The following is a 57,671-nucleotide window of genomic DNA, read 5'->3' on the forward strand; positions in this document are numbered from 1 at the left end:
AAATATATTAGATTTCGTTATTGTATTTTTTATAAAATGAACGTTTTGATTTCCTTCAATAGGATATTTAACATTTGGATTAGGATTCATGTTGCACAGCACTTCCTTTACCATTCATTTCACTTTCTACTGCTATTACTGGCTTTAAATTGTATATAGGTAAAATAAACAATAATCCAATTATAAATAGTAGAGCCGTCCCCTCGTACATCGTACCTAATGAAAACATCTCCTTTAAGGAACCAGCTATACTCATCGTTACTACCATTGAACCGGTGAATAGTGGACTTAAAATGCCGTTCACGCGACCAATAAAATCGGTATCGCTATTTTGAATAATGAGCGTATTAATACCAATTTGGATACATGGAAGAGCTAAACCACTAAAAAGTTGTGCCGTAAGTGTCACCCATAAATTTGTGGAGTAGCCTATAATACCAATTCCAATTGCCTGACCGAGCATCCCTACAATTAACATCTTTTGGGGAGCAACGTTTTTCGCAAATACCATCGCTAAAGCCCCGCCAACAATCATTCCCGCACCATTTACTGTTAGTAACCATTGTAAACTCTCTTTTGATAACCCTAACTGCTCAGTCACAATAAAAATGCCTAGTGGCTGAATTAAACCTATACCTAGTCCAGCTGCCATAAAACAAAACCCTAGCAAAGTTAATGCTTTTTTCTTTTTTACATATTTAATACCATCCAGCATTTCCTGTAACAGCGTAATTTCTTTCTTCTCATTATCATTCTCAAGATCTTTCGGAAGAAATAACAACACAGCTGCTGCAAGTAAAAAAGCGATACCTGTTATGATGATTGAAATATAAATTCCAAAACTATGAAAAATAAATGTTCCAAGAATCGGTCCTAACACCATAAAAATCGCAAATATTGTTTGATATATAGACATCGCTAATTGAATTTGTTCCGTTGATAAATGCTGTTTAAACAACTTCATACCAGATGGTTGAGAAAACTGCGAAAGGATTGCAGAAATAAGCGTCACAAAAAACACGATTTTCCACGTTCCAAACATAAGAGTAATTAATACAGCGAATACGGAAATAGAACTTAACGTCTCACACCATATCATTGTCTTCTTTGGCTTCCACCTATCAGCAAAAGTTCCACCAATGAATGAGAAAATAAAAATGGGAGCAAATTCAGCAACCGAAATCATCGAAATAGCAAAAGCATCACCTTTCGTCATTTCCATAACATAAAGTAATATCGCAAAGTTACGAACCCAAATACCAACTTGTAAAAATAATGCTGATGCTAGAATCCCTTGCACAAATCGATTTTTTAATACTTGTGATACCCCATGATTTTGTTTCGTTTCTGCAGTCGTCGACATAAAAAATCCTCCTATTTCGTGTTCTGAACAGGAGGCAGCACAAATCATATGAAAAGACTATATATTCGCAGTGCGAAACACATCCCTTTTCTATACATGCACATACTAATCCTATTCAGAAGAATATTTCGTTTTTTAACGAAGATCTCTTACAAATAGAATTAGTTGATCATTGGGATGTTTTCACCCTTCCGTTTCGAATTTAAATAACACATACATACTCTATGTTAATCATTTGTCATGTATGCATGTCTCAATATAACTATTCTAAAAAGACAATGGTAATTCCTCTAAAGAACGCATTAAATAATTACCTTGCCAATTAATTTTTTCACGCTCACCTTTTATTTGTAACGATGGCATCCGTTTAAACAAAGTAGTAATAGCAATCTTTGCTTCCAACCTAGCAAGTGGAGCGCCTAAGCAGAAATGGCTACCATGCCCAAAGGCAATATGACGGTTATTTTCTCGTGTAATATCAAATACTTCTGGGTTTTCAAATACTGTTTCATCACGGTTTGCTGAAGCTAATGCGATAATAACCATATCTCCTTTTTGGATTGTTTGTTCGTGAATTTGAAACGGCTCAGCCGCCCATCTTGCAGTCGTCACCTCAACTGGAGAATAATAACGCAATCCTTCCTCAATAGCTGAATCAATTAATTTCGGATTATCTTTTAATAATTGTAATTGCTTCGGATTTTCAAGAAGTGCTAATACCGTATTCGTAATTAAATTCACTGTTGTCTCATGTCCTGCTACGATTAACAGCATTATCATTGAATATAGCTCTGGAGCACTAAGTTTATGCCCTTCATTTTCTGCAAGTATTAGCGCACTAACCAAATCTTCTTTTGGATTTTTTCGTTTTACATCAACTATATATTGAAGATATGTAATAAACTCAGATAGTTGTTTTTCGGTTTCTTTTATTTCTTCAGGTGTTTCTGGCGATGCAATGACAGCATGAGACCAAATTCTAAATTTCGCTTGATCCTCTTTTGGAATTCCAAGCATCTCACTTATTACAATAATCGGTAATGGGAATGAATAATCATCCACAAGATTTAATGTACCTTTTCGCTCTATCTCATTTATTAAATCATCCGCTACTCTCTGAATTCTTCCGTCTAATTGTGAAATCATCTTTGGTGTAAAAGCTTTTTGAACTAAAGATCGTAAACGACTGTGATTAGGTGGATCTGAATTTAACATGTGCGTTGTTAAATGATCACTATTGTCAACAGAAAGATACATGTTCTTTGTATCTTGAGAAAACACATTTGCCATATCTTTTTTTAAACGATTATCTTTTAAAAGTGGCAGAGCATCTTCATATCTTGTAATGAGCCATTCTTTACCGATTTCAACTTCATTTACAAATAATATAGGTTGCATTTTTCGTGACTCTTTATAAATTTCATATGCATCTTCTTTAAACTGAGCAGAAGCTAAATTAATGCCATCTTCTATTTTTCGGCCAACCTTATTTTTAATTGACATTACATTCCCTCACTCTCAATTATTTTTAAAAATCAACCCAATATTTGAATTATACTTCAATAAGAACTGAAAAATTGTAAATTTTCAATTAAAATCTTACTTCTAATATTGAAAAATAAAAAAGTGAGAGAGTAAAATCATTCTACCCTCTCACTTCCCATTATGCAAAGCACATAAAATTACTAATTTGTTGATATCGATAACTTACTTTACGGCGGCGACCAGCTTGCCAAGTGTAGCCGGATACCCCACTTCTTCTTACTTCTGTCGGAAAAAACCATAAGTCTCTTCCGAAAGGTCCAGGACGATGCAAACGTAAATAGCCCCATCTTCCTAGACAGTTACACATCCATGATTTCATATTCCCTGCTTGTGCTGGAGAAGCAAATGTGGATGGTAAAGACGGAGCTTGTGACGGTGGTGGTGACGTTGGAGCATCTTCCGCATCATCTGGTCTATAATCTTCTAGTTCAACCTCTCTAACTTCGATATCAGGTTCATATCCGTATTGTTGTGGATTATAATACATCGTTTGATCATATGGATAATTTTGTTCGTTATACATATTAACAAATCACCTTCTTTTCATTCATTACCTTTAACATTCATATGTGATATGACACCTATCGGAAGCTTATGTATAGCCCAAATTAAACTAAAAAAATAAAGCTCGTATCTTTTTTTCAAAAATACGAGCTTTTTTATAAACGGAATATATTATTATTTTTTCAACTTCACACTATAAAAACGCATTTCCTCTAATAAACCTTCAAATTCAAATACCTCTTGTTTAATTAATACTTTCAAGCGATACTCTAAGAAAGTATCCCCAACTAATTGCTCTACAAGGCCAAGCGCTTCACCAATTACTCTCGGAGCTTTAAGGAAGTCTTTATCAGCACCTACTTTTTTCGCACACTCAATAATGAATTGGTCAAAATATTCTTCTTGTACAGAATGCACTTCATTGTCTTTCCAAACTCTTAAAAATTCCATGCTATTCGATAAACTATCCCACTCGTGTTCAAGATTCACTCTACTTTTTTTAGTTAAAAACGGTGATTCTGCAAAACTATTTTGGAAAGTAGCTAAACTTTCGGGCGATAATTCTCCCGTTCCACGTATATCATACTCTTGGTTTAATATTTCTCTACTCATTTCAGATGTATTAATGATTCGAATATTTTTCTTACCTTTTAATTGCGCCATTACAAAACAAAGGCCTACATGTTCATGTGCGTTATCTGCCTTCCAAATGGTAATCGGTGTTTCATTAGGAATAGAATGTAGCTCTTCTAAAGTTTCCATAAATTTTGGTAAATATTCTTCTTCAAAATAACTATCATAAGAAGTTAAGTTGTTTAATAACCATTGCTGTCTTGCGAGTTGCCCTTTATTCGTATGTAATTGATTAATCGGTCCAATTGAAAAGAATTCAGAGAATGCAACAACACTCTCCTCAAATAGTTCTTCTTGACTTAACATATATTTTAAACACCCAGTTGTTGAATCATCAAAAGCGATATGAATGTGTGTACTTTCTTTTACATTCTTTTTATAAGATGTATTACTCGTTAGTTGCTTAGGTATACTTATCAAGTGTTTAATCGTATCTTCACTATAGTTCTCTTCTAATAAATCTAATTGTATAAGAATGCTTTGCAGTAAATGTTTTGCTTCATCTTCGTACATATCCTCTACAACATTTTTGATTTTATCTATCATGTAAATCCCTCTATTCATTACTAAAATAACGTAGATTATAGTGTATCATTTTAGTAACGGTGTTTTAAAGTTTTTTATAGATTATATCTAATTATAATTTCATATTAGTACAGTGATATATTAGCGTTAATTTATGTTTATTTCGTATAGATGTTAACATTTCAGTACACTTCTTCTATTACACATCACTTTCACGATATTTTTTATTTATTTTTAAAACGCTTTGTAAATTCTTTTATTTAAATGTATATTTATATAGAAAATAAAAATTATAGGAGCAATATCTATGGAAAAAGTACATACTTATTACAAACATTATTTAAAAAATTGGAGATTTATGTTCATCTGCATATTACCTGCTGTTGCTTTATTATACACTTTCGATGTCATCTTTGAACTACTGTTCCACCAAGATTTCTACTTGTCTAATTTAATATCTGCCATAATATTATTTTTATTATTTATTAATATTAAAGATAAGTTTCAAGTCAAAGATTAAAGAAATTTATGATAACTTCTGTTTTAATTTTGAATACTTTATTTTTGAAAGTGCTCTGCTTTATCAAAAGGTGATGCGACGTTCATCACCTTTTTTTATTTCTACAAAATGAATTTTTTATTAGGTTTTTTATCAATATCGTTTATTGACTTTCCCTACAATTTGATTCAAAATAAAATAGTTCAGCAATGAACAATTTCGAGTTGAATTATTTTAAAATGAAAGGAAGTTATTACTTTGAGTCTACATAAACAAGGTATCAAACAAGCCAGTGAAATTGTCCATTCATTTGTAAAAATAAACAAAGAAATTATAAAGTTTACTCATCAAAACGCTTCTACGTTAGGATTAACAGTTCAACAAATGGGCATCTTAAATTCAATTTATGCAACTCCTAATACTACTCTTAAAGATATCTCAGAACGCCTTTCAGTTCCTAAAAGCACAATGAGTGTAAATGTAGATGAGTTAGTTAATTTAGGATTAATTGAGCGAAAACAATCACATGAAGATCGTAGAGAAATACAATTAAAAGTAACAACAAAAGGACAAGAAATATCTAAGAGATCCATTGAAAACTCTACTTCTTATAAAGCAATGGAACTAGCACTAGAACAACTGTCTGAAGAAGATATCCAAACCTTATTACGTATCCATAATGACTTACTAAATTCTCTACAACATTTTAAATAATTCGTCTCAATCATTTTTCAAAACCAATCTGATTTTTTGTTTTTGATTTATGAAACAGCTAGCTTTTGCTAGCTGTTCTTTTTATGGTTCTTTATCATTCTCTTGAGATTAAATGACTAGAACAAGCATACCTTGTCATATGTTTTAAAAAAGATAAGGGACGTGACAACATTGGATAACAATAACAATCAATTTGTTTTTCATACAATAAAAAGTTCGGCAATTAAAAAATTTGTAATTATCGACTTAATTACTGGAACAGGAATTTATTGGACCGTAAATTTCATCTCCTCAAGTGCATTACTTGCAATTATTAGTTGTGTTTTGGGAACAAAAAAAATAAAAAAAATGCAACAGTCTTAAAACTCCAAACAAAAATCTATCTGACCAAAATGAAATTTCTATAACAAACCGTTATGTTTCTGCTTGCAATCTTTATAGTAGTTTTTGAATTGGTGTCTTTCCTTTTTAAATGTGCCCTTATATTTCTTTAGAAACTCATCATCCGACATAACTTTCACGTCAACGGTTTCAGGCATTTTCTTCATCCTATTTAATTTCTCTCATACCGTTTCCCTTCACTTGTCCACTTCTTCTTTATCTTCCCAAATCGGTATTTTTTCTTGTCCACCTCTTTTTTTCGGTTGTATATCAAGGGATCTATCCAACTGGTGTAACTCTTCACCAGTTGGGCACGCTTTATTCATTAGCTGAATGACTGTAATAACAACGTCTATCTTTTCGCTCGATGATATCGTCAATTTCGTATGTGACTTGAGTTCGTTATTCTTTTATTAGTCTCATATCATTCATCTACAAGGCTACCTTGATCGCCATATTTAGTGCTTTCGATTAGTTAGCCTCTTTTATATTCCACGTAATTGTGTGATATTCATTATTTTTTTCCCCTTTGCTTCACTGATTAACTGAGTGATTTCATATACACCATATAGAATATATTCCACCAGACTTCACTCCTTGAATACTTTTCAAAAAAACAATACATACTATTTTCAAGCCGCTGTATCCACGGCTGGTACTTCTTTCTTTTGTTACAGCGAAGCAGATAGGTTCTTCACTTATCTGCTTTCTCTGTATATTTTTAAAAACATCGTAAACACTACCTACAAGCTGTTTGAACTATCAACTTCACTCTTCTTGTAATGGGAAAGCAAATTATCACAATTGACTAACTCATTCGACTAACTGGCAGACAACTAAAATTGCTGTCTGCTTTGTGTATGAGATTTTATATTTTACATATACTAGTTTTGAACCTGTAGACCAATACGAGCCATTTTGGTGTTTTGAATTTCCTTTCTTGGGATAAGTATATTTTACTTATCCCTTTTTTATTGTATAGATAAATACACTTAGGTTAACAATAATTACAAGCAGATTTTCTGTTTATTCGTAGTTCTAAACCAAAATGTTTTTCTCCTTTAATGGACAGTAGGTACGACTGCTTGTCCTTTTTTATTTATATTTCATACGCTCTTTTTTGACTGCTTCGAATCACTCTATCCTCTTCATCGAAATAAATAGCCCTAAATAAGAATGACCAATATGCGGTACTATATCTCCATCAAATAAAACAAAGGGATTTTCCAAATAGTCGATGTTTGCAACCATATAAAATAGGCAGTTTCTGATTACCCAGAAACCGCCATACATAAAGATTTGTTAAGTATTAATTTCTTCTCATTACTAAAATGTATTATGTAAGTACTAGTAGTTTATATATTTCACTGGATAATTGCTAATAAACATGTGAGAGATAAAAAAGCACACAGAGGAATATATAAAACCCCTTAATGATTTATCAATTCTACGATAAATCATTAAGGGGTTAACTAATTTTACTATGCATTATGCCTATTTCTTCGACGTTCCATCCTTGTTTGTCCTTGGATAGCTTCTACTTTATATTGCGGTTCTTGCTCTATCATTTGATTTGATTGAGCCGGTTCATCATAATTACGCTCATAAATTGTTTCTGGTGTTTTTCGTTTAGAAGATTTCCCACCAAACTTTAATAATTTTATCTTAAACTTTGGTAATCTAGGAATACGAATTTTAAATGTTGGTTTGTTGCGTTTCTTTTTTTGTTTAAATATATTTGTATTTTCAACTTTATTATCTTTTTCTTTTCGATGTAATAACATCGCAAGTAATCCACCTAATATAAGTCCTCCAACTAAAAGGAGAATATATAAGTAATGGCTTGTCATTAAACTAGTCATACGCTCAAGTATGACTAACGACTGTACTTCTTTTATATCCCATAGTAAGGCGGTCCATAATGAGAATAAGCCCAAAGTAAGCCCGTATGTACGAAACCGGAATAAACACGGAATTAACGCAATGCAAGCGGCGATTTTCGCGTTCGCTATTATTGAACTTATTGAAATATCCTGATTCCAAATGACTAACAGTAATGTTATAAATGGTGCATACGCTATCCAGCTACATATACGTGAATATATCTTTTTCGCAAAGTAACTACCGAAACTAGTAAAAAATAAAAGTCCTCCAATAAATAAAGATTGTTCAAGAGGGATTTGCTTTAACATTCCTGCAATTGGAAAGAGGCCGCTCAGTAGCATTAATAATACATCTAATTTCTTCACAATTCCCCATTCCTTTCAAATTTTCTTTTCAATTAATAAAAATCGCTTTTCCATATGATGTAGTTTTTGTATTTCTAAAAAACATCTTAATCCTGTATGTAAATAAAGTAAATACGTAAAAGAAAAGATACATGACAAAGGATAGCCTTATTTACATGAAAAAATGACAAATCCTGCTCATTATTACTAGCAGGATTTGTACACTATTATTTATATTAATATCAATGTATCTTCTTTTTCTAAAATTATTACATCTTCATCTAATTCGTCATTGAATTCTTTAAACTCCCTTGAATCAATATCGGTAGTATAATTTTTAATTAATTTAACCATATGCATTACATACGTATTATGAGTATTTTGTTCTGAGAGCAAGGTTGATTTACAGCACATGTAATGTATCATTTTGGCGATTTCTTCTCTCTCTTCAGATTTTACACCAAGCGGGATAACTTCGAGTATGTACTGCTGTACTATCTCATTACAATCTAATTCGTATGCAGCCGTGCTATAGTAAATTCCCATTTGATCTACAAATAATCTCGTTTCATTCATAACATGTTCTTGGTCTCTAACAATATAGTTCGGTACATCTGAGTTAGTATTAATTCTAATTATGTTTATATCCTCTTTTAAATTTGAGATTATTTCAGGTGAAACCCCAATATTAACGCTTTTATTTTGCAATTCCTCTATCCAATATTTCCTCATATTGGCATCTACAATAAAATAAACTTCTTTATTTTGTTTATGTGCATCTTGTGAAATTTCAACTAATGTTTCTGACATAAATTGTTTAAAACTGACTCCTATATCATTCCTTTTTGATGGTTGTGGTAAAAACACTTTATTATTACCTATATTTAATAAAGTATGATCAATTGTGCCCCATTCTTCTTGACCATATAATTTATATAATATTTCTCTCCCATTTATTTTTGAAAAAATAGGTAAGAAATCATATTTAGACATTTTCTCAATTGATAAATTTACAATTATCCCCGGTAATTTTATCTTATTCCAACTACACTTTAAGAACCCCTTTTGTTCTAACAAACTAAGAATGGCATTAATAATTTCTTTTTTAGATACACTTTGTCCGATAAATAAATTAATAAATGCTGAAATACGTTCCGTTTGAGCGAATCCTTCCCGAATAATTTGCTTTGGATTAATTTTTTCGCGACCATCACAATTTTTTATTGCAATTAATGCTAATTTCATTTCATTTTGCTCACCTGCCGTAGCATGTACAGCTTTTACGACATCGTCTACTAGTTTCTTTTTGTTTTTATGGCTATATTGCATTCTATATGGATTTTGTAACAATTTCCTAATGTTATATCTTACTATTTTTAACAACACCGGATTGTCTGCATTTAATACATAGGAGGAATCTCCGTTTTGAGCTAAAACTATTTTGCTATCTAATAACGCTTGTTCTATCTCTATTACTATATCATCTGACCATACTTCTAACGTAATTGAGTCTAATCCCTTTGGGGCAAATAAAGGTAATAACTCATTCTCATTATTAGTTAATACATTTTCACATTCTGGAAGTAACGTGAAATATGGGCATATTCGTTGGAATTCATTAAAAAGTTCCTCTTTTTCTCTTACTTTTATACCAAATTTTATTTTTGTTCCTTGAACTTTATATATATTTTCGTTATATGGAAGAAGCACTCTTATCTTTGTTCCTCTAATATACTCTTTCGGACATTGGAGAATGTTCTCTAATTTAACTTCTCCCCCTATCCTATAATCATCTTTTAAATTTCTAAAACGTTTAATCCACTTTATTCCTTTTACAGCTTGTTGTACTTTTAACTTTACAAATCTTTGCTTTTTATTATTTGATTCAAATTCAGGAGTTGAAATCAGTATTTGGCTCCGCTTTCGCCCTAAAAGTATAGGGATATCTTTATGATTATATTGTTGATAAAACCTCCTAATCCCTACAGATACTTTTAATAGCGGAATATTCTCACCTCCACGAGTTACGTATTCAAACCGATATACATAAGAGAAATAATCATGTGTTTCTTCATCTTTAATTGGCTCAGACATCGCTTCAGAAACATGTTGTGATCGCAGTGGTGAAAAATATATTTCTTCCTCATTTTTATTTTCCATACGTAAAGGCTGTTCGCAAAAAATATGAGTAATTAGAGCTGGTACCCATTTAGAAAACGTTTTTTTATCATGTAATGCTGGTAAATTACTAATTAAATCATACTGCCATTCTAAATGTGGTGGATCTATTAATTTATTAGGTTTCCAATCATGAATAACCTCATACCAGCTTTGGAAAATATAGTCTAACTGTTCTTGTTTCATTGGTTCTTTTGCTACAATCCAGGGCGTATCTTCCTTTAATATATATGGATTATGCTGAATGAATAATATATCAGAAAACATTTCATACAATCTTTCATTTACAAGTTTTAATTTGCTCGTTAATAAAAATGTTCTATAATGTATCTCTACAATCTCAAGCCATTCAATAGGAAAATAAATATACGATACTTTCTCATTATAGAGGGGTTCTACTATATTTTTAAATGCTAATAACTGTAATTTTTCCATATTATTAATACTTCCTCTCTTAATTTATATTGATCATGAGTAATACTAGAAAAGATACCAATTTTTTAAGCATTAACGAATCAATTTTTAACCAAGCACATTAAAGGAAATAGCTAAATTACATTTGATTATACAAATAAAACATTATTAAAATCAAATTAATATAAAGTAACTATTAACATATAACTACCTCCTTATGGGACTTTATATTATAAAATCATTATAATTAATTATTATATTTTTTATCTATGATTTACAAAAAAATTACAGAAACTAAATATAATAAAAGGTATCGCCTCTTTATATAGCGATACCCTTTATACACTCTTAATTAAATAACACCTTTTACTTCTTCATTCACCGGCCATTTTTCTAATGTATATGCCATTTCCCAAAATGAATATTCATATTGACTACTAAAAATAAAATGTTGTCTCATACGATTACGGTCTGCCTCTGTTACTTTTTCAGCGATCGTATCTAATCGTGTGATTTGCTCTTCTACTAGAGTACGGAACCAATCAGATCCATATGCAGAAATCCATTCTTGATAAATTGGCTCTTCTGGTTGACATTCTTTTAATCGTTCACCGATTTCATAATATAACCAATAACAAGGTAAAATAGCCGCAATAATATCTCCTAAATGCCCTTCATAAGCTGCACGATACATATGAGATGTATATGCATATGCAGTTGGCGCAGGAATAAAATTATCTTTTTCTTCTTTTGTAATCCCTAATTTCTTTGCGAAATTCTCATGTAATGATAACTCAGCTTCATACGTATTTTGTGCATGGTGTGCCATACGAGCTGTCGTTTCTAATTCAAGAGCCTTTGCAGCACCTAACGTTTGTACTCTAGCAAAATGACTCAAATAATAAGAATCTTGAAGCACATAATATCGAAAACTAGCTAAATCTAATGTTCCTTCGCCTAGTTTTTTTACAAAAGGATGGTTAAAACTTGCTTCCCAAATTGAATCTACTTCTTTACGTAATGATTGTGAAAAAGTCATTTAATTACCTCCAAATAATGTAAAAAATATACGTATTTATCCACGATTATTAAAGCTGTAAAATAAAAAAACCTTCTTTACAGGCGTAAAGAAAGTGAAATTGACAGTATTTATTCGTTAAATAGCAACGTCTTTCCCACTTCCCTACGCTGGCATTAACCAGATCAGGTACTAAGAGTCTCAAAATTTCATCTGATCTCAGCCTATAAAAGGCCCCCCTAGTGGACAAATATTTAGTTGTCGTATTGTAATTATCATAGCATAATTCGTGGAACTGTCAAAAGAATTAATTATATAACTACCTTAAAAACCTTCTTCTTTCCTTACTTTTAATGAAGTTTCAATGATCATATCTAATAGTTTGCTATAATTAATTCCCGCTGCTTCCGCACTTTTTGGCAGTAAACTTGATTGTGTCATCCCTGGTAATGTATTAACTTCCATTACATATGGAATTCCTTCCTTCACCATCATATCAACCCTTGCATAAACACTACATTTTAATGCTTTATAACAAGCCAGTGACGCTTTATTTACACGTTCCTTTATTTCAGCTGGAAGTTCGATAACTTCTTCAACTGTACTAGTATCATCATATTTTGCATTGTAATCAAAGAACACAGCAGCATGTCGAATCGAAATGATAGGTAACTGTTGCCCATCAAAAATTGAACATGTAATCTCGTCACCTTTTATATACTTCTCAATTACTACTTCAGAATCCCATTCGAATACAGTTTCTAGCATAGAGATTAATTCATTTTTATCATAGACAATCTTAACTCCAACACTTGAGCCGCCAGAGTTTGGTTTTACCACTAACGGAAATCCTAATTTATCTAACTCCTCAAGCTTTAGATCCTCCATTTTTGTAAGTTCAATCCAATCTGGTGTTTCTACTCCTTCATAACGCAAAATCTTTTTTGAAATATTTTTATCCATACATATACCGCTAGATAACATATTGCTGCCGCTATATGGAATACCTAAACTCTCAAGCGTCCCTTGAACCGTACCATCTTCTCCGTATTTTCCGTGTAATGCTAGCAATGCAAAATCAATATCTTTCGCTTTTTCAATTAAATCCATTTTTTCATTTAACGTAATTGGAACGATTTCATATTTACTCTTATCTAAATGTGCAATCATTTCATTCCCAGTCATAATTGATACTTGTTTTTCAGAGGATACTCCTCCCATAATAACGCCAATTCTCATTTTCTCAACTCCAAGTTTCATTTTTTAAAGTTTCACCAATTATTTGAATCCCGCTAACAATTTCCTGTTCTTTCAAACGTGAAAATCCTAATCGGAATGTGTTCGCTCCTCCTCCATCAGAGTAAAAAACATCTCCAGGAGAAAACGTAACTCCTTTCTCATAACACTTTTGTAAAAGTGTGCGGGCTTGAATTTTTTCTTCCAACTCTATAAACAAATGAAGTCCACCGTCTCCAGTCATTCTTTTAAACGGAATGTACTGATTACACGCCCCAACAGCTAACTCATATTTTTTCTTATAAACAGATCTTGCTTTTTTTAAATATTTTTCAAAATATCCTTCATGTAAATATTGAAACAGAACAGCTTGATCTAACGTAGATGTGTGAATGGTTCTGGCTCTTTTAACACTTTCTAAATAATGTATCAGTTCTTTATCTGCAATGATCCAACCTACACGTAAACCAGGGAAAAGTACCTTTGAAAAGCTACTAATATAAATCACATTATTACCAGCCCCTGCAAAAGTTAATAATGGCGATAAATGTGAACCCGAATAACGTAATTCTTCATTAAACCCATCCTCTATAATAGGGATCTTGTATTTTGAAAATAACCTCATCAATTCCGTTCTTTTCTCCGAACTCGTAACAATACCAGTTGGATTATGATAAGAAGGGATTAAATACGCGAAATCAAAATCCTTTTCACGCAAACTTTTTTCTACTTCATTCGTATCAATACCATCATCATTCATATTAATTCCATGAACTTCAAGTCCATGTAAACGAAAAAGCTTCAATGCAGCATGGTGAGTTGGGTTCTCACAAATAACACGCCCTGATTTCTTCGATAAAGAAGATAACACAATATCTAATCCTTCTGTAAATCCATTTGTAATTAGAATATCTTTGTTCGAAATATCTACACCTTTCATTTCCATGTAATGAAGTAAATAATTCATTAACGGTCTATAACCTTTTGCATATCCGTAGTTCAATACGATATCCCCTTCAATGGACATACGAGTAAGAAAAGCTCTTTTGAAATTTTCAACATCAAATAGCTTTTCGTCCGGGGCTATACTATTAAAAACAATCATTCCTTTTTCCCAGCGAACTCCATGCTTCATTAAGTCTAATTCATCCGCTAATGTGGTAACTGTATTAAGTTTATTTTTCCAATCTATTTCAACAGACGAGGTGTTACTTATATCCACCTTCGCAACGAAATTTCCTTTTCCTTTAACTGCATAAATGAGTCCTTCTTGTTCTAAATCCGCATATGCAGAGAGTACTGTATTTCTGCTCACTGATAATAATTCACTTAGTTCCCTTGTTGATGGGATTTTTTGGTCCCCCAACAAATGCCCTTTCATAATCATCTTTTTTAAATAATCCTTTAATTGAATATAAACGGGACGATCTTTTACAACTTTAAAATCTTTAAACAATTTCTTACCCCCTGCAATTATTTTTGCATATTTATTTCATTCTCAAAAGGTCCACTACATATGTATTTTTTATTAATAGCGGTACGGTTATAAAGCCTGTAAATCATTTCGATATAAATTGATTACATCTTTTAAAGCAGCAGCTGCAGCTCCGCGTGGATTAGAAGCTCCACCAATTGTAGTGACTTGTCCCATTGTATCTGTAAAGAACGTAATTCCTTTTTCCGTGCCATTTATATTTGCTAACGGATGTTCTTTCTCTAAATTACAAGGTTGTACACTAAGGTTTACTTTTCCATTATCATCTTTATATGCTGATGCAATTAATTTAATTGATTTATTTTGTTCCTTTGCATTTTGAATTTGTTGCGTTGTAACGTGCTCTATTCCGTTTATTTTTATATCTTTGAGTGAATAATCGTTTCCCATTAAACTATTCGTCAAAAGTAATAATTTACAAGCGCTATCCATCCCGCTTATATCTAATAACGGGTTAGTCTCCGCAATTCCTTTATTTTGTGCTTCTTGCAATGCTTCTTCAAACGTCTTATATTCTTCATGCATCTTTGTAAGAATATAATTTGTTGTCCCGTTCAATATTCCTTCTATTTTTTCAATATGGCAACCTGCTAAACTTAGTTGTCCAATGTCTAATGTCGGTAACGCCGCGGCAGTTGCACCGCTATATCGAATGCGTGAGCCTGAAATACGTGCTGCTGTATTCAGTTCACTCCAAGCTGTAACAAGTGCACCTTTTGAAATAGCTACTATATCCATTTGATTTTCAATAGCTTGTTTCATATACTGTTTCCCTGGATTTCCATTTTTAAGATTTGTAGCAGTTGATTCAACCAATACAGTACCATTTATATTAATCGTTCCGCGTTCCTCTGGATAATGTTCGATATATTTTTCAATTGCAGCAGAACCATCACCATACGTCAATAAATCATTAATCTGCAAACCTTTCCCGTTATGTATTGCAATATTTCTTCCTATCACTCCAATAACAACTAAGTCAATTCCATATGTTTCATTTATATATAAATATTTTTCATTTAATAATTTTATAAACTCTCTTCCTACTGTCCCATATCCTGATAATACAATTTGAATTTTCATAATATCCCCCCATATTTTTATACCAAATCCCTCTTTCAATATAATATAAAGCGCCCTCGAATTCCATCGAGAGCGCTTTATATTATCTATTTCGGTAGACGTGATAATTTTCCAACAATTGTTCTATAAAACTCTTGAATGTTAGAAAAACCTAACGTGTCTGAAACACTAAGCCCTACCATATCAAGATGGTCCCAATTTGCTTTCGTTTCAATATGATTCCATTTTCCAATTTGTAAAGACTCATTATTATTTACAAAAGTATTAGACGCAGGCGCAATCATAGAATTTGTATTTACTACACCATCGTTTTGCCACCAAGAAGTATCTATTAATGGTCGGTTTTCTTCATATCTTGCATAAGAGCCTAAGAAGAATGCATTCCCCATTAGCACTTTATTCATTGTTATATGCGGTAGATGCAAACCTGTGATAGGTGCTGCTTGCGATGCATGTCCACTATAGGATAAGTAATATACATCCGATTGCGTCTTTACCCAATTATTTAACTCCTTTGCTCCATCAGTACTTAAATCCCATTGACTAATATCTTTTGTATTCTCCCAAATTGAACTATTTAAAATACGATCAGTATATTGGAAAAAGGACTCTCCAGCATATTTTTTCATACCCCATTGATCCAATTTAAAATCATATAATGTTAAATTATTGTTTCCTCCTAAACTCGCAGCTGTAATGAGAAAATCTTTAACGAATGGCAATAGAAGACTCCCGTCTGCAAGTGTTGTCCCATTATGAGGAGTTGCTAATGTTGTAACACTATGAACATACGATTTACCACCTTCAAATAGTGGTGATATCTTTGTGTTCGGATGATTTTTCATATAATTTTTTTCTTCATAACTTCCTTCTTTTAATAGCTGTACTAATGTTCTCGTCGTTTGTCCTCCCATACTATGCCCAACTAAATGAACTTTATTTGTTTCACTCCAATTCGGTGCAAAACCACTATATGTTCTACCAAAACGATTATGTCCATGTTTCTCAGCATGTGCCGCACCATAATCTACTGTTCCACCGTTAATTTGCGCGTATAATTCACATGCACGGTCCCAATTACTAGAAACAGGGCCAACAGCAGCCGTATGAACTGTATAACCATTTCTTTTTAAGTCTTCCTGTATATCATGAACACCACCCCAATATTTTACCCCTAGCATTTCTTCCCTACCCCATCCAGCAAATCCATTCACTAAAATGATAGGATAATTATTTTGTTGTCTCTCTTCAGCGTAAGTTGTTTTCGCTGCGAATGAACAAACAGTCACTAATGTAAAAAAACATACTTTTAAAAATAACTTCCCCATACTTTCTCCCCCTAATTAAACGCTTTCATTTTTCTGTGAAAAAGATTGACACAATCAGTTTTTAACTTAAACATAATGTAAAGTATTTTATATACGTTGTATATATAGAAAACATATACAAATGTTGATAAATATTAATTCTAGTAAGCAGTTACTTTTTATAACACAACTTGTAAATCTGATTATTTGAATTTATAATTAAATATAGTTTCCTCATGTTAAATGGATTTAAAAATCATAAGAAAACTAATTTCATTGCTTGAAAAGGAGGAAAAAAGCATGCAAGTCGGATTAAACATTCATACATTAGCTCAACCTTCTAAAATAACCCCATCTAATCTTGAGCATAATACTATCTCTTCTACTAAGCATGAAGATAAGAAATCTAATGATCTAATCAAATTTGATATTCGTACATCTGAACAAGAAATGAAACAAGCGGATCATAAATTTAGCGAATTAGACTTATGGAAAATGCTAAAAGACAAAGGTGTACCTTTATGGATGATTTTAGAAATGTTACAGAAATTTCGTAAAGAAAAGGAATCTCAAAATGGTTCGGTTCAACATTCAAATGCGATTGAAGAAACGAGCGAGACTCGATTAAATGAAGTCATGTAAACTATGTTATCTGAATGGTCTATAACTAAAAAGAGTTCAAGGTTGATAGAAACTTTATCAACCTTGAACTCTTTTTTAAGATTTTTCTTCAATCGTTAAAAACTGAACTGATACTTCTCCCTCAAAATCTTTAATTAGCTTTCTTACTTTTACATTTTCATTAACCAATGTATTATCTGTCGACATTTTAGGTTTTTCGTCACCTAAAGATTTTTTTAATTGAAGAAGATGCATTTTTGTTTCATTTGCTTTTATTTCCTTATATATATTATTTTTGGATACAATCACATACCATTGCGTTGGATAATTACGCTTGTTACCTATCCAAGCGTCACTATTGTATATGACAGGGACCTCTTTTCCTTCTAATTTAATACTTTTCAAAGTCTTTTCGTCTTCTTGTGCAAACAGTAGAGAACCCTCTTTTGGGAATTTCGGTAACGTATTTACAGGCATAAAATTGGAGCCATTATCTCGTTTACGGAAAACTTTAGCTTTAATCAATGCTTGTGCTGTAGACTCATTTAAAATTAATACCTGTCCGTTTCCATAAGTACCTGTTTTCACAGAAAACACTTCATTTTCTTTCGTAATTTCTTGATAACGATTAATAATTGGTGAAATTTTATTTTCATTTCCAATGATTAATAAACCGTTTGCAGGAAATGGATTCTCCTTTTTAGAACATGCACTAAAACTTATTAATAGTAGTATCGTTAACATAAAAATAGTTAAAGTTCTTTTCATCGCGTTTCCTTTCATCATACAGTTCATTTTTTCCACATACTTTAATGTAGTCTTACAAGCTAATAAACTCTATTGCTCCATAACCTTATAAAGCTTTTGCAGGTAACGCCAACGGGTTATAAAGAAATATAATACTTGTATACATATAAATGAAATTAAAATAACGATAGAGCTATTAATTATAGAAAAATCGACTAATTGCTGTAATGCCGTATAAGCGACTACAGTATGAATCACTGCAACAACAATCGGTAAGAAGAACATTAATAATAACTGTCTCGTTACAATTTTTTTTAATTCTCGTTTACTTAATCCCATTTTCGAAATCATTTTATATTGCTGTTGATCGCGATCCAAATCAGTATATAATCGGAAATAAATAAAACTAGCAGCGAATGTGAAGAAGACGATTCCGACTAAAACACTTGCCATAAGTAATAATCCATTCGTTTGCTTTGCACTTAACAAATCTATAGTTAAAGCCCGAAATTGAAAATTACCTACTCTAGTATCTTTCTCAAATCTACTAATTAATTCGTTTGAAATTCCCTTCGTTTTCATCCAATCGTCTACAACAAATCCGTAAGTACGATATTGAATGTCTTTATTAACTGGGTCACTAGTAAGAGGTATTCCATCATATACCTGATCTTTAACAGCGATATAAATAGTTCTAGAATCATGTGGTAAAACTAAATTTTCTACGGCTTTTTTCACATGAAATGTCTTTGTCCAATCTCCTTGAATGACTTCTATATTCTTTTTATACTCGCCATTTTTAAATTCTTGTTTTTGTGATACGACTCCAGGAATTAATAAAATTTCATCTTCTTTTTCGATTGTTTCTTGTTGATAGCCTAGTGCTTTAGCAAGATCGTTATATTCACTTAACTTCATTACATCTACACCATTTTCCGTGTATATATATGAAGATGAAGCCATTCGATACGGAATATTAGCATCAGAAAGGTGTTTTTTTATAATAGAAAGATTTTTATTTAATACTTTGTCGTTTTCAAAACTTCCATACAAAAATGTATAGGGATTTGTCATCCTTACCAAATCCCTATTTCCAATTGCAGCTGTTGTACCAATCGCTGTAAATGCAACTGCTGAAACAATAGATACTATAAAAAACATCGTTGCATTATCTTTCATACGGTAAATTAATTCAGAAAATGTTAATATATTTGTTCTCTTTAAAAAGAAAGATTCTCTCCTTTTCGCAAGGTGCAATATATAAATGCTACACTGTGTATATAAAAAGTACGTTCCTATAATTACTAGGAGCACCCCTATTCCAAGCGTAATAAAATTAGTACTTGGGATAAAGCGAAATACTGAAAAATATCCATACCCTATACTAATTAAAGAAAGTAGCGATAATAAAATTGATGCTTTCGGTTCTGGCTTTGGCTTTTCCTCTGCTTGTATAAGTTCCACAAGTTCTGTTACTTTTATCATTTTAAATGTAACGAGCGAAACAATTAAAAATAATAAAAGAAATGTGATGACTGTTAATAATACGGCCTGCACTGGTATATAAAAAGGCAAACCATTACTAATCATTAATACACTTGCGCTTATCAATAAAACTAGTTTAGAAAATACGAGTCCAATTAGAATTCCTATACAAATTGAGCCAAGTCCAATCAACATATTTTCAATTAATAATAATTTCTTAAGCTGTCTCATTGACATACCTTGCATCATTAATATCCCAAATTCTTTCTTACGCGTTTTTAAAAATGAACTAACTGAATATAGAATGAAGAAAAATGAAAATACAAAAATCAAGCCTTGCGAAACTGAAAATCCCAATGTACCAAATGCACTTATTGTTGCACTTGTCGATTTCAACTCACCTTGTAAATCAGGATGAAATAATAAAAGAGCATACGTAAAGAAAATCATAATAGAAAATGCACTACTTAAAAAATGAGCTGCATATGTACGCTTATTACGAAAAATATTATTAAATGCGAACTGACGAAAAGTCATGCCTTTTCCCTCCTAACAAAGAAAGGACATCCATAATCTTTTGATAAAATGCTTGCCTACTTTCACCACAATAAATTTCGTTATATAGTTGACCATCTTTAATAAATATGACTCTGCTGCAAAAACTCGCTGCATACGGATCATGTGTAACTAACATCATCGTAGCTTTTTCTTCTTTATTCAAAGTATCTAGCATCTCCATTACATCATTTGAAGATTTAGAGTCTAAATTCCCTGTTGGTTCATCTGCAAGTAATAATTGCGGCTTATGAACAATTGCACGAGCAATTGCTGTTCTTTGAGCTTGCCCCCCTGAAATTTCAAAAGTTCTTTTACTCAATATATCTGTAATATTTAATTTCTCTGCAATTTCTACAACTCGTTTGTTCATTTCTTGTACAGAAACACCATCTAATGTCATCGGCAATACGATATTTTCCTTTACTGTAAGTGTGCTAAGTAAATTAAATGATTGAAAAACAAATCCTAATTGTTTCCTACGGAATAAAGCCAAATTATCTGATGTCAACTGGAAAGGATTTGTACCATTTATTAATATTTCTCCCGATGTTGGAGAGTCGATAGTAGATACCATATTTAATAACGTTGTTTTCCCGCTCCCTGATGGCCCCATAATCCCTATAAATTCACCTTCTTGAATTGATAAATCAATATCTACCAATGCTTTAAAAGGTACTTTCCCTTTATATACTTTACTAATACTTTTTGCATGTAGAATTTCCATTTATATTCTCCCTTCATTTGCACTTCTCACAATATAGTGTAAATGAATTGTCTTATAGCACATATTGATTCATCTTTCATTTATCTTACACGCTTGTAAGATTTCTAAAAAAACTGATAACAAAACTGTTTTCAAACTATAATTAACGATTATTCATCTTATAATATCTATATAGTAGCATAAAATACAATGCTACTTATTTCTGGTTGCCAGGACACCTTGTAAGCCTATTAAATATATAAATAAAAGTGGGTTTAAGAAACGATTATCATCATTAAAAGTTGCTGTATTCCTTGTATTCTTTATTAGCAACATAAAATATATTATAAAGAATAACTATAGAACTTCAAAACGATGAATAATAACTTATAATTCATAAGTATAATCCAAAAGTAAATAGTACATAAAAAAGCTTAGAGCTTTAGCTCTAAGCTTTTTTAAAATCATTTCATTCCATTATAACTCCTTTTAAAGAGCAATATTTTTTATCCACTCTGATTTGCTTAATAAATAATGATTATATAGTTGGTTTTCTATCGTCTGTTGGCTCAAATAAGTAAATCCACATTTTTCAATAACTTTATTTGATGGTACGTTGTTAATTAAAGCAATTGCGTTGAGGACATCTACATTTGTATTTTTAAACAAATAATCAATTAACCCTTTAGTCGCTTTCGTAGCGTAACCATCGCTTTGATACTCGCTTGAAATAGCATACATTATTTCTCTATTTGGTGAAGGGAGTTCTTCTTTAATGCTTGTGCAGCACCATCCAATAAATTCATTTGTATCTTTATTAAATATTCCTAGCTTTAATATATGATCATCTATGTTACATGTATTTTTCACTGCATTAAGAAATGCTTTATTTGCTGGTATTTCATCATTAATAACCCAGTCAATCCTTTGTTCTTTCGTTGATTTCCAGTCTGGTAAAAACTGTTCTATTTCCGGTTGATTCGATATTTTATAAATACTCTCCGCATCTTTGATAGTAAACTCTTGCAAGTATATATCTCCACAGTCTATTCTAAATAAATTAGTCGAACTCTCTTCTCCCATGTTAATCCCCCTTAATTATATTAAAGCGCCTTAATCTGCTTCGTAAGTTCTATAAAACGTGCATCAAGTTCTTTATATTCTTTATCGTTAGAAGTTAAGAAACTTAATTTACCTAATACTTCTTGTCGCTCTGTTTCTAACGTTAAACGTAGCTCTTCAATATCATCTCTTGTTTTAATAGGTTCCTCTAGCTGCTTTTGTATCGTATTATTTGAAAACACGAGTTTCGTGTTAGTTGTTTTCTCTAGAAAATATCGATCGTGAGAAACTATAACGAGTGTTCCATTATACTCAGCTAATGTATTTTCAAGCTGTTCACGTGAAGGGAGGTCAAGGTGATTCGTCGGTTCATCTAAAATAAGTACATCTTTTTCATCTAAAATATAAGCCATTAACTTGCATTTTACTCGTTCCCCCATACTCATATGCTCAATCGGCTCTTTCCATTGAGAAGCTTGGAATCCTAAATGTTTCATTAAATTTTGGACTTTTCCTCTTTCTTCAAATGTCTCTTTAAAAAATAAATCTTCTGGTGTTTTATCCAGTGGTAAATCAAATACTTCTTGTGTTAAATAACCGATGTTTGCAGATGGTGAAATCCATACTTCTCCTTGTACAGTTTCCGTTCCCATAATCATCTTCAGTAATGTTGTTTTCCCGCTACCGTTTGGTCCAACAATCGCAACCTTCTCACCGTGCTGGATTGTAAAATTAACGTTTTCAAATAATGTCTTTCCATGAAAGTCTTTTTTTAATTTCTTTACTTCTAAAAAGCGTTTTCCTACTTTTTTATTCGCTTGAATAGAGAACTCCACTGAATACTCTTCTTTCAGACGTTCTACTTTCGTTTTCTCCAGCTCTTTTTCGAGACGTTTTCGTTTTGACTTCACTTGCGCATCCATTCGCTTCGCTTTTACACGATAAAACTCTTTAACTCCTTCTTGTTTTGTAGACTGTGCGTGTGCCTTTTGTGACCATGAACTTAATTCTTTTATATGTGTTTCTACTTGTTCTATCTTTTTTTGTTGTTTTTCATATTCACGCTGCTGCGTCATTCTTTTATGCTCACGTGCTTTCATATAACTCGTATAATTACCGATATGGTCAATTAATTTCTTATCCTCAATTGACCATATTCTAGTTGCGACAACATCTAAAAAGTATCGATCATGCGATACAACGATAACTGTACCCTTCATATTTTTTATTTGCTTAATGAGAAATTCCGTACTCATCTCATCTAAATGATTTGTCGGTTCATCTAATATTAATAAATTAGGATTTTCGGCAAATCCTTTTGCTAGTCGAACTTTCAGCTTTTCACCACCACTTAAAGTAAGAAAATCGTTCGTTGGCACGCCCCATTTCGCAAGAAGTTCTGCTTCTTTTGCAATCATATCATTACTAATAAAAGATTCTATTTCTTGTTCAACATATGCCGTTGTCATATTCATTTGCTGCCATTCAACAATCCCTTTTGATGGCTCAATCTTCCCATTTATTAATTGAAGTAACGTTGATTTACCGGCACCGTTTTTACCAATTAATCCGATAACATCCCCTTGTTTAACTGTCACATTCATTTTCTCTAACAAAGTATTTTCCTTTATTTCAACATAAACATCATTTAATTTTAAAAGTTCTTTCATAATACCGATCCCTTTCATTAAGGGAGAATAAAAAAATCCTCCCAAATAAATTTGGCAGGATTAGTCATTAAAATATTTATACCCAAATAAGCTATTGTACAACATAAATAGCAATACCGTTGTATGGAAATTGGGCAGACTAATCCTATTTTTTAGAAATTGAAATTTATTTAATTTCAACATTTAAAAATAAGATTAGTTAATCATCGTCCACCCATCAATCCTTTCCATCATAAGTAACCATATTGTACCATACTAGTATGGTATGAGTAAATGCAATTATATGTGCTGTCATAAAGATTACTGTCTTCTAGGTCTATTTATCATTTCTTAACTTCATATTGAACAAGCATAAATTACATTTGTTGTACTAATTTCTTTAGATTTCCCCAGTAATAAACTTCTAAGTACTCCCTCTTATATAATTTTTATATAAATTTATGATTAATTATATATTATACATACTACATTTCAGTTCTTATAATAAAGTTATCATTTTTAAGGAGGGATTCTACAATGGAATTTAGCAAACTAGGAAACAGTGGATTAACAGTAAGTAAGATTGCATATGGGAACTGGATAAACCATGGCGGGAAAGTAAATGAAGATATTGCAAATGATTGTGTGAAAGCCGCACTGGATGTCGGAATTACAACGTTCGATACTGCTGATGTTTATTCGGACACGATAGCCGAGGAAGTACTTGGCCGGTCTTTGAAAGGTATACGACGAGAAAGCATAGAACTATGTACAAAAGTATGCCATCCGACCGGACCTGGAAAAAATGATCGTGGATTATCGAGAAAACATATTATAGAAAATTGCAATGCATCGTTACAGCGGTTGCAGACAGACTACATTGATGTCTATTATGCACATAGATTTGACTCAACAACTCCCCTTGAGGAAACGATGTTAGCTTTTGCTGATCTTGTAAGACAAGGTAAAGTCCTTTACTTAGGCGTAAGTGAATGGACATCAGAACAAATTACCCGCGGTGCAGCACTTGCACGAGAATTGAACATTCCACTTATCGCTAGCCAACCTCAATATTCGATGTTGTGGCGTGTTATTGAAACTGATGTAATACCAACATGTCAACGTGAGGGGCTTGGTCAAGTTGTTTGGTCTCCCCTTGCACAAGGTATTCTCTCAGGAAAATATCAACCTGGTAAACCCTTGCCGACTCAATCACGTGCTAATTCAGATGCTGGTAAACCATTTTTCCACAAACTCGTGCAACGTTGGATGAGTGATGATGTACTCACCGCAATTCAGAAACTCAATCCCATCGCGCAAGAAACTAATCTTACCCTACCACAACTCGCAGTTGCTTGGGTACTACAAAATCCAGCTGTTTCCTCTGCAATTATTGGCGCTTCAAACCCGGAGCAAATAAGAGAAAACGTAATTGCTTCTAGTGTTAAATTGCAACCTGAAATTATGGATCAAATTGATAGCGTACTAAAAGGTTTCGTTGAGTACGATCCGAGTAAAACAGGTTGAATCATCAGTGACTTTAAAATAAAAATAGAAGTTTCCCTTTCCAAATTTCCACTGCCCATCCTATCAAGATGGGCTTTTACTTTTCAAATTCAAATTGTGAAGTCGCATAAACCTCTCTAACAACTGTTAAGAAGTTCTCTAACACGACAGACTTTTCATCTTGTCTCCATCCAACATATAAATTTATTTTCGGTGTATTTTCTTGAATGTCTTTATACATGACACACGATTTTTTATAACTTTCCACCGATGATGGAACGACAGAAATCCCCATTCCTGTAGCAACTAAATTCACAATCGTTTGCATTTGGATCGCCTCTTGAACAATATTTAAACTTACTCCATGTTCCCAAAAGTAACTAATAATTAAATCATAAAAGTTAGTACCGAAATGACGAGGAAATAAAATAAATGGTTCATCTACTAATGATTTGATTGAAATGTTACGTAACGAAACTAAAGGATGCTCTTCATGCAAAACTAATTTTAAACATTCCTCAGAACAAACTTCGGAAACTAATATTTCATTATTCTGCTTAGAACGAATAAATCCAATGTGAATTTGTTTTTCATAGAGCGCTTTTATTTGCTGGTCTGTTGTCATCTCGCGTAATATAAGCTGTATTTTAGGAAATCGTTCTCGAAATGTTTTTAATATGTCTATAACTGTTTCTGTAGAATCGACAAAACCAATGATTAAATGCCCGATCTTCCCTTCATCCGCGAGCTGTGTTTCTTTAATGGTTCTATCTACTTGAAGTAACGTTTGTCGCGCACCTTCTAAAAATATTTTTCCAGCATCGGTAAGTTCAACAATTCTTTTTGTTCGATGAAAAAGTTGGACCCCTAATTCTTCTTCTAATTTACGAATTTCTTGGCTTAAAGGAGGTTGTGCCATCATAAGGCGTTCTGCTGCACGACTAAAGTTTAATTCTTCTGCCACCGTTATGAAATACCTCATTTTCCGAATATCCATTTCAATCCCCCCTATCAGTTACAATCTATTTTATTATTAAAAAGTGTTTATGTATCTAGTATTTCATTTATTCTTATCAGGTCCGTTTTGCTTCTCTTAGGTATATATTATTTCATTCCCTAATTTTATCAAGGGTACAAAACAAGGCTAAAAAACTTATCTCAAAAGTTCTTTAGCCTGAATCACTTTTTACATATTACAAAATTTAATTCGTACAACGGTACCTTTACCAACTTCTGAATGGATCTCTACACTATGTCCCAATTGTTTTGTAATTTCATATACAAGATATAGCCCCATTCCTGTTGATTCTTTAAAATCTCTACCATTTTCTCCAGTAAAGAAAGGTTTAAATACTCTTGGTAAATCTTGCTTCGGTATCCCTACGCCACTATCGGTAATTTCAAGTACAACTGTATTACCTTCCTTACATGCTTTCACTTTAATCTTTTCTCTACTACCTGATGAATATTTAATCGCATTCGATATTATTTGTCCAATTAAAAATTGTAACCACTTCGCATCACTTTCTACAGTAATACTCTTATCAATTTCAAGCTCTGGGTATACAAAATTCCGAATAAAAAAGCGTTTATGTTCATGCACGGAATCATTCACTATTTTATGTAGTTGTACTCTTTCTACATAAAAATCTTGTGTAAATGCTTCTAAACGTGCGACATACAGTGCCATCTCTAACCCCTTTTTTAACCTATCTGTTTCCTCATTAATACTTTCAAAACGTGAATCCACTTCATCTTGTGTAATTAATTCTATTACAGATAAAGGTGTTTTCATTTGATGAATCCACTGATTCATAAAGGTTAAATGATCATTATTTTTCCTCTCTTGTAACTGGAGCTGATTTTGATAATGTCGATATTGTACTTCGAGCAAATCTTGGAGAGCAGTAGATAAAACTGCAAAATCAGATTTTTGAACAGATTCATCCAAAGATTGCAACGGATTTGCTAAACGTTCATAAAAAGAACGATGTGTAAAATAACGAAATACTAAATAACTTACCATAAAAAAAGCACCTAAAAACATTGCATATAATGCCGTTGAAATATGATTATGCCCATCAAACCAATAAACTAAGAATATGGCTAGTAGTTGGATCGCAGTAAAACAAATAAGTGGTATATGATCACGTATAAATAACCTTATCATTTTTCCATACCATTATCCCAAGTAATATGTAATCTATATCCAACACTACGAATTGTTTCAATTGCTCCTTCAATTTGTAACGTTTTTAACTTTTTACGCACACGTGTTGTATTTACACTTAATGTATTATCATCAACATAAGATTCACTATCCCATAATTTATTTAATAATACTTCCCTACTCACAACACGCGGATAGTTTTTCATTAACATCTCTAATAAAATGGCTTCGTTTCTCGTTATATCAATCTCTTGGTTCCTAAGTTTTAATACAAGTCTTTCGGGATATAAACTAAGACCTTGTTGCTCAATCATTCGTTCTTCTAGTTTCGGTGCATAGTCTCCATAAGCACGTCTTAAATGACTACGAATTTTCGCCATTACAACTTCATAATGAAACGGCTTCGGAATAAAATCATCGCCACCATTTTCTAACGCCATAACTTGATCCATCGTACCTTCACGGGCCGAAATAAATAAAATCGGACATGTGGAAACCCCGCGAATTTGACGACACCAATAGTAACCATCAAAACTTGGTAAATTAATATCTAATAAAACTAACTCCGGTTGTTCTTCTAAAAATATGTCTAACACATTTTGAAAATTCGTTACAATAATTCCTTGGTAACCGTATTTCGCAACATATGTTGATAATAACTCCGCAATTTTCATATCATCTTCAACAATCATAATTTTAACCATCTCTGAACTCCTTTTTGATCCACAATCTCAAATATACTTATATAAATAAATACTACCTCTTTTCACAAAATCCGTAAAATAGAAAAAGGATACTTTTATACAAAAGTATCCTTTTTCTATTTTTCTTATTTAATATGAAATGCATTTAGAGAAAATCCTAACTTCTCCACATATTCCCTTCCTAGTTCCATCCGCGCCGTTTTTAGTGGATCCACAACTTGGCAAATTTTTAAATTACCTGCTGCTGATAATAAAAGAGTTGCATAAGCTTTAGACATTTCTAATTCTTCATGTAAAAATGTCACCATATTACGTACAGCACGATTCGCTGCATCATCTAGCAATTTCTCTGAAGCAATCGTCATTATTTTTTCTTTTTGAATAGCCAATGGTAATGGCCATTTCTTTCCTTTTATAGTCTGAACAGTTACAGTTACCTCACCAGCAACCTCTACTCCACTAACACCAATTTCACCATCACCCATCGCAGCGTGTAAATCACCTAATGCTAAAAGAGCACCAGGAACATTTACAGGTAATAATAATGCTGTTCCTTCTTTAATCTCTTTACAATCCATATTCCCGCCATGATCATGCGGTGTACCACATGAAATACTCTCTTCTTTCGGTGCAGTACCAATCACACCAATCATTGGATTAATTGGAATTTGCAGTTCATTTGAAAATGAAACATGTCCATTATGTATTGGGACAATTTTTACTGTATTTTCATTTAACTTATCACCCATTACACCAAGGTTCGCACCTGTCGTTAAAACGCCTTGCCCTGCAATTTTAATTTTTTCAATCATTACGACTAAAATATCGCCAGGTTCTGCGCCTTTAATATATACAGGTCCAGTCGCTGGATTAATTCGATTCCAATCTAACTCTTGAAACACAACATCTTCAGAATCAATTTGATTTTCAAAGCAATCATATGTTTCAAATATAAGACGGCTCCCAATTTCTACTTCAATACATGGATTATTTTCTGGTGACATTGCGTAAATGATATGTTCTTTATGTATACGATGCATAGTACCTCTCCTTTTTCGTTTTTTATCTTCCATATAATAATTAGCTTTTTTCCGTATAAGCTCCTTTTTAAAATTAGTAGTTATTTTCAAGAAAAATGCACTTAGCTCATTTTGAAACATACACTCTTTACTATAACAGGTAAAGAAAGGTGGTATTACAATGCCCCTTATTCCATACAACGAAAGTGACGTTGATTTACTAGCTCGTTTAATTCGAGCTGAAGCTGAAGGTGAAGGACGACAAGGTGAACAACTTGTTGGATGTGTTGTCGTAAATCGTGTGTTTTGTGATTGTTTAGATTTTAAACAACTTCGATCTGTGCGTGATGCAGTATATCAAAGCCCTGGCGGATTCGAAGCAGTTCAATACGGTTACTTTTATCAACGTGCCCGTGAATCAGAAAAAGAAATCGCAAGAAAAGTTTTACAAGGTGAATGGCGCTGGCCAGCACGATGGGCTCTTTGGTATTTTCGTCCAGTTGGAGCTTGTCCACCCGAATGGTATAATCAGCCGTTTGCAGGGCAATTTAAAAGCCATTGCTTTTACGAACCAAGTGGTGATGAATGTCCAAAAATGTATTCAAGATAGTAAAAATTAAGCAACGCAAGTACTTATTCTATTGAGTACTTGCGTTGCTTTTAACTATATTTTAGAAATCTAATAATGTGACGAATTTTCTGGCGCCTACCACATGTATTAATAACGGTATACGTGGACCACTTGATTGATTCATAATGAGCCTATATAAAATGGTAAATAATTGTTTTTGATTTTCTTTCATTATTTTTTTATTTTCATGATGACAAATCGTATACAATTGCTCCATTAGTTTAGAATGATCGTTATTAGAACGAATTATTTTACAAACTTCTACTAGCCATTTTTTCTGCCGTTCATCTAATGTGTTATAAAACTCCGTATTTTTCTCTTTATTTACCGCAATTAATTTTTTAGATTGAAAGTTTCTTATCCAATACTCAGCACGATTACTTATCGCTATCATTTCAGGTAATGCATAGCTCCTATCTATTTTCTCTAATATATCTTGTAAAATAGATGAATCAAAATTTAATAACGGTAAAGTTCCTGCTACTTGATTAAACTTTGGATACTCTTTAAATTGGCTATCAAGTCTAGAAAGTTTAATTGCATCAAATAAATCTTCATTTTTGAGTGTTTTATTTTCATAACTATCCTTCAATCTCTCATACTCTGTATAATTGCGAATCACATCTTCATCAATTCCAATATGAAAAGCTGCGCCGGGCCTATATTTTGCAAACATAAAAAGAATCACATCTGGTACATACACTTTTAATAAGTCCCTAGGTGTAATACTATTCCCTGAAGAACTGGACATTTTTTCATGATGCCCTTTAATTCCAATGAAATCATAAGCAACGTATTGAGGGGCTTCACAATTGAATATTTCTCTTGCAATTTCTTTTGATACATTATAACTACCAGTTTCCGATGAATGATCTCTTCCGCCCGGTTCGAAAATAACATCCTCTATCATCCATCTCATCGGCCAATCGATTTTCCAATTCAGTTTCATTTGACTTGTATTTAATATGGATAATTTATTTTGATTTCCACATTCACAGTCATACCGAACTGTTTTTAATACTTCATCAAAATGTGTAATAGTTGTTGTATCTTTCCCGCACCTCTCACAATATAACGTAACGGGATAAAAGTTTTCTCTATCTTCTTCTCGGTATATTCCTGTTTTAAACCCCATTAAAATATCATATATTTCTTTTCTTTTATACAAAGACTCTAATATGTTTTCGTTATACCTTCCGCTTCTATATTCAGCATGTTGATATATGAATTCCACTTCAATCCCAAATGCTTGGAGCGATTTCTCAAACTCTTTTTCAAAATGCTCTGCGTACGAGTTATGACACCCATACGGATCAGGAATATCACAGTATGGCATACCAATATATTTTGCAAAAGATGGATCAATATTTTTAGGAACTTTTCTAAACCTGTCATAATCATCCCATGAAAAGATAAAACGAGTCTTTTTCCCTAAATCTTGCAGAGCCCTTACAACGAAATAAGTCGTTACTATTTCACGGAAGTTCCCAATATGAACAGAACCAGATGGACTAATTCCAGCTGCACAAACAAAAGTTTCTTTGTTTGGATTTTTTCTAATCAATTCATGTGCTACTTCATACGCCCAATGCATATGTTACTCACCTCAATTGTATTTTTGTTTTCACATTTTCAGTTTTATGCAATAAAAAAACTCCCACCCCCAAGATTATTCATCTTGAGGACGAGAGTTATTAACTTCGCGGTACCACCTCAGTTTGTTAATACGTCACCATATTAACCTCTTCAGGTACGGCAAAACATGCTTATACCCTATCTCTATAACGGGAGAACCCGTCGCACCATCCCTAAATGAATTAGTTCCTTGCGCAGCTCTAAGTCTTTTTTCATTAAGATGTATACCGCTCTTTCTCAGCTACCAGAGCTCTCTGTACGTATTCTTTCTTAACTACTCTTCTCTTCAATGCCATTTTGAATATTAGTTTTTACATATGATAATTTATAACGTATATATTGTCAAATTTTTCTGAACAAAAATATAAAACTACCTAAAAAAACATTTTATCGCTTCTAATTGAATTCTGTGGCTACACTCATCACAACAATATGTCCCTTTCGGTTTCTCTTTAAATCGCTTATATTTTTCACTTCCTTCGTATACTCGGAATATATTTTTACACGAAAAGCAAACAATCTCATAAAACAGCATATGCATTTTCCTCACAGTGTTTATACATTTTTTTAATAACTTGAAAAGGTCTGTTTTCGACATTGCAAATCTTAATAATCTCTCACAAAAGGTCTACCTCTATTCTTATCGAATTATATAAATATCTTATAAAGCGAGGTGAACATCTTGTTCAGTAATATAGAATTAGTTTTAGATGCTAAAGCAAGTTTAGCTGCAGGACCATGTTGGAATGAAAAAAAGCAGCTTTTATACTGGGTTGATATTATGGAGAAAAAACTATGCATTTATACCCCCGCTAATAATTCAAACCGAGTGATTGCCCTCAATCAGCAAATCGGCTGTGTCGTTCCATATCTAGATGATGTAGTACTTTTAGCTCTAGAAAAAGGGTTTTATTCTTTTAATCTAAATACAGAAGAGCTTACACATATTTATGATCCTGAACCACATTTAATAGAAAATCGTTTTAATGACGGGAAATGCGATCCGGCTGGCCGCTTTTGGGCAGGCACTACTGACTTATATGGTATAAGTGGCGCCGGTTCCTTGTATTCTTTAAATAATAATCTCCAAGTAGAGAAAAAGGTATCACATGTAAATACATCAAACGGCATAGCATGGTCTCCTGACGATACATACCTTTATTTTATTGATACACCTACAAAAAAAAGTAGTCCGTTTTCATTATGATATACATACTGGTGTAATTAGCAATCCAACAGATGTTATCATCTTCCCTGAAAATGAAGGTCTACCCGATGGTATGACAATTGATGTAGAAGGTTGTTTATGGATTGCACATTGGGGAGGCTCGAAGATTACTAGATGGAATCCCTTGACTGGAGAACAGATTTTAAGTATTCCGATTCCTGCTTTATATGTAACGTCGTGTACATTTGGAGGACCTAATTTGACCGATTTATATATCACAACAGCCAGAACAAGAATGACTGATGCGGAATTAAAACAGTACCCACATGCTGGTGGTATATTTCGAATTCAAATGAATGTTAAAGGTTGTCCAACCTATTCATTTCGCCATGAAACTATTGGAGCTGAAACACTATGAACAGAATCGATTACATAAGACAAGAAGAGAAAAAGTATCACGATCTTTGCTATGAACAATACAAATTATTCGAAGCAGGATCTTGGCTGTATAAACCTGTTAAAACAGTTATGGGCATGCTGAACTATTTTGAAGGACAGAAAGACCTACAAATACTTGACCTTGGCTCTGGTGTCGGTAGAAACAGTATTCCGATTGCACAAAAAATCATGAATAGTGGCGGCACTGTTACTTGTGTTGATCTACTTGATTCGGCTTTAATGAAGTTACAAGTTTATAGCAAAGAATATGGTGTATTTGAATACATAAAAACGGAACAATCAGCAATTGAAGACTACTATATTGCTCCTAATACTTATGACTACATCGTTGCAGTATCAAGTTTAGAACATGTTAGATCAATAGACGATTTTAAAAAAGTGCTTCACACTATGAAAAATGGGACAAAGAGTGATGGTATCAATTGTTTAATAGTTAACTCTAACATTCAAGAAATTGACTTGGAAACGAATCAAGAATTAGATGCTTTAATTGAAATTAACCTTTCTACGGAAGAAATGATACGTACACTAAAAGGCGTTTATACCGAATGGCAAGAAGTAAAAGTTGAAATAAAAAATTTAGCGTATGATATTGTACGAAACGGTACACACATTCAATTAAATACGAATGCAATTACTTTTGTCATGCAAAAATTATAGTTTATATGAGTGGTGACAATTTTTATTTTTTATAGTCACCACTCGTGTATTTATGTAAACATCATTCCATCGTAATTACAATTTTCCCTCTAGTATGCTGACTTTCACTCAAAATATGAGATTCTCTAACTCCTTGTTCACTAAACGGAACAACCTTACTAATAATCGGTTTTATCTTTCCATCTTGGATCAAACTAGTTAATTCTTCTAATTGCTTTCCACTTGGTTTTAACCATAAGAACCCTGATTTTATGCCCTTTACTTCATGAAATGGTTCATGAACGATAGAAATTAGAACACCACCAGATTTAATAATTTGAAAACTTTTTTCTTGTACTTCTCCACCGATTGTATCTAACACAATGTCATAATCTGATAGTAGCTCTTCAAATTTATCTTTTTTATAATCAATAACAAGGTCAGCACCTAAAGACTTTAAAAACTCTTCATTTTTACTACTTGCAGTTGTTGCGACAAAGGCACCAAATGATTTTGCGATTTGAATTGCAAAACTCCCTACTCCGCCCGCTCCAGCATGAATTAATACTCGATCATTTTCTTTTATTTGTGCGTAATCAACAAGACTTTGCCAAGCTGTTAGTCCTGCAAGAGGTATAGATGCTGCTTCTTCAAAATTAAGATTATTAGGCATTTGCGCTACTAAATTTGATTTCACTGTAATGTATTCAGAATAAGAACCTTTCCCTGTATTTTCAGGTTTCGTAAACACTTTATCTCCTATTTTAAAATGATTCACATCTTCTCCAACTTCTTCAACTATTCCAGCAACATCTAATCCTAATGTAATTGGAAATGAAAATCGCAACTTTTCTTGTAAGTCTCCCTTTCTTATTTTCCAATCAACAGGATTGACAGATGTTGCGTGTATACGTATTAATACTTCATTACATTTAACAACTGGTTTAGGAACTTGTCTTTCTTGTAATGCTTCAACACTACCATATTGATTAATAACAATTGCTTTCATTTCCTCTCCTCCTTGTTGTTTATTGTAATAACAAACAATTATTTTTCAAAATTTTCCGCCTTGGATGACAATAAATATGTTAGGAGGTGATATTTATGCTACTCTACTAATTAAGCATCATGAGTGCAAAAAACATTTATTTCACTTAAATACAATCTAATTTACGCCTAAGAAACACCCAAAGTTATATTTCTCTTTATTTATTAATGACCTTTAAATGAAACGGAGAGTGTGCTATGAGTGAACAAGTTTTCAAAGTAAACGGTATTGATATATGTACAGAAAGCTTTGGAAATCCTAATAACCCAGCAATATTATTAATTATGGGAGCTACGTGTTCAATGGTTTATTGGGATGAAGAATTTTGTGAAAGGTTGGCTAGCACAGGAAGGTTTGTCATTCGCTATGATAACCGTGATGTTGGGCGTTCTGTTACATATGAGCCTGGGACTTCCAATTACACTGTAGCAGATATGGCTGAAGATGCAATCGGAGTACTCGATGCGTATCATATTGACAAGGCACACCTTTTTGGCATGTCATTAGGAGGTATGATTGCTCAAATTGCTGCAGTAAAACACCCAGAAAGAATTTTGACCTTAACATTACTAGCAACAAGCGTTATTGGATCTGATAACAATACTCGTGATTTGCCTCCAATGGATGAAAGAATTTTGACACATCATGCTAATGGTGCAAATTTAGATTGGACAAATAAAGATGTTATAGCGAAATATTTAATTACAGGATCACGTCTACTCTGTGGATCAAAGCGTATATTTGATGAAGCAAGAACTTTAAAACAAGTAAAGCAAGAAATAGAACGTGCTAACAATCTATTAAGTATGTTTAATCACGCCCTCCTTACAGGTGATGATTCTTATGAAGGTATACTAAAGTCGTTACTAGTACCTACTTTAGTAATTCATGGTACGGACGATACAGCTCTTCCACTTGAACATGGACTCGCACTTATTGATGAAATTCCGAACTCAAAGCTATTATCCCTTGAAGGTACAGGGCACGAGATTCATCCCGATGACTGGGATAAAATTATTAAAGCAGTTTCAGAACATATATCCTGTATAAGATAAGAACAACTATTAGAAGGGGCACAAATTGTTTTGCCCCTTCTATTTATCCCGCTATTTGTGGGCAGTAAACGCCCGATTGGTTCAACTAATAATCAGTGGGGGATGAACAAAACCCCCACTGATTATAGTTTCACTTTATAAAGATTACGATACAATATCAAAAACCCATCACTGCATTCGTATGTATAGTGATGGGCTCTACCTATATTTTTCTATGCTTAAAAAAATGGACAATCTAACTGGTCAACAGATTCCCACGATTTTTTTTTTACATTTTCGGTGGATTTACTATTTTCTAGTGGTACGTGTTTAAATGGATTCATTTCAACTTTTAATAGAGATGATGGTTCTATATATAAAGAAAAAACATGGCTACTTGGCAAGGTTTTTGATACATCAATATCTCCTACTTGTTTAAATAATTGCTGGGCCGCAAAGAAAAAGAAATTAGTTGGATTAGATTGTTTATTAAGCCAAGCAATCATTTCAGGCGATACTGATTTATTAATGTTAATTTTCACTCGATCACCACGTTTATATCGCCTAGATCGCATACTTCCACCAACTAACTTATCGTTAAGTTTGTAAACCCTAACTCTTTTTGCTTATGCTCTCTATATTTTGGCGAGCATGTATATACTAATAACCCACGAGCATTGGTGAATAACGGGTTATCTACAAAGATCACATTTTTCAAGCGTCCTTTTTGTTTCAAAATCATTTTTAAGCTATTTTTAATAATAACTGCGCCCCCACCATAAATAAATACATATGGATCGTCTTTCATATCATCAATTTTGTTAATAATATCCGTTGCGACACGTGCTGCTAAACCTAAAAATGCTGGCTGCGATTCCTCAACTAACAATGCATTTCTTGGGTGCTTTTCATTTAAATAAATTTGGTTAAATTCTGTAATGCTATCAATTGTTTTCGTAGGATATTTCCGATTCCATCTCGTAATAATTTGTAGTAACGTTTCTTTTACACCGTACGATAATCCTTTACTTAATTGCGGACGGAAATTTACCCCTAATGAAACAACTTCTTCCGTTGTCCCCGCGCCAATATCAAAAGACAATAAAGTTTTATCTACAAAATCAATTTCTGAAACTTGATTTTGTTCACATTCTATTTTATGTTTCACAACATTTCCTTCCTCATCATATACAATCCCCCACGTCCCAGAAGCGCCTTCAGGTAGACATTTACAAAACTCAATAGAAACATTAATCGTAACATCGCGTCCATTTGGATAATGGAATATGACCTTGTGATTACCCATATACCGTTTCGCATTTTCAGCAGCAATTTCCTGTGTAATAAGTTGCATTGGAAGAGCAACAGATAAATCATAACGAATATTAATATGACTTGAAGTAGGGCTTTGACGCATAGCACTTATCGCTAAACCTGAAAGGATTGTAATGACCATTAACTCATCAGTAGATTTATTTGATTTTTTCTCCACTTCAGTACCTTTTAATTGATCTTGAATCACTTTTTCTCCAACGATGTATCGTACATTATTTAACATTAGCGATGGAGAACTAATGGTCACATCAATGTGATTCTCTAATTCTGACGATGAAACTTCACCCTCATCTAACAACCCCGTAGACTCACCTATATATAAGGAATAAATACTCGGAATAAAAATAGGTTCCTGCCCTTTCACCATTAACTTCAAACCATTATTTCCTGCATCTGCACCAGCTTTTAAAAGAATAGACATAACTACCCCCTAAATTAATCTGACATCCCTTCCAAATATATGCGAGCCCATTCTTTTACATTCAAATGTAATGTAATTTTTTCTTCATCCTTTAAACAAAATATCATAAACATTCACTTCATATGTAAAAAATGTTTGACATAAAACTTTTCCAATTTTATACTATGGATGTAAAGAGTTTTTTACAAAAGTGGAGGTGCAATTATATATTGAATACTAAAAAAATTATTTTTGTAATCATAACTTTATCTTTAATCGCTATACTTGTACATGGCACATACAAATACATAACTGAAGGTTCAATTTTGGGTGGGACTATTTTCGCTGCTTCTTTAATACTTAGTAATTTAATTAATCATATTACATGGGGAGATCCAAACGGAGTATCGAAAGAAAGTCAAGATGAGATGGGACAACAAATTACATATAAAAGCTTTAAAATCGCGTATTTTGTGCTTGTAGGTGTTATGTTCCTTATATTACTCTGCTCGGAAGGATTTTCTATGGGTTCCAATTTGGATGGTGTAAAAAACCTTCCACTCTTTATTGCACTCTGTTCTTCCTTTCTTATTTTCCCTATTGTTGAACTCATTGTCGCCAAACAATATAAATAAAAAAAGTGGTTTTCTAAATGCAGAAAACCACTTTTTTATGTTTAAATACCTTCTGCTATTGCTTTCAGCTTATTCACAGTCCGCCAGTTCCTTACTGTAGCTGGCGTATGTAATTTTTGAAACTGGTTCATTAGTTTAGAATTACGAATGCTTTTTTTGAAAAATAAATACACTACTCTTCCTTCGATATGGCAATCTTCTATGTCACTTTTGTACATAAGTAACCGCTTACTGTCTTCTTCAGAAAGTGGATTAGCTAAAAAGGCCACATGTACACTTTCTCCTTCTAATAACGAATGGGTCTCGTAAGGACACTTTTTAATAATATTAATAAATTCATCATTTGCTCGTAACATGACTGGAACATTGAAATCAAAAACGTTCGTAATTTCACATTCAATTCGTTCCTTTAAAAAACTTATCTCTTCTTCTGACTCAAACACTACATTTCCACTTTGAATATATGTTTTCACTCTTTTTAACCCTATGGATTCAAACATTATTTTCAAATCTACCATTTTGATTACCTTATGTCCACCTACATTAATTCCCCGTAGTAGTGCAATATAAATTGTCATATGATTACCCCTCACGTATTTAAATGCTTAACTATCGAATTGTTTTGCACCTTCATGCTTCTCGAATACTTACTTTAATACATCTAACATATCATGTACGGAAAATATCTCAAATTAAAAAACTTACTACATGATTTTTTTCAAGAGTAAGCTTTGTTATCTCATTATCTCGTTATAGGTAAATGTAATATGAATTGTTGTCCAATTGGTCCCATTCTTCTAAACCCTTTATCTTGAAATCCAACTTTCTCATATAACTTTTGTGCCGGAATGTTTTTTTCATTTACAGCAAGAATCACTTCATTTTTTACTGGATAATAATATTTTACAAAGTCTTGTAATAACGCCAATGATTTTTTAGCATATCCCTTATTTTGTTTATTGTGATTAACGGAAAAAGAAGTTAAAAGTATGGCATCCTTATTTTCTGTAAACTCCTGTACCCTATCACCTGTTTGTAATATAAATACACCGACAGGTACTCCGTTATAGTCTAAAATAACAACTACATTTTTCGTTCGATCATTTTTCGCTTTCTCCAGTAATTCACCTGGATTCGCCGTAAATTGAACTTGTTCACTTGGTAAAGTAAATGATTGTATTATCTCTTTATATTGCTCCTTATACGGCACTAATTGTATTTCTCCTGTATGTATGTTCATGCTTAACTCTCCCATTCCTTCAAGTTATTAACTTAAACCTTGCTGTGTTTTAGAATGCACTTTTCCATCCAAAAATGTTATTTTAGCAAATGATTTTGGATCGTTTCCTTTCCAAGCAAAAATTTGCTTAATTCGTGTAGAATGTTCTTCCCCTTCTTCTATGAGTAAATCCCCTTCAAAACCGATTAAATCTTTCACTTCTAAATAAGTCATTCCTTCATTAATATTTGAGAAATGATTTATATTAATGGTCTCTTGCTTTTTATTTTCCGTTATAGTAGAAGACATAGCTGTTTTCTTCTTCACTTCTTTCTTCTGGTCACACGCTGTCATACTAAAACCTATGCATAAACTACCTAATATGAGTGCGCTTTTTTTCATCATAACGGCTGTCCCTCCCCTCATTATTAAACCATATATTCCCTTAAAAATAAACTGAATATTTAATCTTGAAGAAAAACCCCGTACAATTTAGTACGGGATTTTCACTATTTTTTCAAATGGTTATTTGACTGATCTTCTTGTTCTTTTCGTAGTTCTTGTTCTTCATCTTTTGGTAATTGTTTATCATTATCTTTAATCGGATTCGTTTCTCTATTTTCAATCATATCATTTGGAACTTGCGGCATTACTCGGCCAACAATTGCTGCTAATTCATCAAGTATGCCTTCACCAGTTTTACCTTTTTTAATTTGCTTGCCTATTTGTTTTAGTCTTTCATACGTATCAACATCTGCTACAACGACTGCATTTGCACCGTTTGGGTCATTCTTCAAACTCTCTGCAACAGAATACTTAATTGACTCAACGCGAGTTCGATCAAGTTTTGCTTTCACATCAATACCTACAACAGCATACTTCCCAACTACTACTGCTGTCGCATCGTTTACACCAGGTATACTTGCAGCTAAAGATGCCAGATGATCAGCTGCTTTTTCATTTGGCTTATTTGATTTATTTGTATACGTAACATTTTTCATCGAGACATTTTTTTGTTCTGGCTTTTCATTAGGATTGTCTTTTTTTCCAATGCTACATCCAGTAATAACGAAACAAAGCATTAACATATATATAATGATTTTCATTATTTTCACCACTTTATCATTGATGTTTAATCATAAATTTTCTCAACAGCTTGCATCTTCTTCACTTTTTCTTCTGCACCGCTATTTGCGTTAATGAAAATTTGGTACGTATCTTTCCCTAAAGTACCAATATATTCATAACAAAGTACTTCATTATGCAAGTCATTTACTACTACAGCTTTACGTTCTTCCATAACTTTTACATCGGGGTTAATTTTCTTTCTCGCCTCAGCAGCGGTTAGCTTCGCACTCGGAATCGTTCGTTTTTGATGTGATGCTAAATATTCCTTTGCGGAAAAACCAACAATCGACCCATCATCTAAGGCAATTTTCATTTGGATTGCTTCTGGATAAATACGCACTCCATTTTCATTTACAACGTACGTAAACACACCGATATTATCATATTGAGAACTATCAAACAGCTCCATATTTGTAAACTTGTGATCCTTTAAAAATGTTAATCCTTTACTTCCTGCATCATTTAAACTGATTTTTTGCTCTTTAATTTCTCGGTTGTTCATTACCCAAATTGGATATCCACCTTTTCCGGTAATATCCATATAATACTCATTGTTCGTTGCTGGATCTTGAATTTTCACACTGTAGAATGATTCTTTTGCACCTTTTCCACTTTTCTCAACTTCTACTTTTTCATTCCCTTTTAAATTTAAAAATGATTTCGCGATTTTTTCCGCTTCCGCTTTCGAAATCGCCTTTCCTTTTGCTTCAAATCCGCCTTTTTTATTCTTTTGTGCACTTGTAAAAGTCGGTCCAAAGTTTGTGGACGAGTATGATGTTACATTCTTTTCTACCGTCTTTAATCCATCGATAATTGTGTTATCTGCTGGATCTTGGTTTGACGCAAGAGCCATTTCTACATCCATCCAGCGAAGATTATTTTTCAATACAAGATGCTGCACTTTTCTCAGTTCATCTTGTATATTTGCTGCATTTGAATATAAACCTTGTAACGTTTTATATTCTTGATCATTTAACGGTTCTTTTTCTAAATCACGAACCGCTGCACGATAACTAAAATCACCGATATTCGCAAGGAACTCTTCCGTTTTATTAAATGGCATTAATGTTAAAGGTAATTGTCCTACATCAGAACGAGCCTCTGATGTTAAACGCCATACATCTACTAAAGCTGGCGATAATGAGGAACGTGAATTCATCGCCAGTGTTGTTCCAATTTTATCGTGTAATAAATCAACTTCATATGCTAAATCATGAAACGCACGCTGATAACTATTTTCCGCTCGAATTAATACTGCATTTTTCTCTTGATGCTCTTTATAGCCCCAATACCCTGTTCCGACTACACCTACTGTTAACAATACGATGATAATACCTCGTAACATGTTTCCACCTCCGCTCTATTTACAGAAAATATGCTTACCAATTTTTTTAATTTGTGGACGAGTCCAAATCCATTTACTTGTCGCAGTATCTGGGTTGAAATAATATAATGCATTCCCAGTTGGGTCCCATCCGTTGATCGCATCTAATACGGCTTTTTTCGCATTTTCATTTGGCGTTAAATATATTTGTCCATCTGCTACTGCTGTAAATGCTCTCGGCTCAAAGATTACTCCTGAAACAGTATTTGGAAATGATGCACTTGTGACACGGTTTAAAATAACCGCAGCTACTGCAACTTGTCCTAAATACGGCTCACCACGGGATTCTCCGTATACAGCGTTTGCCATTAACTGAATGTCATTTTGAGAATAACCGTTTGGAACATTTGTCCCTGTACTTTTTGGCGGCTTATTTTCCTGTTTACCTCCACCACTGTTCCCTTTATTAGTTGTAGTATCTTTATTAGCGGTCGACTTATCATACTTCGTTGCCTTTACAAGCATTTGCTTCGTTTTAGCACCCGCTAAACCATCAACTGGCAATCCGAATTTTTGCTGAAAGTTTCGAAGTGCCCAATATGTACCCCATCCGAAAACACCATCAACTTTCCCCGTATAAAATCCGTTATATTTCAAACGAGTTTGCAGTTCAATGACATCTTCTCCAGATGCCCCTCTTTGAATCACTTGATTAGAGAAGGCTTCCACATTTTTGGTCTGTATACTACTTACCATTAAAGATAGCCCGATAAAGACAAGCAAAATCGCTATTTTAAAAACAGCTTTTTGACGCATGTATTTCCCTCCTTAATTACGGAAATGATTTCATGGTTATGTTTTGTAAAACCCTCGCTTTTATGTAAAGAAGACAAAAAAATCCAAACTTATATGCTTGAAGAAATATGTAAACAATATACAAAAAGAATAAAAGGAGCTTATTATGAAGCGATTCTTCGTACGTACAGCATTTATATTTTTTTTAATAACAACATGTTCAAATATATATACCGACCCATCTATTGTTCACGCACAGCCGCCATATGCAAAATGGGGTAAACTAGCCGTTGAAAAAACGAAAGAACAATATCCGAAAGCTGAGATTATCGATTACCTTCATATAGGTAGACAACCAAAAACTGTTCAAATAACAGTTGAAAAGTTTAAATTATGGCTACGTGAGGGTGGAAAAGAGTATGGTGTTTTTGTGGATGTAGAGTTTGATACGAAAACAGAGGAATTTTTAAAGATGTCCTTTCAGAAGACAAGTCGGTAAAACAAAAAAACCTCCGTCTTTACATACAGACAGAGGTTTCTTTATGTACTTCTTCCTTAATAAGGAGGATTATTTTTTATATGCAAAGATCGATTACCTAACATTTTTACTAATCCGCAAATAGCTCCAATAACAACAGATATCCCTATACTATATAAAAATACTCTCCCATATCCACCTATTCTCGGATCTAAAAACGGATATGGGTACCAATTCACGAATGGCCCGCGTATTAAGCTATAGACAACATATAAAAGCGGGAAAACAAGCCAACTCGCAGCCTGTTTCCATGTAATGGTCTTCGTAGGTGGATTTATAACCCAATCTAAAATCATCGCTAATGGCATGATGTAATGAAGTACAGTATTTACCCATGGTATCGCTGTTTGAAGTGACTCTTCTAATCCCCTTAATAACAAAAAATAAATAAGTCCTGTTGTCAGTATGTATACTGTAGCTGCACCGCGAAGAACTCCAAATTGCTCGGAACGTCCAAATAGGGCTGTCCCCAAACTACTAAATAGTAGAATTACCGCAACTAAAATATTACTTTCAATTGTGAAGAAACTAAAAAAGTTAACTGGATTGAACGGTTTCACTTGTGCCCTTGTAACAAATTGAGTAATAAGTGCACTAAACGCTAGAAGACTTAATAACAGTCTATAAATCGCTATCATTTTTGCACTTCTCATAAAACACCTCATTTCTCTACTTATTTATGATTGGAATTCTCTTTTATATGCTCTATAAATAACTTTAATGGTACGAGGCCACGTTTTGGCATGTGGCTACTAATTACAGCTACGAGCTCTAACTGCGGAATGATAATAATGTATTGCCCTCCGTATCCCATAGCAAAATACATACAATACGGTATGTGAAATCTTTCATTATTTAATACCCACCAGTGATATCCATATGCTCCGACATGTTCATACGTTTCAAATAGAGCCTCACCTGATTCTTCTAACCATTTCGATGATACAATATCATTTCCCTTCCAATATCCATTGTTCAAACATACTTTTCCTAACTTTAATAAATCTATAGATTTCATTTTCATACCGAATCCGCCAACATATATACCTTGCGGGTCTTGTTGCCACTCATACTCCGTAATGTTTAACGGCTCAAATAAATACTTTTTCGCGAACTGCTCCGTCGACATTCCAGTTGCTTCTTGAATGATGTAACTAAGTAAATGAGAAGAACCTGAATTATAATTCATTTTCGTACCTATTTCTTCAATGAACGGCTTTTCTAAAATGTATTGCACCCAATTGTCTGATTCCACAAAATCATTCGGGAAAACAACCCCATTTCCGAACTCTTTCCAATTTTCTCCTGTTGTCATCGTTAATAAATGATACAGCGTTAATTCCCTCTTTTCCTCCGGCACATTGGGAATCCATGTTGTGATTGGTATATGTATATTATTTATAAATCCTTTATCAATTGCGATACCAATTAATATAGATACGATACTTTTTGTAATCGAATTAATTTTAAATAAGTCATTTGCACAGTCTATCGTTTTATAGTACTCAGTCGTTAATTCCCCCTTTTGATAAACAAGAAATGTATTAACCTTTTTCTTTTCAAATTTATTTTGTAATTGCTCGAAATTCAAGAAATCTTCCTCCATCTAAATGGTTATGTAATATTTGTTATTCATTTCGTTCTCTCTATTAAATCATATTTGTTATTAAAACAAAAAATAAACTTGCCAGCATTTAATAGCTGACAAGTTTATTTTTATAATTTCGTTCGAACGTTCCAAAGCTCTGGGAAGAAGCATTGATCAAGCACTCGCTTTAAATAAGATACGCCAGAAGAGCCACCTGTTCCCATTTTATGACCAATAATTCGTTCTACCGTTTTCATATGACGGAAACGCCATTGTTGTAGCCAGTCTTCAATATCGATTAATTTCTCTGCAAGCTGATATAAATCCCAATATTTCTGCACGTCCGCATATACTTCTATCCAAGCCGCTTCTACAGTTGCATCCTCTTCGTAAGGCTGCGTAATATCACGATTTAACACATCTTTATGAATTGGGAATCCTTCTTTAACAAGCGCTTGTATCGCCACATCATACAAACTTGGTGTATGAAGTGCTTTATGAAGACGAGCATGTAATTCTGGGTCCTTTTCATAAATCTTTAATGCATGTGGTGTTTTATAACCAAGTGCATATTCAATCATTCGATATTGATACGATTGAAAACCTGAAGCCTGACCAAGTGAATCACGAAACTCAATATATTCTGATGGTGTTAATGTCGCAAGAATATCCCAAGATTGAATAATTTGCGACTGAATTTTTGATACACGTGCTAACATTTTAAAAGCTGGTGGTAATTTATCTTGTTTAATAGATTCAATTGCAGCATTCAATTCATGTAAAATTAGTTTCATCCAAAGCTCACTCGCTTGGTGGATAACGATAAATAACATTTCATCATGATGATCTGATAATCTTTGTTGACTAGATAATAAGCTATCTAGCTGTAAATACTCTCCATACGTCATATTCTCCTTAAAATCCGTATGAATCCCTTTTTCCATAATTACCTTTTCATTTTCTTTCATATTAGCCAAACGCCCCTTTGTGTTCATTTCTACTTATATTGGTCTAATAACAGCTCGAACTGGACTCCCATCCGCATCTGTTAATGCAAGTGGTAATGCAATAAGTTCGTAATCGCCGTCTACTACGTGATCGAGTACGACATTTTCTAAAATGTGAATTCCATGTTTAAATAATTGATGATGTGCTGCTAGTTCTTTATCATCTAAAGGATCAACAGATGGTACGTCCACTCCGATTAAACGAATTCCCTTTTCAGAAAGAAAGGCTGCAATATCTGCGCGTAAATGCGGGATTACATCTGGGAATTCATTTGCTTTACCATGTGAAGATGTACGTAATAACAATCGTTCTACACCTTCTAAATGAAAGTTTTCTAATTCCTTTTTCCCGATGCTTTCAAGATTAGAAACGTCAATGATTCGCGCTGGGCCAACATAAACTTGAATATCTAAATCCAACACCTTCTTACCGTCATTATCAAAATGAAAAGGTGCATCAATATGAGTACCTGTATGGATACTCATCGTTAACTTTCCGACATTTACTGAACCACTGTTTTCTTTTGACCATGAAACTTCATACGAGAACGGTGTATCCCCTGGCCATGTCGCGATATCATTATTTAGCGGTTGTGAAATATCAATCCACTGCGATGTTTTCATGCTTACGCCACAACCTCTCGCTTATTTTCAAAGTTTTTATATTCTTCATTTTTCATAATTTTCTTTAAAATTTGTACAGAGTTCCATACTTCCTTATACGTATTGTATAAAGCAACAGGCGCAAGTCTAACTCCATTTGGAGCTCTAAAGTCTGGAATAACCCCATTTGCTTTTAACGCTTTACAAATACGCGCCGCCTCAGCATGTTCTAAATAAATATGCCCGCCTCGTTTTTCATCCTCTAATGGATTTCCAATTGTAAATTCAAAGCCTTTTAATTCATGTTCAATTAAATCAAGCATATATCTCGTAATATGTAATGATTTTTCACGTAACTTTTCAATACCAGCTTCTTTAAAAATTTCAAGAGAACCGATTAATGGTGCAGTACTTAATACGTGAGGTGTCCCTATTTGATAAGCTCCAGCATGGTCAGCCGCAGTTAATGAATGCTCCATATCAAATTGCTTATCTTTTCTAGAACTAAACCAACCAGATAATCCTGGGAGTCTATTAAAGTGTTTATTATTTACATAAAGGCCTGCAACACCACCAGGACCTGCATTTAAATATTTATAATTACACCATACAGCGAAATCTACATCCCACTCTTTAAAATGATGCGGAATGGAGCCGATTGAATGACATAAATCAAAACCGATATGAATACCACGTTTATGAGCTTCAGCTGTTAATCGCTTCATATCAAGAATTTGTCCACTTCTATATAGTACAGAAGGCAATAATATTAAAGCGATATCATCGGTCATCGCATGAATAATATCATCTTCAGAAAGTGTTCTTCCATCTCGGCTTTTCACTCGTACTAAATGTTCATCTGGATCTAAGCCTTTTAAACGAATTTGACTCTGAAGTGCATAAATATCTGACGGAAAAGTTAATTCATCCGCAAGAATTTTTGTTCGTATTCCTTTCGGCTCATAAAACGTCGCAATAACTTGATGTATATTCGCAGTCGTGGAACCGGTTACAATCGTTTCTTCCGGTAAAGATCCAATAAGAGGTGCTGTCAATTCACCCAATTTCTCCGAAAGGAAAAACCATGGATGCTCACCTTCAGTCCATCCATCAATCCCAAACTCTTTCCATGAATCTAGCAAGGTAAGTAACGATTTCTCTGCTCTTTTTGAAAGCAACCCTAAAGAGTTACCATCTAAATATATTGTTCCTTCTTTTTTATAAAATTCAGATTGAAAATCTTTCAGTTCATCATGTTTATCACATTCAAGCGCATACTCATAAGTTGGTTGAAATGGTTCTTTATACATGGTGTCACCTTCTTTTAATTTTCTTTTTATTCTAACTAATTGAAATATATCACTTAAATTGATATAACGTCAATGATATTATGTCAGTTGACTTTATATACGAACTTCTTTTACAATACAATTATATTTTCAGATATTTCAGTATAAAGAGGTGATTCCTTGAAAAATTCTACTCTTTCAACAAGAAAACACCGCTCCTTAGAAACAAAAAAGAAACTATTACATTCCGGTTATACTATGTTTATAAAAAACGGATTTCAAAAAACTACAATCACGCAAATTATTAAACATGCAGAAACTGGTTATGGAACAGCATATGTATATTTTAAAAACAAAGATGCTCTCCTCGTCGTTTTGATGGAAGATGTTATGAATCGCTTTTATGATATTGCTGATCGCTCTTTTTCCCCTCAAACAAAGGCCGAAGCACTAGATATGATTCAGAATCAAGTGCGCGCTTTTTTACAGTTAGCACAAGAAGAAAGAGCTATATTACAAGTTGTTGAAGAAGCAATAAGAACCTCAAAAGAAATACGTCAAAAATGGGATGAGATTCGCGAACGCTTTGTAACACGGATTATACAAGACATCACCCATTCCCAGGAAAATGAATTAGTACGAACTGAGTTAAATAAAGAGATTGTCGCATGCGGCTGGTTCTCTATGAATGAAACGTTTCTTTGGACAATCGTGCAAAATGATAAAGAACTAGAATTAGAAGAAATTGTACATACTTTAACGGTAATGTATACGACGGGGTTATATAAATAGCACATTATAACCTCAAAAAACCGTTACTCAATATGCTTAGTAACGGTTTATTTAAAATATTTTATTAACGATACAATAATACAAAAAAGTGATGTAAGTAATAGCAAAAGCCCCATATTCTTATTCTCTTTTTCATCCTTCTTAACGTTGTGTATCCCCATACCGGCAAGCATAAAACCTAAAAGTAATTGTAAAATGAGCATACTTTGCTTCGAATCATCATTCCAACTGTAAATAGAATAGCCCATTATAATAAAAGCGAGTATGAATGTGATAATTCTAATCATAAAAACACCCCCTATTTGATTCTATTGTTTTAACCTACTCACCATTCCAACAATAAACTTATACTCAGCTCTACTTTTTCTTACTTTCTTAAAGCCCTCTTTCGTATCAAAAATAAAACACGTTTTCCGAAACCAAATCCGTACATATAAAGACTCAAAATAAATTGGTTTAATAATTCCTCGTTCCTCGAATTCAGTTCCATCTTTATTTTCGGTTTCCGTTCGAATGAACCACCTATTCCCGATTCCAATTTCAATATACTTCACATGCTAACCCCCTTCAGGAAATCTTCTTTCTAATTATTCTATTATTTCCCTGGCAAGCGCACATTCCGACAGAACGTGAGCCCATAAAGAAAAAGTAGATTACAAAAATCTACTTTTATAGCCTAAATTTTTGCATACGTTTATAAAATGTACTGCGTGGCACATCTAATAGTTTTGCAGCTAATGAAACATTTCCGTTCGTCTTTTCTAGCGCTTCAATCATGCTATCACGCTGTATTTTTTCACGGAAATTTAATGTATGCTCCGTTTTATTTTCTGCTTGCATTTCAAGTTGATGTTGATTTCCAATCATTGTTTGTAATAAAAAAGAGATTTGTTTTTCGCATATTTCCCGTCCTTGCGACAAAATGTATATGCGTTCTAATACATTTAATAATTCTCGAATATTTCCGGGCCATGTATGCTGTGAAAATTGATTACAAATACTCTTTGGAAATACAACATTCCAATCCTTTCGTTCACAAAAATGTTGTATGAAGTACGGAATATCCTCTTTTCTTTCTATTAAGGACGGAACATATAGCGGATAAACATGTAAACGATAATATAAATCTTGACGGAATTTCCCTTCTTCTACTAATCGTAGTAAATCTTTATGTGTCGCAGTAATAATACGAATATTTACTGGTACCTCTTTTGAACTACCAATTGGGGTTACTGTTCGTTCTTGCAAAACACGCAATAATGCCACTTGCATCTCTGGCGGTACTTCACCAATTTCATCTAAAAATATTGTTCCTCCATCTGCTTGTCCGAATTTCCCTTTATATCCTTGGCGCCGCGCACCTGTAAACGCACCTTCAGCATAACCGAATAATTCACTTTCCATTAATTCTTTCGGTAATGAACCGCAGTTAACAGCTATAAAAGGACCATTTTTTCTTGGACTATTTTCATGAATCGCTCTCGCTACATATTCTTTCCCTACACCTGTTTCTCCACAAACATATACACTAGCGTCAGTTGGTGAAACAAGCTTAATTTCTTCTAAAGTATGTTGAAATACGCTGCTTGTCCCAATAACTCCAGGGAAAGTAATTCCGTTTATAAACGGGTAAGTAGAAAATAAATTTTCTTGTTTATTTTCCTTTAAGTAAATACATTTCCCAATCATTCTATCATTACTATATACCGGTACCTCTAATTTAGGTTTCAATCCATTGTGCATTAAATCTTCAAGTTTCATTCGTGACCAATTACATACTCGTTCACGAACCCTCTTGCTCGCAGAAACGATAACATCACGATGGTTACAAATAACAACTTGTTCATCACTGTCAATTACATCTAAAAAACGATGGATTAAATCCAGTTCATTTTGATGTACTCGAATACTACATTCACGTTCAATCGCATGCGCGATCGAAGTTACCATTCCGAGCATATATGGATGTGAAAACTCAATTGGACAGGAGAAATCTAGAACACCAATTAATTTCCCATCATCATTATGAATCGGAGAGGCCGCACAGCTCCAGCTATGAGATGCGACAGAATAATGCTCTGTACCACTTATCATAATAGCCTCTTCAATCTGTAACGCTGTTCCTATCGCATTTGTACCAACAGCTGCTTCCGTCCATTTCACACCTTCAATAAAATTAATATGTTTCGCTCGTTTCAACGTTTGCTGATTTCCACTTAATGATAGAACATAACCATCTGGATCAATTAATAATGCCATCATTTGCAGTTCATCAATGGTTTTTCTCATATTTTGTATTTGAGGTATTGCTATATCAAGGAAGATTTCACTCTTTTTCTTTTGATCCTGAAAAATATCAGAAGACAAAATTTTCTGACCTTTATTCATATGAGGATTCACATTTGCTTGTTTACATCGATGCCATGACTCTGAAATTCTTTCGTTTATACGGTTCGAATCAAGGACTCCTTCATCAACAAACTTTTTCCATGTATGTAAGTAAAACGGTGAAGCTAACATTGTATCATCTCCCCTATTAATTGTTTTGGAGATTTATAAAACATACTTTTATTATAAAACTGAATAAAAGCGTTTTCAATACAACTAGAAAGATGACACAAATATGTTAATAATTTGAATATCTTAATGACCTTCTTTATTCTTTTTTAGTAGAACTATATTTTGTATAATGGACGCAAAGAAAATACTTAACCAAAACCACTTTTGTGGATTGCCGTTTATAAAGAAAACTATCACCGCTATTGCAAATAAAATGGTGGATGCTAAACTAAAATATAATTTTGTTTTAATTCCCATTATTCCTCACCTCTCTATCACTTTACAGTACATACTAACTCTTCATTTTTTAACTCTAATATGTACTCCTGTAAAACATATTCTTTCCCGCCATGTTTTTCATACCAATCATGTATTCTTTTAACATGTATCTTGTCGCTTCTAATTTTTGATTCAATTTCTTTATACTGTTCATAACTATCATATTCCCATATTGCAAATACTTCAGTCGTACCATCATTATTATCTTTCATCCAGCGTCCTATTAAACGAGAACCATATTTTATTTGATTAGGTAAATTAGTATCATTGAAATGATCATTAAATATTTCTATGAATTCATTTTTTACTACATAGTATTTCCTTCTGTAAAACATACTTCTTCACCTCTTTTATGAAAAGTATCAGTAAACCTTCCCATTACTACCGTATTATAATACTTACCATCCGACAGTTTTTTATCATTTTTTAGAATACCTTCTACCTCCAAACCTAATTTTTTATAAAGTTGGATGGCTTTTTCATTTTTCTCTAACACTTGCAATGATATCTTTTTCACTTCATTTTCATCAGCCCACTGAATAGATTGTTGCAATAGACTCTTACCCATTCCATATCCCCAAAACTCTCTTAAAATACAAACACCAAATTCTACTTTATGGGCTAATCTCTTCAACTTTGATCCTTCGCATCTTGAAAATCCAACGATTTGATTGTGCACTTCTGCAACTAAAAAGAGATTCTTCATCTCTTCACTATCTGTTTTTATTATTTTTTGAAACCCTATCTTATCTATAAATCCCTCTCCAGCTTCTCTATCCATATTCTCAGTTTCTCCATCGATCTGAACTCTAATTTCCGATAACTGCTCAGCATCCGTTTGAACTGCAGAACGAACTGTATAAGTTAATCCATTCGTATGAAACTCTTGTCCTTTTATAATCATTTCAAACTCCTTTTAAATGAGGTCTATTGACGCTATTACAATTTCTTTACCTTGTTTCTCAAATTGTTGAATCGTTTCTTTACTAGCCCCTTCATCTGTTATTATAAGGTCAATTTCTATCAGTGACTCTCCTTTTATAAAGCAGTCTATTCCAAGTTTAGTATGAGGAGCTAAACAAATATTTCTTCTAGCAATTTTACTTACTGTTTTTCCAAAATAAGCAACTTCCGGTGTCGCAGTACTTATACCATTCAATGAAATACCGCCACCTGTAGAGAAATAAAGATCAATAGAGAATTTACTTATCAATTCAGAGGCAAGTGTATCTGTCATATTTCCTGATGGTTTCACTTTTCCACCAATTAAGTACGTATCAATGTTCTTATATTCCCGTAACTTACTAGCAATTTCTAAAGCATTCGTAATAACTGTAAATGATGTTTCAGGTAAATACTTTAACATGGCATAATGAATGGAAGCCCCTCCAATAAAAACGGAATCTCCTTCTTGTATGTAGGATACAGCAACTTTCGCAATCGCATCTTCATCTATTGAACTATCACGATAACGTTTCGATGGTTCGGCAGCTAAGTTTCTCACTCGCGTAAGTTCAACTGCACCTCCGTGCGTTCTTTTTAATAAACCATCCTTCTCCATAATAGACAAATCTCTTCTTATAGAATCAATAGACATATCAAAACTTTCCGCAAGATCCTTTGCGATTACTCTTCCATCTCTCTTAAGTAACTCTAAAATTTTCTCTCTACGCTCTTCAGTGAACATGTTATCACCACCATTATTGAAGATTCAGAAATTTAATCTTTATTTTAATTATATGCATGCTTTTTCTGTATTACAATATTTTCAATTCTTATTTATTCAGCTTTATACAGTTTTTCTCCCTATTTCTATCCCATTAACTTGAAAACGAAATAAATGTATATTTGCATATTCCACAAACATACTTCCATTTACCTTCCTATTGATGTAAAATTATTCCTATGTTTTACTTTTTAATACAGAAAGGGATTACTATGAAATCTATAATTAAAGTAACTTGTACAGCATTAATATTTACAGGAATCATGGCAGGATGTAACGGTAATTCTACACCCCAAAAAGAAAAAAGCACTTTTGAAAAAAACGCAATGCATTATGGGGAAATTGTTAAAAATGAATACTATAGAGCAACAGTTGAAAATGCAAAATTTGAAAAAATAGACAAAGAGTGGCGCCTAACAACTCGTGTTATGATTAATAATGTTCGAGACGATGGACAAACTATTGATCTTTCGGAAATAAAATATTTCATACAAGATGAAAAAACTGGTCAGAAATATGAAGGTGAAGCTCATCCGATAGGTGACGAGCACTATAAAAATGTTCCACACGAATTCTCTTTAACTACTGACGTTGTATTTGAAATGAAAACTTCTCCTAAAGACTTAAATAACATGTATTTGTATATTGATAGTAAAGTTGCTCCATTAACAAATACATATTGGAAGCTTGATAATCTAGTATCTAAATAAAAAGACCAGTCTTAAATGACTGGTCTTTTTACATTCAAGTATTCAACTTCCAATAACATTTATATTGATTTTCTAATAACAACTTGAATAACATGAGCTAAGCCAGTATGTCCTTTCCTTTCCCTTCAATTCGCTCTTGTTCTCCATTAAAGAAATGAATAACCTCATGCCCTTCACACCAAGTAAGAATATCAATTGGATCATACAGCATATCAATATCTTTTGGCCCACCAGTACCATAATTTAATTGTTTTTTCGAATAAACTTCAAACATTATTAATCCACCAGGCCTAATCGTATAAATCATTTTATTCAATACCATTTTTTGATTGTCAGCATGAAAATGTCCAAATACCATAATTGCCGCATCGAATTCATTATCTGGCAAACTATCAGTTAATAAATCTACCTTTTTTGTATACACGTTTACGTCATACTTCTCGGCTAACTTTTTTGTTTTTTCTAATCCACTCTCAGAGTAGTCAATAGCAGTCACTTCGTGGCCTTTTCTTGCTAGAAAAACAGCATTTCTACCTTCTCCCTCTGCGAAAGCTATTACTTTATTATAATTTGCTAAACGAAATGCTTGTTCTTGAATAAACGTATTAGGTTCTTCCCCATAATAATATTCATCCGATTTAAATCGATCATCCCACATGTTATTCATCTTCTTCTCCTCCTTCTAAATGCTAGTTAGAACCGCTCATCTGTAATATCACTATTAATAGCAATCGCCGCTTTATTTCCCTGTGATGCAGCAATAATTAACGACGATGGACCTTGAGTCGTTGTTTCTCCTGCTACGTAAATATTTTTTTCTGAAGTACGACCAAAATCATCTATTACAAAAGTTTCATTACTTTGCAGTTCACAACCAAGTTGTTCTAAAAATTGATTTGGCCTAAAAAAAGTAGGTACTATAAATCCACCGGCTCTTTCAATGTGCAAACCTGAATGAAACTCTACTCGCTTTAAATAACCCTCTTCACCTTGTAGTGAACGAATAGGCTCTGTAATAACTCTTATATTTTTATTACACAGTTCATCCATGAAATGCTTACTTAACTCATTACCATTTGTTGCGATTACTAAATCCGTAGACCAGTTATAAACTAATTTTGTCATATGCAACGTATAATCTTCGTTTTCAGAAATAATAATAAGAGGTTGGTCTTTTAATTCCCATCCATCACAATACGGACAACTAAATAAACTTTTTCCATAGAATTCCCGTACTTTAGGGATGGATGGAAATTCTTCCTGTATACCTGTTGCTAATAAAACTCTTTCCGCCAAATATTTTTTATGATCTAATGTCATAATCTCAAATAAACCAGTCGATTGCTTCGTTATCGTTAAAACTGTTTTTTCATAATAATGAATCGATGGATACTTCTTCAAATCATTTAACCCTAATTCCTTAAACTCTTCTGGTTTAATCCCGTCACGTGTAATAAATCCATGAGACTTTTGCGTTACACGATTCCTATTCGTTTTATTATCAAATAACGCTATTTGTTTACGAGCTCTCCCTAAAACTAAACCTGCATTAAGCCCTGCTGGACCTGCACCTATTACTGCACAGTCAATACATTTCATAAATAAACATCCTCCATGAATAAGCTTAACTCATTTAACTATAATTATAGATATTAAAGAGTCTTTTTATCCTTAATTAATTTAAAAATAAAAGCGGATTAAAAATCCACATTTATTTTTTTCGCAAGATCTACGATTTTTTGATTTCGTAACTCTTCTTCCATTTTTCCCTCTGCCGCAAGCATTACTTCATTAATTAAACATCCAGGTTCCTGATGTAAACAGCATTCAAACAATGATGTTTTTCCTTCAATAGCATGTATAATATCTAAAAAAGAGATATCTTCCCAATTACTGCTAAGTGAATAACCACCTTTAGGTCCTGATGATGAATGAATCATGCCTTCCTTCGTCAATTTAGTTAGTATTTTAGACAAGTATGTTGGTGAAACTTTCTGCATTTCCGCTAACTGATGAACACTAACTAACTTATTTGGCGTAGCCTCTGCCAGAAAAAGCATTGTGTGAAGAGCGTAATTTGTAGCTTTAGAATATTTCATAATACGGCTCCTATTGCAGACTTCATGTATCTACAATATCTTCATTTTTTCATCATGTCAAACATTTGTAATTTAAAGGCATGATATTATTTCTTTTCAAGTAATAAATTCGTTGCACAAATCGTCACTTCTCTAAATGGACAGTCAAATAAAACACCCAGTTCGAAACCGTCTTCAGTAAGCTCTATTTCATGGTATAGCCACCAAGCACCTTCAAAATTTTCAGGTATAGAACATTTGGTCACTCCTGTAAAAGAAACTTGAAGTTTATTGAAATCCCTAAAAGTACCAGTGCAATCTAATACGATAGACAAAGTATATTCTGACTTACACTTTACTACTTTAATCACACTATCATGCAGTGAGAATTCATGTAATTGAACAACGTTTGACGGAAGTTTTTTCTTAATGGAATTAAAATATTCTAAGTATGATTGATCTAATTGTGTCATTCTTTTTTTCATAATCTGCTGTCCACTCTAACAAAAGTTTCTTTAATTCATTAGGGGGATATTCTGAATCAATAGTGTTGTTATAAAAGTATGAATGTAGCGTTTCAGGAAGATAATTTAATAAATCTTCTTTCCTTTCTTCTACTTCATCTTTCAAACTTTGTAAATAATCGGGATCTATTTCTTTACATTTTTCTATTGATTCTATGAAATGTACAAATCCTGAAAGTTGCATTTCTTTATACCAATCTCTTGTAAAATATTTCAATGATATCTCTCCTAAAACATTTTAACATCCAACAAAAGCAATATATCTATTTATTATATCATTCCAATAGCTATTTTTTCTAAAGAATAAATGCAAAACTGTAAATATTCCGCCTATTATTTCTGAAACTTCAGAATATTTACAAAAATGTGAAATTGGAATACATTTTACATGTACAAGTTTTACCTGTACAAAAATCTAAACAAAAAGGGATGGTTATATGTTGAAGAAATTAGTAGCAGGGACATTAGTAGCAGGTTTTGCATTAACTGGAGGATTAGGAGTAGTAAGTGCTGCAGAAAAAGATAATACAATTAAATCATTTGACTATTTAAAAGTTGATGAAAAGAATGTTAATTCATTTACAAAATTAAGCGATCAATCAAAAAAAGACATCCAAATTACTATGGTACTACCTAAGCAAAATGAAAATGGAGATTGGTTAGCTTATGGCTTTACTAGCAGAGAAACATTGAATGCTTTTATTGAAAAGGATAAAAAGGTACTTAAAAATCAAATTAACCCTTTAGGTAGTGGTGCTGGTAGTACCGATTTTTATGAGCATCAAAATAAAGGTGGACAGTATATTTATTGGAGCAGTGGCTTTAAAAACCTACCTTCTAGCTGGAACGACAGAATTTCTTCTGTAAGTACAGCTTCACCTTCTGCAAGTTATTCAACAACGCTATGGGAACATTCTTCAACTCAAGGATATGGAAAAGGTGTCTCCTTTAGACACTCTGATTGGTATGGTCAAACTGCTAATTTAGCAGCGGATTGGAACGACATAACTTCAGCAATTGAAATCAAATAGTAACAGCGCATTTCAATTAAATAAGCGAAGAAATTTCAAAATCACTATACTCTCATCGATTAAAAAAACATGAGAGTATAGTGATTTTTCTAGTATCTTTTTATACATATTGCTACTTAAATATTATTTACTAAAAAGACCAGTCCTATT

Annotated in this window: 60 protein-coding genes, 3 pseudogenes, 1 riboswitch and 1 other annotated feature (1 of these 65 running past the window's edge); of the genes and pseudogenes, 14 read left to right on the forward strand and 49 right to left on the reverse strand. The window is 33.0% G+C overall.

Features of this window, described 5'->3' with window-relative positions; all coding sequences use genetic code 11:
- The 5 genes from NSQ69_RS13265 to NSQ69_RS13285 all read right to left on the reverse strand — a co-directional run.
- Positions 1 to 90 carry the beginning of a Vat family streptogramin A O-acetyltransferase gene (locus tag NSQ69_RS13265; RefSeq protein ID WP_002127653.1) on the reverse strand. 540 nt of this gene lie to the left of the window's left edge, so the window shows 90 of its 630 coding nt (coding positions 1-90); the start codon lies at positions 88 to 90; the stop codon falls past the left edge of the window.
- Positions 80 to 1,363, reverse strand: a complete 1,284-nt coding sequence (locus NSQ69_RS13270) for an MFS transporter (protein WP_002127654.1) — start codon at positions 1,361 to 1,363, stop codon at positions 80 to 82. The genes NSQ69_RS13265 and NSQ69_RS13270 overlap by 11 nt, the downstream gene beginning before the upstream one ends.
- 267 nt (positions 1,364 to 1,630) lie before the next feature.
- On the reverse strand, positions 1,631 to 2,866 hold the full coding sequence (locus NSQ69_RS13275; protein ID WP_002127655.1) for a cytochrome P450 family protein: 1,236 nt from the start codon (positions 2,864 to 2,866) through the stop codon (positions 1,631 to 1,633).
- A 160-nt stretch (positions 2,867 to 3,026) separates the two neighbouring features.
- Positions 3,027 to 3,431: a hypothetical protein gene (locus NSQ69_RS13280; protein ID WP_002127656.1), complete on the reverse strand. Its 405-nt coding sequence runs from the start codon at positions 3,429 to 3,431 to the stop codon at positions 3,027 to 3,029.
- A 155-nt stretch (positions 3,432 to 3,586) separates the two neighbouring features.
- On the reverse strand, positions 3,587 to 4,591 hold the full coding sequence (locus tag NSQ69_RS13285; protein WP_002013147.1) for a DUF1835 domain-containing protein: 1,005 nt from the start codon (positions 4,589 to 4,591) through the stop codon (positions 3,587 to 3,589).
- Positions 4,592 to 4,877: 286 nt separating this feature from the next.
- On the opposite strand from NSQ69_RS13285, the gene NSQ69_RS13290 reads away from it, so the two are divergent.
- The 3 genes from NSQ69_RS13290 (at position 4,878) to NSQ69_RS13300 (ending at position 6,146) form a co-directional block, all read left to right on the forward strand.
- Positions 4,878 to 5,090, forward strand: coding sequence for a hypothetical protein (locus NSQ69_RS13290; RefSeq protein ID WP_002127657.1), 213 nt, complete (start codon positions 4,878 to 4,880; stop codon positions 5,088 to 5,090).
- Positions 5,091 to 5,327: 237 nt separating this feature from the next.
- Complete coding sequence (locus tag NSQ69_RS13295) at positions 5,328 to 5,783, forward strand: MarR family winged helix-turn-helix transcriptional regulator (protein WP_002127658.1); 456 nt, start codon at positions 5,328 to 5,330, stop codon at positions 5,781 to 5,783.
- A gap of 171 nt (positions 5,784 to 5,954) precedes the next feature.
- On the forward strand, positions 5,955 to 6,146 hold the full coding sequence (locus NSQ69_RS13300) for a hypothetical protein (RefSeq protein ID WP_000369808.1): 192 nt from the start codon (positions 5,955 to 5,957) through the stop codon (positions 6,144 to 6,146).
- A 38-nt stretch (positions 6,147 to 6,184) separates the two neighbouring features.
- Here the strand turns inward: NSQ69_RS13300 and NSQ69_RS13305 are convergent, their stop codons facing one another.
- From NSQ69_RS13305 to NSQ69_RS13345, 9 genes are all read right to left on the reverse strand, one after another.
- A complete protein-coding gene (locus NSQ69_RS13305; protein WP_002127659.1) occupies positions 6,185 to 6,322 on the reverse strand; it encodes a hypothetical protein in 138 nt (45 codons plus the stop codon).
- 39 nt (positions 6,323 to 6,361) lie between these two features.
- Positions 6,362 to 6,544 (reverse strand): hypothetical protein, encoded by a 183-nt coding sequence (locus NSQ69_RS13310; protein ID WP_033708104.1) that lies wholly within the window; start codon positions 6,542 to 6,544, stop codon positions 6,362 to 6,364.
- Positions 6,545 to 7,645: 1,101 nt separating this feature from the next.
- Positions 7,646 to 8,413, reverse strand: coding sequence for a DUF3959 family protein (locus NSQ69_RS13315; RefSeq protein WP_002013140.1), 768 nt, complete (start codon positions 8,411 to 8,413; stop codon positions 7,646 to 7,648).
- A 210-nt stretch (positions 8,414 to 8,623) separates the two neighbouring features.
- Positions 8,624 to 11,005 (reverse strand): pPIWI_RE module domain-containing protein, encoded by a 2,382-nt coding sequence (locus tag NSQ69_RS13320; protein WP_002127661.1) that lies wholly within the window; start codon positions 11,003 to 11,005, stop codon positions 8,624 to 8,626.
- 331 nt (positions 11,006 to 11,336) lie between these two features.
- The gene (tenA, locus tag NSQ69_RS13325; RefSeq protein WP_002032475.1) at positions 11,337 to 12,023 is read right to left on the reverse strand and encodes a thiaminase II; all 687 of its coding nucleotides are present in this window, start codon (positions 12,021 to 12,023) and stop codon (positions 11,337 to 11,339) included.
- Between the two features lie 124 nt (positions 12,024 to 12,147).
- Positions 12,148 to 12,253: riboswitch (TPP riboswitch) on the reverse strand.
- A gap of 73 nt (positions 12,254 to 12,326) precedes the next feature.
- Complete coding sequence (gene ddlB / locus NSQ69_RS13330; protein WP_002013134.1) at positions 12,327 to 13,241, reverse strand: D-alanine--D-alanine ligase; 915 nt, start codon at positions 13,239 to 13,241, stop codon at positions 12,327 to 12,329.
- A gap of 4 nt (positions 13,242 to 13,245) precedes the next feature.
- Positions 13,246 to 14,694: a MocR-like pyridoxine biosynthesis transcription factor PdxR gene (gene pdxR / locus NSQ69_RS13335; protein ID WP_002185703.1), complete on the reverse strand. Its 1,449-nt coding sequence runs from the start codon at positions 14,692 to 14,694 to the stop codon at positions 13,246 to 13,248.
- 87 nt (positions 14,695 to 14,781) lie between these two features.
- A complete protein-coding gene (locus NSQ69_RS13340; protein ID WP_341099371.1) occupies positions 14,782 to 15,816 on the reverse strand; it encodes a homoserine dehydrogenase in 1,035 nt (344 codons plus the stop codon).
- An 86-nt stretch (positions 15,817 to 15,902) separates the two neighbouring features.
- Positions 15,903 to 17,144, reverse strand: a complete 1,242-nt coding sequence (locus NSQ69_RS13345) for an esterase/lipase family protein (RefSeq protein ID WP_341099373.1) — start codon at positions 17,142 to 17,144, stop codon at positions 15,903 to 15,905.
- Between the two features lie 279 nt (positions 17,145 to 17,423).
- On the opposite strand from NSQ69_RS13345, the gene NSQ69_RS13350 reads away from it, so the two are divergent.
- A complete protein-coding gene (locus tag NSQ69_RS13350; RefSeq protein ID WP_002127670.1) occupies positions 17,424 to 17,765 on the forward strand; it encodes a DUF3914 domain-containing protein in 342 nt (113 codons plus the stop codon).
- A 75-nt stretch (positions 17,766 to 17,840) separates the two neighbouring features.
- Here NSQ69_RS13350 and NSQ69_RS13355 read toward each other — a convergent pair whose 3' ends face one another.
- The 5 genes from NSQ69_RS13355 to abc-f form a co-directional block, all read right to left on the reverse strand.
- Complete coding sequence (locus NSQ69_RS13355) at positions 17,841 to 18,512, reverse strand: lipoprotein BA_5634 family protein (protein ID WP_002127671.1); 672 nt, start codon at positions 18,510 to 18,512, stop codon at positions 17,841 to 17,843.
- 69 nt (positions 18,513 to 18,581) lie between these two features.
- Positions 18,582 to 20,513, reverse strand: a complete 1,932-nt coding sequence (locus NSQ69_RS13360; protein WP_341099375.1) for an ABC transporter permease — start codon at positions 20,511 to 20,513, stop codon at positions 18,582 to 18,584.
- Positions 20,488 to 21,258, reverse strand: coding sequence for an ABC transporter ATP-binding protein (locus tag NSQ69_RS13365; protein ID WP_002127673.1), 771 nt, complete (start codon positions 21,256 to 21,258; stop codon positions 20,488 to 20,490). The genes NSQ69_RS13360 and NSQ69_RS13365 overlap by 26 nt, the downstream gene beginning before the upstream one ends.
- 468 nt (positions 21,259 to 21,726) lie before the next feature.
- The gene (locus NSQ69_RS13370; RefSeq protein WP_078206759.1) at positions 21,727 to 22,320 is read right to left on the reverse strand and encodes a GNAT family N-acetyltransferase; all 594 of its coding nucleotides are present in this window, start codon (positions 22,318 to 22,320) and stop codon (positions 21,727 to 21,729) included.
- 20 nt (positions 22,321 to 22,340) lie between these two features.
- Positions 22,341 to 23,969 (reverse strand): ribosomal protection-like ABC-F family protein, encoded by a 1,629-nt coding sequence (gene abc-f, locus NSQ69_RS13375; protein WP_087996279.1) that lies wholly within the window; start codon positions 23,967 to 23,969, stop codon positions 22,341 to 22,343.
- Between the two features lie 516 nt (positions 23,970 to 24,485).
- Between abc-f and NSQ69_RS13380 the strand changes: the two genes are divergently transcribed.
- Positions 24,486 to 25,475 carry an aldo/keto reductase family protein gene (locus NSQ69_RS13380; protein WP_002168252.1) on the forward strand — a complete coding sequence of 330 codons (990 nt, stop codon included), beginning with the start codon at positions 24,486 to 24,488 and terminating at the stop codon, positions 25,473 to 25,475.
- A gap of 76 nt (positions 25,476 to 25,551) precedes the next feature.
- On the opposite strand, the gene NSQ69_RS13385 is transcribed toward NSQ69_RS13380, so the two are convergent.
- The 4 genes from NSQ69_RS13385 to NSQ69_RS13400 all read right to left on the reverse strand — a co-directional run bounded on the left by NSQ69_RS13385 (position 25,552) and on the right by NSQ69_RS13400 (position 29,368).
- Entirely contained in the window at positions 25,552 to 26,451 is a 900-nt protein-coding gene (locus NSQ69_RS13385; protein WP_078206758.1) for a LysR substrate-binding domain-containing protein, read from the reverse strand.
- 189 nt (positions 26,452 to 26,640) lie between these two features.
- Complete coding sequence (locus NSQ69_RS13390; RefSeq protein WP_078206757.1) at positions 26,641 to 27,624, reverse strand: sensor histidine kinase; 984 nt, start codon at positions 27,622 to 27,624, stop codon at positions 26,641 to 26,643.
- The gene (locus tag NSQ69_RS13395) at positions 27,621 to 28,328 is read right to left on the reverse strand and encodes a response regulator transcription factor (protein WP_078206756.1); all 708 of its coding nucleotides are present in this window, start codon (positions 28,326 to 28,328) and stop codon (positions 27,621 to 27,623) included. Before NSQ69_RS13395 ends, NSQ69_RS13390 begins: the two co-directional genes overlap by 4 nt.
- 125 nt (positions 28,329 to 28,453) lie before the next feature.
- Positions 28,454 to 29,368, reverse strand: coding sequence for an acetamidase/formamidase family protein (locus NSQ69_RS13400; protein WP_341099377.1), 915 nt, complete (start codon positions 29,366 to 29,368; stop codon positions 28,454 to 28,456).
- Positions 29,369 to 29,528: 160 nt separating this feature from the next.
- On the opposite strand from NSQ69_RS13400, the gene NSQ69_RS13405 reads away from it, so the two are divergent.
- Positions 29,529 to 29,957: a cell wall hydrolase gene (locus tag NSQ69_RS13405; protein WP_002013108.1), complete on the forward strand. Its 429-nt coding sequence runs from the start codon at positions 29,529 to 29,531 to the stop codon at positions 29,955 to 29,957.
- A gap of 61 nt (positions 29,958 to 30,018) precedes the next feature.
- Here the strand turns inward: NSQ69_RS13405 and lysS are convergent, their stop codons facing one another.
- Together lysS and NSQ69_RS13415 are read right to left on the reverse strand one after the other, a co-directional pair.
- Positions 30,019 to 31,572, reverse strand: a complete 1,554-nt coding sequence (gene lysS / locus NSQ69_RS13410) for a lysine--tRNA ligase (protein ID WP_078206754.1) — start codon at positions 31,570 to 31,572, stop codon at positions 30,019 to 30,021.
- A gap of 83 nt (positions 31,573 to 31,655) precedes the next feature.
- Positions 31,656 to 31,912, reverse strand: a binding site (T-box leader).
- A gap of 71 nt (positions 31,913 to 31,983) precedes the next feature.
- A complete protein-coding gene (locus tag NSQ69_RS13415; RefSeq protein ID WP_078203372.1) occupies positions 31,984 to 32,154 on the reverse strand; it encodes a DUF2197 domain-containing protein in 171 nt (56 codons plus the stop codon).
- Positions 32,155 to 32,295: 141 nt separating this feature from the next.
- Here NSQ69_RS13415 and NSQ69_RS13420 point away from each other — a divergent pair.
- Positions 32,296 to 33,199: pseudogene (locus NSQ69_RS13420) on the forward strand (SMP-30/gluconolactonase/LRE family protein).
- A complete protein-coding gene (locus NSQ69_RS13425) occupies positions 33,196 to 33,900 on the forward strand; it encodes a class I SAM-dependent methyltransferase (RefSeq protein WP_263892797.1) in 705 nt (234 codons plus the stop codon). Before NSQ69_RS13420 ends, NSQ69_RS13425 begins: the two are co-directional and overlap by 4 nt.
- A gap of 61 nt (positions 33,901 to 33,961) precedes the next feature.
- Here the strand turns inward: NSQ69_RS13425 and NSQ69_RS13430 are convergent, their stop codons facing one another.
- The gene (locus tag NSQ69_RS13430; RefSeq protein WP_263892798.1) at positions 33,962 to 34,888 is read right to left on the reverse strand and encodes an NADP-dependent oxidoreductase; all 927 of its coding nucleotides are present in this window, start codon (positions 34,886 to 34,888) and stop codon (positions 33,962 to 33,964) included.
- 236 nt (positions 34,889 to 35,124) lie between these two features.
- Here NSQ69_RS13430 and NSQ69_RS13435 point away from each other — a divergent pair, with 236 nt between their 5' ends.
- Positions 35,125 to 35,982: an alpha/beta fold hydrolase gene (locus NSQ69_RS13435; protein WP_002127689.1), complete on the forward strand. Its 858-nt coding sequence runs from the start codon at positions 35,125 to 35,127 to the stop codon at positions 35,980 to 35,982.
- Between the two features lie 218 nt (positions 35,983 to 36,200).
- On the opposite strand, the gene NSQ69_RS13440 is transcribed toward NSQ69_RS13435, so the two are convergent.
- Both NSQ69_RS13440 and NSQ69_RS13445 read right to left on the reverse strand, forming a co-directional pair.
- On the reverse strand, positions 36,201 to 36,536 hold the full coding sequence (locus NSQ69_RS13440) for a hypothetical protein (RefSeq protein ID WP_002085171.1): 336 nt from the start codon (positions 36,534 to 36,536) through the stop codon (positions 36,201 to 36,203).
- Positions 36,537 to 36,547: 11 nt separating this feature from the next.
- Complete coding sequence (locus tag NSQ69_RS13445; RefSeq protein WP_002013097.1) at positions 36,548 to 37,717, reverse strand: ParM/StbA family protein; 1,170 nt, start codon at positions 37,715 to 37,717, stop codon at positions 36,548 to 36,550.
- Positions 37,718 to 37,926: 209 nt separating this feature from the next.
- Between NSQ69_RS13445 and NSQ69_RS13450 the strand changes: the two genes are divergently transcribed.
- Positions 37,927 to 38,331 (forward strand): hypothetical protein, encoded by a 405-nt coding sequence (locus NSQ69_RS13450; RefSeq protein WP_002127690.1) that lies wholly within the window; start codon positions 37,927 to 37,929, stop codon positions 38,329 to 38,331.
- A 41-nt stretch (positions 38,332 to 38,372) separates the two neighbouring features.
- Here the strand turns inward: NSQ69_RS13450 and NSQ69_RS13455 are convergent, their stop codons facing one another.
- The 6 genes from NSQ69_RS13455 to sleB all read right to left on the reverse strand — a co-directional run bounded on the left by NSQ69_RS13455 (position 38,373) and on the right by sleB (position 42,818).
- Positions 38,373 to 38,909 (reverse strand): DUF1697 domain-containing protein, encoded by a 537-nt coding sequence (locus tag NSQ69_RS13455; RefSeq protein ID WP_078203324.1) that lies wholly within the window; start codon positions 38,907 to 38,909, stop codon positions 38,373 to 38,375.
- Positions 38,910 to 39,073: 164 nt separating this feature from the next.
- Entirely contained in the window at positions 39,074 to 39,571 is a 498-nt protein-coding gene (locus tag NSQ69_RS13460) for a GNAT family N-acetyltransferase (protein ID WP_033709200.1), read from the reverse strand.
- A 27-nt stretch (positions 39,572 to 39,598) separates the two neighbouring features.
- Positions 39,599 to 39,955, reverse strand: coding sequence for a hypothetical protein (locus NSQ69_RS13465; RefSeq protein WP_002127693.1), 357 nt, complete (start codon positions 39,953 to 39,955; stop codon positions 39,599 to 39,601).
- 104 nt (positions 39,956 to 40,059) lie between these two features.
- Positions 40,060 to 40,656 (reverse strand): YhcN/YlaJ family sporulation lipoprotein, encoded by a 597-nt coding sequence (locus NSQ69_RS13470; protein ID WP_002085166.1) that lies wholly within the window; start codon positions 40,654 to 40,656, stop codon positions 40,060 to 40,062.
- Positions 40,657 to 40,682: 26 nt separating this feature from the next.
- The gene (gene ypeB, locus NSQ69_RS13475; RefSeq protein WP_002168242.1) at positions 40,683 to 42,023 is read right to left on the reverse strand and encodes a germination protein YpeB; all 1,341 of its coding nucleotides are present in this window, start codon (positions 42,021 to 42,023) and stop codon (positions 40,683 to 40,685) included.
- A gap of 15 nt (positions 42,024 to 42,038) precedes the next feature.
- Positions 42,039 to 42,818: a spore cortex-lytic enzyme gene (sleB, locus tag NSQ69_RS13480; protein WP_002032721.1), complete on the reverse strand. Its 780-nt coding sequence runs from the start codon at positions 42,816 to 42,818 to the stop codon at positions 42,039 to 42,041.
- 145 nt (positions 42,819 to 42,963) lie between these two features.
- Here sleB and NSQ69_RS13485 point away from each other — a divergent pair, with 145 nt between their 5' ends.
- The gene (locus NSQ69_RS13485) at positions 42,964 to 43,296 is read left to right on the forward strand and encodes a DUF3889 domain-containing protein (protein WP_002032720.1); all 333 of its coding nucleotides are present in this window, start codon (positions 42,964 to 42,966) and stop codon (positions 43,294 to 43,296) included.
- A 56-nt stretch (positions 43,297 to 43,352) separates the two neighbouring features.
- Here NSQ69_RS13485 and NSQ69_RS13490 read toward each other — a convergent pair whose 3' ends face one another.
- The 5 genes from NSQ69_RS13490 to kynU all read right to left on the reverse strand — a co-directional run bounded on the left by NSQ69_RS13490 (position 43,353) and on the right by kynU (position 47,843).
- Complete coding sequence (locus NSQ69_RS13490; protein ID WP_002127696.1) at positions 43,353 to 43,988, reverse strand: Pr6Pr family membrane protein; 636 nt, start codon at positions 43,986 to 43,988, stop codon at positions 43,353 to 43,355.
- A gap of 20 nt (positions 43,989 to 44,008) precedes the next feature.
- On the reverse strand, positions 44,009 to 44,926 hold the full coding sequence (locus NSQ69_RS13495; protein ID WP_002127697.1) for a serine hydrolase domain-containing protein: 918 nt from the start codon (positions 44,924 to 44,926) through the stop codon (positions 44,009 to 44,011).
- Between the two features lie 125 nt (positions 44,927 to 45,051).
- On the reverse strand, positions 45,052 to 45,891 hold the full coding sequence (gene kynA, locus NSQ69_RS13500; protein WP_002127699.1) for a tryptophan 2,3-dioxygenase: 840 nt from the start codon (positions 45,889 to 45,891) through the stop codon (positions 45,052 to 45,054).
- A 33-nt stretch (positions 45,892 to 45,924) separates the two neighbouring features.
- A complete protein-coding gene (gene kynB / locus NSQ69_RS13505) occupies positions 45,925 to 46,554 on the reverse strand; it encodes an arylformamidase (RefSeq protein ID WP_002065849.1) in 630 nt (209 codons plus the stop codon).
- A gap of 2 nt (positions 46,555 to 46,556) precedes the next feature.
- Positions 46,557 to 47,843: a kynureninase gene (kynU, locus tag NSQ69_RS13510; protein ID WP_003189895.1), complete on the reverse strand. Its 1,287-nt coding sequence runs from the start codon at positions 47,841 to 47,843 to the stop codon at positions 46,557 to 46,559.
- Positions 47,844 to 48,002: 159 nt separating this feature from the next.
- Here kynU and NSQ69_RS13515 point away from each other — a divergent pair, with 159 nt between their 5' ends.
- Positions 48,003 to 48,614 (forward strand): TetR/AcrR family transcriptional regulator, encoded by a 612-nt coding sequence (locus tag NSQ69_RS13515; RefSeq protein WP_016127093.1) that lies wholly within the window; start codon positions 48,003 to 48,005, stop codon positions 48,612 to 48,614.
- A gap of 47 nt (positions 48,615 to 48,661) precedes the next feature.
- Here NSQ69_RS13515 and NSQ69_RS13520 read toward each other — a convergent pair whose 3' ends face one another.
- The 6 genes from NSQ69_RS13520 to NSQ69_RS13545 form a co-directional block, all read right to left on the reverse strand.
- Positions 48,662 to 48,901, reverse strand: coding sequence for a DUF3953 domain-containing protein (locus NSQ69_RS13520; RefSeq protein WP_002165667.1), 240 nt, complete (start codon positions 48,899 to 48,901; stop codon positions 48,662 to 48,664).
- A 21-nt stretch (positions 48,902 to 48,922) separates the two neighbouring features.
- Entirely contained in the window at positions 48,923 to 49,168 is a 246-nt protein-coding gene (locus NSQ69_RS13525) for a DUF3977 family protein (protein ID WP_000873838.1), read from the reverse strand.
- 115 nt (positions 49,169 to 49,283) lie between these two features.
- Positions 49,284 to 51,134, reverse strand: coding sequence for a sigma-54-dependent Fis family transcriptional regulator (locus NSQ69_RS13530; protein WP_002127703.1), 1,851 nt, complete (start codon positions 51,132 to 51,134; stop codon positions 49,284 to 49,286).
- 314 nt (positions 51,135 to 51,448) lie between these two features.
- Positions 51,449 to 51,787 carry an NIPSNAP family protein gene (locus NSQ69_RS13535; RefSeq protein ID WP_002127705.1) on the reverse strand — a complete coding sequence of 113 codons (339 nt, stop codon included), beginning with the start codon at positions 51,785 to 51,787 and terminating at the stop codon, positions 51,449 to 51,451.
- The gene (locus tag NSQ69_RS13540) at positions 51,760 to 52,356 is read right to left on the reverse strand and encodes a GNAT family N-acetyltransferase (protein WP_002013071.1); all 597 of its coding nucleotides are present in this window, start codon (positions 52,354 to 52,356) and stop codon (positions 51,760 to 51,762) included. The genes NSQ69_RS13535 and NSQ69_RS13540 overlap by 28 nt, the downstream gene beginning before the upstream one ends.
- A gap of 12 nt (positions 52,357 to 52,368) precedes the next feature.
- Positions 52,369 to 53,139 carry a DeoR/GlpR family DNA-binding transcription regulator gene (locus NSQ69_RS13545; protein ID WP_016127096.1) on the reverse strand — a complete coding sequence of 257 codons (771 nt, stop codon included), beginning with the start codon at positions 53,137 to 53,139 and terminating at the stop codon, positions 52,369 to 52,371.
- Between the two features lie 251 nt (positions 53,140 to 53,390).
- Here NSQ69_RS13545 and NSQ69_RS13550 point away from each other — a divergent pair, with 251 nt between their 5' ends.
- A complete protein-coding gene (locus NSQ69_RS13550) occupies positions 53,391 to 53,888 on the forward strand; it encodes a hypothetical protein (protein WP_016127097.1) in 498 nt (165 codons plus the stop codon).
- A 59-nt stretch (positions 53,889 to 53,947) separates the two neighbouring features.
- Here NSQ69_RS13550 and NSQ69_RS13555 read toward each other — a convergent pair.
- The 4 genes and pseudogenes from NSQ69_RS13555 to NSQ69_RS13570 form a co-directional block, all read right to left on the reverse strand.
- Positions 53,948 to 54,555, reverse strand: a pseudogene (locus tag NSQ69_RS13555) (class I SAM-dependent methyltransferase).
- Between the two features lie 26 nt (positions 54,556 to 54,581).
- A complete protein-coding gene (locus NSQ69_RS13560; RefSeq protein WP_002013066.1) occupies positions 54,582 to 55,487 on the reverse strand; it encodes an NAD(P)/FAD-dependent oxidoreductase in 906 nt (301 codons plus the stop codon).
- Between the two features lie 98 nt (positions 55,488 to 55,585).
- Entirely contained in the window at positions 55,586 to 55,987 is a 402-nt protein-coding gene (locus tag NSQ69_RS13565) for an Rrf2 family transcriptional regulator (RefSeq protein WP_341099378.1), read from the reverse strand.
- A gap of 86 nt (positions 55,988 to 56,073) precedes the next feature.
- Positions 56,074 to 56,707 (reverse strand): annotated as a pseudogene (locus tag NSQ69_RS13570) (DUF4085 family protein).
- Between the two features lie 220 nt (positions 56,708 to 56,927).
- Here NSQ69_RS13570 and NSQ69_RS13575 point away from each other — a divergent pair.
- Positions 56,928 to 57,521, forward strand: a complete 594-nt coding sequence (locus NSQ69_RS13575; RefSeq protein WP_002013060.1) for a hypothetical protein — start codon at positions 56,928 to 56,930, stop codon at positions 57,519 to 57,521.
- The last annotated feature ends 150 nt before the right edge of the window (positions 57,522 to 57,671 follow it).

Source organism: Bacillus sp. FSL R10-2201 (genome assembly GCF_038008665.1).
In the GTDB taxonomy this organism is placed as follows: domain Bacteria; phylum Bacillota; class Bacilli; order Bacillales; family Bacillaceae_G; genus Bacillus_A; species Bacillus_A mycoides.

Coding starts and splice junctions, on each gene's coding strand:
- NSQ69_RS13270 (WP_002127654.1), bottom strand. CDS start 1,363: ATGTCGACGACTGCAGAAACGAAACAAAATCATGGGGTATCACAAGTA.
- NSQ69_RS13275 (WP_002127655.1), bottom strand. CDS start 2,866: ATGTCAATTAAAAATAAGGTTGGCCGAAAAATAGAAGATGGCATTAAT.
- NSQ69_RS13280 (WP_002127656.1), bottom strand. CDS start 3,431: ATGTATAACGAACAAAATTATCCATATGATCAAACGATGTATTATAAT.
- NSQ69_RS13285 (WP_002013147.1), bottom strand. CDS start 4,591: ATGATAGATAAAATCAAAAATGTTGTAGAGGATATGTACGAAGATGAA.
- NSQ69_RS13290 (WP_002127657.1), top strand. CDS start 4,878: ATGGAAAAAGTACATACTTATTACAAACATTATTTAAAAAATTGGAGA.
- NSQ69_RS13305 (WP_002127659.1), bottom strand. CDS start 6,322: ATGCCTGAAACCGTTGACGTGAAAGTTATGTCGGATGATGAGTTTCTA.
- NSQ69_RS13320 (WP_002127661.1), bottom strand. CDS start 11,005: ATGGAAAAATTACAGTTATTAGCATTTAAAAATATAGTAGAACCCCTC.
- tenA (WP_002032475.1), bottom strand. CDS start 12,023: ATGACTTTTTCACAATCATTACGTAAAGAAGTAGATTCAATTTGGGAA.
- ddlB (WP_002013134.1), bottom strand. CDS start 13,241: ATGAGAATTGGCGTTATTATGGGAGGAGTATCCTCTGAAAAACAAGTA.
- NSQ69_RS13340 (WP_341099371.1), bottom strand. CDS start 15,816: ATGAAAATTCAAATTGTATTATCAGGATATGGGACAGTAGGAAGAGAG.
- NSQ69_RS13345 (WP_341099373.1), bottom strand. CDS start 17,144: ATGGGGAAGTTATTTTTAAAAGTATGTTTTTTTACATTAGTGACTGTT.
- NSQ69_RS13350 (WP_002127670.1), top strand. CDS start 17,424: ATGCAAGTCGGATTAAACATTCATACATTAGCTCAACCTTCTAAAATA.
- NSQ69_RS13355 (WP_002127671.1), bottom strand. CDS start 18,512: ATGAAAAGAACTTTAACTATTTTTATGTTAACGATACTACTATTAATA.
- NSQ69_RS13360 (WP_341099375.1), bottom strand. CDS start 20,513: ATGACTTTTCGTCAGTTCGCATTTAATAATATTTTTCGTAATAAGCGT.
- NSQ69_RS13365 (WP_002127673.1), bottom strand. CDS start 21,258: ATGGAAATTCTACATGCAAAAAGTATTAGTAAAGTATATAAAGGGAAA.
- NSQ69_RS13370 (WP_078206759.1), bottom strand. CDS start 22,320: ATGGGAGAAGAGAGTTCGACTAATTTATTTAGAATAGACTGTGGAGAT.
- abc-f (WP_087996279.1), bottom strand. CDS start 23,969: ATGAAAGAACTTTTAAAATTAAATGATGTTTATGTTGAAATAAAGGAA.
- NSQ69_RS13380 (WP_002168252.1), top strand. CDS start 24,486: ATGGAATTTAGCAAACTAGGAAACAGTGGATTAACAGTAAGTAAGATT.
- NSQ69_RS13385 (WP_078206758.1), bottom strand. CDS start 26,451: ATGGATATTCGGAAAATGAGGTATTTCATAACGGTGGCAGAAGAATTA.
- NSQ69_RS13390 (WP_078206757.1), bottom strand. CDS start 27,624: ATGATAAGGTTATTTATACGTGATCATATACCACTTATTTGTTTTACT.
- NSQ69_RS13395 (WP_078206756.1), bottom strand. CDS start 28,328: ATGGTTAAAATTATGATTGTTGAAGATGATATGAAAATTGCGGAGTTA.
- NSQ69_RS13400 (WP_341099377.1), bottom strand. CDS start 29,368: ATGCATCGTATACATAAAGAACATATCATTTACGCAATGTCACCAGAA.
- NSQ69_RS13405 (WP_002013108.1), top strand. CDS start 29,529: ATGCCCCTTATTCCATACAACGAAAGTGACGTTGATTTACTAGCTCGT.
- lysS (WP_078206754.1), bottom strand. CDS start 31,572: ATGCATTGGGCGTATGAAGTAGCACATGAATTGATTAGAAAAAATCCA.
- NSQ69_RS13415 (WP_078203372.1), bottom strand. CDS start 32,154: ATGCATATGCTGTTTTATGAGATTGTTTGCTTTTCGTGTAAAAATATA.
- NSQ69_RS13425 (WP_263892797.1), top strand. CDS start 33,196: ATGAACAGAATCGATTACATAAGACAAGAAGAGAAAAAGTATCACGAT.
- NSQ69_RS13430 (WP_263892798.1), bottom strand. CDS start 34,888: ATGAAAGCAATTGTTATTAATCAATATGGTAGTGTTGAAGCATTACAA.
- NSQ69_RS13435 (WP_002127689.1), top strand. CDS start 35,125: ATGAGTGAACAAGTTTTCAAAGTAAACGGTATTGATATATGTACAGAA.
- NSQ69_RS13440 (WP_002085171.1), bottom strand. CDS start 36,536: ATGCGATCTAGGCGATATAAACGTGGTGATCGAGTGAAAATTAACATT.
- NSQ69_RS13445 (WP_002013097.1), bottom strand. CDS start 37,717: ATGTCTATTCTTTTAAAAGCTGGTGCAGATGCAGGAAATAATGGTTTG.
- NSQ69_RS13455 (WP_078203324.1), bottom strand. CDS start 38,909: ATGACAATTTATATTGCACTACTACGGGGAATTAATGTAGGTGGACAT.
- NSQ69_RS13460 (WP_033709200.1), bottom strand. CDS start 39,571: ATGAACATACATACAGGAGAAATACAATTAGTGCCGTATAAGGAGCAA.
- NSQ69_RS13465 (WP_002127693.1), bottom strand. CDS start 39,955: ATGATGAAAAAAAGCGCACTCATATTAGGTAGTTTATGCATAGGTTTT.
- NSQ69_RS13470 (WP_002085166.1), bottom strand. CDS start 40,656: ATGAAAATCATTATATATATGTTAATGCTTTGTTTCGTTATTACTGGA.
- ypeB (WP_002168242.1), bottom strand. CDS start 42,023: ATGTTACGAGGTATTATCATCGTATTGTTAACAGTAGGTGTAGTCGGA.
- sleB (WP_002032721.1), bottom strand. CDS start 42,818: ATGCGTCAAAAAGCTGTTTTTAAAATAGCGATTTTGCTTGTCTTTATC.
- NSQ69_RS13485 (WP_002032720.1), top strand. CDS start 42,964: ATGAAGCGATTCTTCGTACGTACAGCATTTATATTTTTTTTAATAACA.
- NSQ69_RS13490 (WP_002127696.1), bottom strand. CDS start 43,988: ATGAGAAGTGCAAAAATGATAGCGATTTATAGACTGTTATTAAGTCTT.
- kynA (WP_002127699.1), bottom strand. CDS start 45,891: ATGAAAGAAAATGAAAAGGTAATTATGGAAAAAGGGATTCATACGGAT.
- kynB (WP_002065849.1), bottom strand. CDS start 46,554: ATGAAAACATCGCAGTGGATTGATATTTCACAACCGCTAAATAATGAT.
- kynU (WP_003189895.1), bottom strand. CDS start 47,843: ATGTATAAAGAACCATTTCAACCAACTTATGAGTATGCGCTTGAATGT.
- NSQ69_RS13520 (WP_002165667.1), bottom strand. CDS start 48,901: ATGATTAGAATTATCACATTCATACTCGCTTTTATTATAATGGGCTAT.
- NSQ69_RS13530 (WP_002127703.1), bottom strand. CDS start 51,134: ATGTTAGCTTCACCGTTTTACTTACATACATGGAAAAAGTTTGTTGAT.
- NSQ69_RS13535 (WP_002127705.1), bottom strand. CDS start 51,787: ATGTTTTACAGAAGGAAATACTATGTAGTAAAAAATGAATTCATAGAA.
- NSQ69_RS13540 (WP_002013071.1), bottom strand. CDS start 52,356: ATGATTATAAAAGGACAAGAGTTTCATACGAATGGATTAACTTATACA.
- NSQ69_RS13545 (WP_016127096.1), bottom strand. CDS start 53,139: ATGTTCACTGAAGAGCGTAGAGAGAAAATTTTAGAGTTACTTAAGAGA.
- NSQ69_RS13550 (WP_016127097.1), top strand. CDS start 53,391: ATGAAATCTATAATTAAAGTAACTTGTACAGCATTAATATTTACAGGA.
- NSQ69_RS13560 (WP_002013066.1), bottom strand. CDS start 55,487: ATGAAATGTATTGACTGTGCAGTAATAGGTGCAGGTCCAGCAGGGCTT.
- NSQ69_RS13565 (WP_341099378.1), bottom strand. CDS start 55,987: ATGAAATATTCTAAAGCTACAAATTACGCTCTTCACACAATGCTTTTT.
- NSQ69_RS13575 (WP_002013060.1), top strand. CDS start 56,928: ATGTTGAAGAAATTAGTAGCAGGGACATTAGTAGCAGGTTTTGCATTA.